Source organism: Sphaerisporangium album (genome assembly GCF_003323745.1).
Taxonomy (GTDB): Bacteria; Actinomycetota; Actinomycetes; order Streptosporangiales; family Streptosporangiaceae; genus Sphaerisporangium; species Sphaerisporangium album.
Window position 1 is genome coordinate 1 of sequence record NZ_QOIL01000005.1, and the last position, 56,819, is coordinate 56,819.

A 56,819-nucleotide genomic window follows, 5' to 3' on the forward strand; every position below is an offset into this window, starting at 1 on the left:
GCAAGCGATGGACCATGCGCTGGAAGGCGCCGTTGAACGCCTTCCAGATCGCCTTCGAAGGCCGCCTTACCCCCGCCAACCTCTAACCACTTCAACAACCAAGATCAGCCGTTAAATTGACACTCCCCCGGGACCGGGACGATCATCTCGACCGGACGGGTGGTTCATCGCGGGTGCGGTGGCAGTGTCGGTGCGGGTCTGTAGCCTCGCGGTATGGGCGACAGTGATCGGGAGCGGTTGCGGGAGACGTTCACCCAGGATGCCGAGTTGTACGAGCGGGCGCGGCCGGGGTATCCGGTGGCGATGTTCGATGACCTGGCCGAGGTGGCCTGCATCGGGTCCGGGTGCGGGGTGCTGGAGATCGGGTGTGGGACGGGGCAGGCGACGGTGCCGCTGGCCGAGTGGGGGTGCCGGATCGTCGCCGTCGAGCTGGGGGCGGCGATGGCCGAGATCGCCCGCCGCAAGCTGAGCCGGTTCCACCAGGCGGAGGTCGTCGTCTCGTCGTTCGAGGACTGGCCCCTGCCGGAGCGTCCCTTCGACGTCGTGTTGTCGGCGACGGCGTTCCACTGGATCGACCCGTATGTGAGGGTCGACAAGTCCGCCAACGCGATGCGCGTGGGCGGCACGCTGGCCACGATCAACACCCACCACATCGCGGGCGGGAGCGACGCGTTCTTCCGCGAGGTCCAGGAGTGTTACGAACGCTTCGACTCGAAGACGCCGAAGGGCATCACCCTGCCGCACTCGTCCCACGTCCTGCGCGACAGCGCCGAGCTGGACGACTCCGAGCGGTTCGGCCCGGTGCGCTTCTTCCGCTACGAGCGCGACATCGAGTACACGACCGAGCAGTACCTCGACCTCCTGCGCACCTACTCCGGCCACCGCGACCTGGCCCCCGACGTCCTGTCCGGCCTCCTCGACTGCATCGGCACCTTGATCGACACCCGCCACGGCAGCCACGTCACCAAGCGCTACCTCACCGAACTAAGAGTCGCCCACCGCGTGAAGTGAGCCCGCCGCCCTCCAGAAAATGGGCCTCGCTCCGCGAGGGCTGTGTTCTTCGGACGGGGAGACCGAGGCCGCGTTCGACCTCTACGTGATCTCCTTGCGCTGAGCCCCCGAAGCGATCAGTCGCGAGTGAGGACAAAGGTCTGGCCTTGCCTTCGTCATCCTGCCTCTACCGGCTTCGATCTCATGGGATTTCACTGATCGTGGCCGGATGATGACAGCGTGCGTCGCGTCGGAGATGGGCGATGTCGAGATCATTCGGACTGAGGGCGTCCAGGTCGGCCCGCGTGGGCCGACCTGGACGTCGGGGTCAGACGAGGTCGAAGCGGTCCAGGTTCATTACCTTGGTCCAGGCCGCGACGAAGTCGGTCACGAACTTCTGCTTGGCGTCGTCGCTCGCGTAGACCTCGGCGAGGGCGCGGAGCTCGGAGTTCGAGCCGAAGACGAGGTCGGCGCGGGTGCCGGTCCACTTGACCTCGCCCGTGGCGGTGTCACGCGCCTCGAACGTGTTGGCGTCCTCGGACGTCGCCTTCCACGTCGTGCCCAGGTCGAGCAGGTTGACGAAGAAGTCGTTGGTCAGAGCCCCGGGGGTCCTGGTGAGGACGCCGAGCGCGGACTGCTGGTAGTTCGCGCCGAGGACGCGGAGGCCACCGACGAGGACCGTCATCTCGGGGGCGCTCAGGGTCAGCAGGTTCGCCCGGTCGAGCAGCAGGTACTCGGCCGGGAGCCGGTTGCCCTTCGCGAGGTAGTTGCGGAACCCGTCGGCGGTCGGCTCCAGCGCGGCGAACGACTCCACGTCGGTCTGCTCCTGCGACGCGTCCGCGCGGCCCGGCGTGAAGGGCACCTCGACGTCGACGCCGGCGTCCTTGGCGGCCCGCTCGACGGCCGCGCCGCCGGCGAGAACGATCAGGTCGGCGAGCGAGATCCGCTTGCCGCCGGTCTGGGCGGCGTTGAAGGACTCCTGGATCCCCTCCAGGGTGCGCAGCACCGTCGCGAGCTGGTCGGGGTCGTTGACCTCCCACCCGTTCTGCGGTTCGAGGCGGACACGCGCGCCGTTGGCGCCGCCGCGCTTGTCGCCGCCACGGAAGGTCGAGGCCGACGCCCACGCGGTGGACACGAGCTGGGACACCGACAGGCCCGAGGCGAGGACCTGGCTCTTGAGGGAGGCGATGTCCCCGGCGTCGACGAGCTCGTGCGTCACCTCGGGGAGGGGGTCCTGCCACAGCAACGTCTCGGTGGGGACCTCCGGGCCGAGGTAGCGCACGACCGGGCCCATGTCGCGGTGGGTCAGCTTGAACCACGCCCGGGCGAAGGCGTCCGCGAACTCGTCGGGGTTCTCGTAGAAGCGCCGTGAGATCTGCTCGTAGACCGGGTCCACGCGGAGCGCGAGGTCGCTGGTCAGCATCGTCGGGGCGTGGCGCTTCGACGGGTCGTGGGCGTCGGGGACGGTACCCGCGCCGGCGCCGTCCTTCGGCTTCCACTGGTTCGCGCCGGCGGGGCTCTTGGTCAGCTCCCACTCGTAGCCGAACAGGGTCTCGAAGAAGCTGTTGTCCCACTTGGTCGGGGTGGGCGTCCAGGTGACCTCGAGGCCGCTGGTGATCGTGTCGCCGCCCTTGCCGGTGCCGAAGGTGTTCTTCCAGCCGAAGCCCTGCTGCTCGATGGGGGCGGCCTCGGGGTCGGGGCCGACATGGTCGGCCGGGCCCGCGCCGTGGGTCTTGCCGAAGGTGTGGCCACCCGCGATCAGGGCGACCGTCTCCTCGTCGTTCATCGCCATGCGGCGGAACGTCTCACGGATGTCGCGGGCCGAGGCGAGCGGGTCGGGGTTGCCGTTCGGGCCCTCCGGGTTGACGTAGATGAGACCCATCTGGACCGCCCCGAGGGGGTTCTCCAGCTCACGGTCGCCGGTGTAGCGCTGGTCGTCGAGCCAGGTGGTCTCGGGACCCCAGTAGACGTCCTCCTCGGGCTCCCACACGTCCTCACGACCGCCGGCGTAGCCGAAGGTCTTGAAGCCCATCGACTCCAGGGCGACGTTGCCGGCGAGGATCATGAGGTCCGCCCACGACAGCGCCTGGCCGTACTTCTTCTTGACCGGCCACAGCAGGCGGCGGGCCTTGTCGAGGTTGCCGTTGTCGGGCCAGCTGTTGAGGGGGGCGAAGCGCTGCTGGCCGGCCCCGGCGCCGCCGCGGCCGTCGCTGATCCGGTAGGTGCCCGCGCTGTGCCACGCCATCCGGATGATGAGCGGGCCGTAGTGGCCGAAGTCGGCCGGCCACCAGTCCTGCGAGGTGGTCAGCACCTCCGCGATGTCCCGCTTCACGGCCGGGAGGTCGAGGGTCTTGAACGCCTCCGCGTAGTCGAACTTCTCACCGAGGGGGTTGGCCACGGCGGGGTTCTTGGCGAGGATCTTCAGGTTGAGCCGCTCCGGCCACCACTGGCGGTTTCCGCCACCCTGCGTCGGGTGCGCAGCGCGCTCGTGCGCGACCGGGCAGCCACCTTCACTCCCCGCCTTCGCGTCAGTGACGATCGCATCATGGTTCTCAGACATGGAAATCCTTCTGATAAAGGGATCTAAGCGGATCTGAGCGGATCAAGGTGCTCAGGAACTGCGGGTGGTCGAACAGTCGGGGCACAGGCCCCAGTAGATGACCTCGGCCTCGTCGATCGAGAAGCCGTGGTCGTCGGAGGCGGCCAGGCAGGGCGCCTCGCCGGTCGCGCAGTCGACGTCGGCGACGACCCCGCACGACCGGCACACGACGTGGTGGTGGTTGTCCCCGACGCGTCCCTCGAACCGGGCCGGGCTGCCGGCCGGTTCGATGCGGCGTACGAGGCCCGCCGCGGTGAGCGCGTGGAGGGCCTCGTACACGGCTTGAAGGGAGATGTGGCCTACGCGATCGCGCACCCCGGAGGCGATCGTCTCGACGTCGAGGTGGTCACCGTGCCGGACGGTCTCGAGCAGTGCGACGCGGGCGGCCGTCACCCGCAGGCCGGCATCGCGCAACTCCTCGGCGGTGGACGGAGTCCTGGGGGCGGTCATGGCGCCAAACCTATCGCCATAAACGCGAAAGGTTCAAGAGAGCGAATTGCCCAAGTCTGCAGTCGCGTCAGGCGACGTCCGCCCCGGTGTGGCGTGACTTGCCGCATCCAGATGGCGGTTCTGGCCTCTGCCTCAAGAGATCGGTCGGCCGGAGGGCTCGCGCGGCCGAAACGGTGACGAGGCGAATCTCCGGGAGGCGGGGTGGGCTGGGAGCCGGAGGAGGTGCTCGGGCGGGCCCGGCGCAGGGTGCCGGGCCCGCCTGTGTGTCCGGGGCTAGTTGTTGTTGACGAACGTCTGGGCGAGCTGCTGGCCGAGGGTCACGGCCTGGGAGTGGTTCTGGACCTGGGCCACCTTGGTGCCGGAGCCGGTGAAGACGATGTAGGTGACGCCGGAGTCGGTGCCGCCGTTGCTCGGGTCGGGGTTGATGCCGAGGTCGGCGGCCGTCTTGTAGGACGCCTCGCCGATGATCCCGCTCGGGCCGGTGTCGCCCACCACGGCGTATTCGATCTGGTTGTTGTAGATCACCGCCACGACCGTCCCGCAGCCGATGCCCTTGGTGGTGTAGTTCCAGATGCCGCTGGTGCTGGGCACGACGACGTACGGGAGCTGCGCCGCGTTGAGCGGGCCGCCGGCGGTGGACTGGCAGGCGGTGTCGGGCTGGAAGCAGCAGTCGGTGTTCTCGTTGCACTGGGTGGTGCGGACGCCGTCGCAGTCGATGTCCATGTCGGCCTTCCAGTACACCGCGCCGGTCTTGTCGCAGACGGGCACCGTGGCCGTGCTGACGTCGCTGTCGGTCTTGTACTTGCCGTTGGAGATCTGGGTGCAGGTGGTCACCTTGGACAGGAGCTGGGCGGCCGTGACCCCGCCTCCGCCGCCGCCGGTCGTCGTCCCGGTGACGGCGGCGCTGCGGGCGGACTCGTTGCCCGCGGCGTCCACCGCGGTGACGGTGTAGGTGTGGCTGCTGGACGCGGCCAGGCCCGAGATGGTGGCGGCGTTCTCGCCCGGGATCGCCACCGCGGTGTTCCCCTCGTACACCTTGTAGCCGGTGACGCCGATGTTGTCGGTGGAGGCGTTCCAGGCGAGCGAGATGCTGCTGCCCGTGGTCGCGGTCACGCGGACGTTGCCGGGGACGCTGGGCGCCTGCGTGTCGGTGCCGCCGCCGACGCCGACGGTCAGCTTGTCGACGTTCGGGCCGCCGTTGGCCGTGGTGGCGGTGGCGCGGACGGTGTTGACGCCCGCGTTCAGCGTGGCGGTGAGGGTGCTGTCGGCCCAGGTGTCCCAGTTCGCGGTCGCGGGGAAGGAACGCCCGGCGGACACGACGGCGCCGTTGACCGCGATGTCCATCGGCCGGTCGACCGTCGTGCCGTTGGCGTAGCGGATCGTCAGCGTGGTGCTTCCGGCGGTGGCGGCGTTGACCGTCCATTCGATGGAGCCGCCGGTGACGTTGGTGTAGTCGACGAAGCCCGTGCCGGTGAAGCCCGTGTGGTTGGTCGCCACGGCCGCCTGCGACAGGGCCGCGTTCTCCGCCTGGTAGACGGTGGACGCGGTGTCGGAGGTGGTGGCCTCGATGTAGTCGAGGTTGGGGTTGCCGTTCGCGGAGGTCGCCGTGATCCGGACGGTGTTGGGGCCGGCGTTCAGGTTGGCGGCCACCGTGGCGGTGGCCCAGGTGTCCCAGCTCCCCGTCCCGTTGAAGGCGCGCGCGGCGGCGACGACCGCGCCGTTGACGGAGACGTCGGCCGGGCGGTTCACCGTGGTCCCGTTGGCGTAGTGGACGGCCAGCGTCGCGCTGCCGGCGGAGGGGACGTCGACCGTCCACTCCACGTAGCTGCCGGCGATGTTGGTGCCGTCGACGAACCCGGAGCCGGAGAAGCCGGTGTGGTCGGAGGCGACGACGCCCTGGGAGATCGTCGCGGTCTCGGCCTCGTACCGGGTGGTGGCGGCGGAGGCGAGACCTCCCGAGAAGAGCTGGGTGGCGAGGAGGGCGAGCAGGACGAGGGCGACGTGTGCGGGGCGCCGGAGCGCCGTCGTGAGGGGGTGCACGTTCAGCCTTTCTGCCGGGCCGCCCGCCCGGCACCCCCGAGGGCCGGGCGAGTGGCGCGGCGATGTCCGCGGAAGACAGTGGACCGTTCACGTGGATTGTTAGGAAAGCTTCCTATCGATTAATGATCGGACCATTCGCCAGGCCGGGTCGTCAAGGGGAGCGGGGGCCCAAAAATGATGCTTTGTCGTCATATGGCGGGCGAGCTACGGCGCGCGTCCGTGGCCGCGGCGCAGCGGGGCAGGTCGCTCGGACGGGCGCGCTTACTACTCGACCTGGGGATGTGCGGCGGGCGGAGGGTTCGCGACGATGCGAGGAGCGCCAGGGGCGTGCAATCGCCCGCCGGGCCCGCCCCGAGGAGATGACGCGACATGGTCGTAGGCGAGGTCACCAAGTTCGAGCGCTTCTTCCGCGCCGCCGCGGGGCTGGACGTCGACAAGCAGGACCTGAAGCGCTACTACGACTTCCTCAACCAGAAGGTGTACGACCTGCTGATCATCGCGCAGGCCGCCGCGAAGGCGAACCGCCGGGACGTGCTGGAGCCCTATGACCTGCCGGTCACCAAGGGCCTTCAGGAGATCATGTACGTCTTCCGCGATCTCGACCAGGAGATCGAGGTCGCGCCCGTCCTCGACCGGCTGACGGCCAGGCCCCCGCTCGACGTGACCCTCAGCGAGGAGACGCAGGAGCGGCTGCCCTTGGTGGTGGGAGGGCTGTCGATGGCGCTGGCCCGCGCCTTCAAGATCATCGACCCGGAGACGAAGAACCCGCAGACCCGGGACTGGGAACGCGTCCAGCAGCTCTTCGAGCTGCTGCTGTAGGCGCTCTAGGGAGAGGACGAGCACTGATGGCCGGCCACGACGAGAACCCCGGCGGCGAGAGGTCCCGGGAAACCAGCGGCGTCGCCGGCGTGGACGCCCGCGACGAGGACGCGATCCGCGAGGAGCTCCGCCTGGTGGACGAGGACCTGGCCCGCCTGCGCGAGACCGCCAGGGAACTGCGCGAGCGCATCGGCGACCGCGCCGACGCCCCCACCGACATGAACGAGATGGGGACGCTGATCAACATGGCCGATCAGCAGGACGCGTTCATCGCCACCCTCGAAGCCCGCCGCGAAGATCTCCTGAGCCGCCTCCGCGAGGCGACGGAGCACCACGCGCGCTGAGACCCGGACCTCCCCGGCAGGAAGCCGCGCGAGCTGTTGGCGCGGTATCGATATCGATCGCAGCGCGAGTGGCAAGAGACGCGAGTGGCGAGAGGGCCGTGGCCGGCCGCGTACGAAGCATCGGCGGCGCGCGACGTGCCCTTCGGTTCAGTGCGTCTCCAGAGGGACCTTGTGGAAGGGCGGGGGGAAGGCCTCGTCCAGTACGTACAGGTCGTTTTCGGTCAGGCGGATGCCTACGGCGGCACGGTTCTGGTACACGTGCCCAGGGGTCCCCATCTTGGGGATCGCGTTGACGTTGTCGTGCCGCAGCACCCAGGCGAGCGCCACCTGGGCCGGGGTGGCCTCGTGGCGTTCCGCGACGCCGCGCAGGGCCGGGCGGCCGAGCAGTTCGCCCTGTTCGATGGGGGAGTACGCCATGATCGGGATCTGGTACTCCCGGCACCACGGCAGCAGGTCCCATTCGATGCCGCGCCTGGTCAGGTTGTAGAGCACCTGGTCGGTCTGGACGCCCGCGCTGCCGCGAAGCCGGGAAAGCTCCCGCATGTCGGGGACGTCGAAGTTGCTGACGCCCCAGTGCCGGATCAGCCCCATGCGCATGAGCTCGGCGAAGCCCGAGAGGGTCTCGGCGAGGGGAACGGGGCCGCGCCAGTGCAGCAGGTAGAGATCGAGGTGGTCGGTGCCGAGGCGGCGCAGGCTGCCCTGGCAGGCGGCGATCGTCCCGTCGTGGGTCGCGTGGGACGGCAGGACCTTGCTGACCAGGAACACCTCGTCCCGGCGCCCGGCGATGGCCTCGCCGACGAGCGCCTCGGTCGCGCCGTCGGCGTACATCTCGGCGGTGTCGATGAGCTTCATCTCCAGGTCCAGGCCGAGGCGCAGCGCCGCGATCTCCTGCTCGCGCGAGGCAAGGTGCTCGGCCATGTGCCAGGTTCCCTGACCGAGTACGGGGATCGCCTCGCCGGACGGGAGCGTCACGGTCGGCATGGTGGTCAGCAGCATGGGGATCTCCTCCCCGCGAGCGTGGATTTGATCTTCGATGTGCGCTGTGCCCTCGACGAGGCGTGTGCCAGGCCGTCATGGGGAGCGTGTGCCGATGTCGGCGGACGCGCACCGGAGGCGCGACGCGCCGTTCCTCTCACCGTACGCCTGGGCGGTCGCGGGCCCTGTGGGCAGGCCGGAGGAGGGCCGCCCCGCACGCCGAAGGGCCGCCTCCCACGCGGGAAGGCGGCCCCCGGAAGGCGACCCTCACGGCGGGCCGGTCACGCCGGGACGGGACGTGTCGCGCGGCGCGGGAAGCGGTGTGCCGCGACCGCGGCCGCGAACGCCGTCACGAATCCCTCGATGTCCGACTCGGACGTCACGATCACCCCGCGCGTGGGGTCGGGCGCGACCCGGGCCAGGTCGAGCAGGTCGGCGCCCTCGCCGATCGCCCCCACAGGCTTGCCGTGCTTGTACGCCTCGGCCACGAAGTGCACCGCGTCGCCGTCCTCGGCCAGCGCGCGCACGCTCTGCGCCCCGCCCGGCACGACGACCGCGTCGAACAGCACCGACGCCGTGGTCGGCATGGGCCTGGTGACCATGAGCTGCTCGCCGGCCGCGGCCCGTACGGATCCGCCGTGGGCGGCGAGGACCTCGCAGATGGCGCCCCTCATGGTCAGCTCGGCCATGAGGCACCGCACGTGCGAGGCGTCGACGCCGTCCGCGACGAGGAACGCGATCTTCCTGGTGGCGATGGTGTCGGCGGGTTCGTGGTCCATGCTGAGCGCCGGCGAGCTGCGGCCGTGGTTGGGACGCAGCGGCGTGCCCGGCGCGTCCACACCGATGCCCTCGGCGACGGCGACGGCGAGTTCGTGGTCGACCTCGTTGAGGTTGCGCACGACGCCCTCCTGCACGTGGCGGGCCGTGACCTTGCCGAGCTCGAACTGGAAGGCGGCGACGATGTGCGCGCGCTCCCAGTCGGACATGCTGTTCCAGAACAGCGTGGCCTGGCTGTAGTGGTCGCTGAAGCTCTCGCTCCGCTTGCGGATCTTGTACCCGTCGACCCGCTCCTGGTAGTGGTGGTACGCGCGCCCGTCGGCGGGCACCGGCCAGCCGCCGTCCAGCGAGTTCGGGTGGTACGCCGCCTTTCCCTTGTCGATCCGCATCTGGTGGTAGCCCTCGCGGTGATGGTTGTGGACGTCGATGATCGGGCAGTTGACCGGGATCTGCGGGAAGTTCGGCCCGCCGAGCCTGATGAGCTGCGTGTCGAGGTAGGAGAACAGGCGGCCCTGCAGCAGCGGGTCGTTGGTGAAGTCGATTCCCGGGACGACGTTGCCGAGGTGGAAGGCGACCTGCTCGGTCTCGGCGAAGAAGTTGTCCGGGTTGCGGTCGAGCACCAGCCGCCCCACGGGACGCAGCGGCACCAGCTCCTCTGGGATGATCTTCGTCGCGTCGAGGAGGTCGAAGTCGAACGCGAACTCGTCCTCCTCGGCGACGAGCTGCACCCCCAGCTCGTACTCGGGGAAGGCGCCCTGCTCGATCGACTCCCACAGGTCGCGGCGGTTGAAGTCGGGATCCTTGCCCGCGATCTTCTGCGTCTCGTCCCACACCAGGGACCGCTTGCCGAGCTTGGGCGTCCAGTGGAACTTCACGAACGTCCCCACGCCGTCCGCGTTGACGAGGCGGAAGGTGTGCACGCCGAACCCCTGCATCATGCGGAAGCTGCGCGGCAGCGCCCGGTCGGACATCAGCCACATCATCATGTGGGTGGTCTCCGGCTGGAGCTGGACGAAGTCCCAGAGCGTGTCGTGCGCGGACGACGCCTGCGGGATCTCGTTGTCCGGCTCGGGCTTCACCGCGTGGACGAAGTCGGGGAACTTGATGGCGTCCTGGATGAAGAACACCGGCATGTTGTTGCCGACCAGGTCGAAGTTGCCCTGCCGCGTGTAGAACTTGGTGGCGAACCCCCGTACGTCCCGTACCGTGTCGGCGGAGCCGCGCGACCCGGCGACGGTCGAGAAGCGGACGAACACCGGCGTCCGCAGGCCGGGGGTGGTGAGGAACTCCGCGCGGGTGAACAGGGACAGGGAGTCGTCGTAGGGCTCGAAGTAGCCGTACGCCCCCGAGCCGCGGGCGTGCACGACGCGCTCGGGGATCCGCTCGTGGTCGAAGTGGGTGATCTTCTCCCGGAAGTGGAAGTCCTCCATCAGCGTGGGACCGCGCTCGCCGGCCTTCAGCGAGTTGTCGGTGTCGTCGATGGGGATGCCCTGGTCGGTCGTGAGGACAGTGTCCCGCTTGTCGACCCGGAAGGGGTCGAGCCGCCTGTCCTTCTCCGTGCGGTGGTCGCCGTGGTGTTCGTCGCTGGTCATCGTCGTAACCCCCGATCAGACGTCGATCGATGGACCTCAGGCCCGCCCGTCGTGGGCCGCCGGCCACGGGCTTCGCGCGGGGGAGGCGCTGAACGCCTCCTCGCGGCGCCTGTCCGGCGGCGTAATCGGGGGAGTACGCCCGTCCGGGCGGTACGTTCGCGTGGCGCGGGATCGCTCGCGGCGGCGCAGGGCGTTGTACGCGAGCACGAGCGTGGCGCCGTAGACGACGTGCGCCGCCATCATGGTCAACTGCCGCCCGGGCCGGTCGCGGTGGGCGGGTGGCAGAATGCCCGCGCTGGGCACCCACCCTTGATAGCTTACGACCCAGATGCCGAGGCCGTACATGACCCCCAGCGGCACCCGGGGCTCGCGGCGGCCGGTCGCGGCGGCGAACACCGCGCCGCAGAAGCCGCCGTAGGCGAAGTGCGAGATGACCGCCAGCGGCCGTTCTCCGGGCTTGGGAAGGTGCTTGTGGCCCGGGAGCGCCGCGCGGACGATGCGCTTCGGCGGGTGCTCCCCCATCAGCCCGGCCCGGTCCGCGGCGAGCATCACCGCGCTCATCGCCGCCGTGGCGAGCAGTCCGCCGACGCCGCCCTTGACAAGGTTGCTCGTCATTGCGGCTACGTGCCCCCGGTCGAGGACGGCAAACCCGGGATCAAGCACATCGCCGCAGGTCATGGGCGTTGTGTGGGTATCGCCTTGGTCAAGGGAACGACGAGTCGGCGTCGTGGCCGGCGACGGCGAGCACCCCGTCGATCTCGCTCAGCGTCGCGATGAGATGGGGGACGGACCCGGGGCCGTGCAGGCTGACCCACACGGTGATCGTCCGGGGGTCCTCGGCCCTGCTCTGCTGGTCGATCGCCACTTCGCTCAGGCTGAACCCCTGGCCCGTGCACTCCTGCATCACCCGCCGGAGCGCGCCCCGGCCCTCGGTGTACCGCAGGTGAAGCCGCGAGGGCGTGTACTTGGACGTCGGCAGCGCCCGGGCCAGCGGCCCGAGGAGGTACATCGTCGCGAAATGTCCCGCGGTGACGACAAGGGCCAGCAGCCACAGACCGGCCCCGGCCGCCATCCCCACGCCGGCCGTCAGCCAGATCGTCGCGGCGGTGGTGAGCCCGCGCACCGCGTCGCGCCGGATGAAGATCAGGCCGGCGCCGAGGAAGCCGATGCCGGAGACGATCTGCGCGGCCACCCGCGACGGGTCCAGGGCGATGTGGGAGCCGAGGACGTCGGAGAAGCCGTACTTCGACACGATCATGATCAGGGCCGCGGCGAACCCGACCGACGTGTGGGTGCGCAGCCCGGCGCTCTTCTGCCGGAGCTCCCGCTCGACGCCGATCGCCGCGGAGAGCACGAACGCGAGGGCGAGCTCTCCGATCTGCCGCCAGCCCTGCCCGGAGAGCTCCACCAGGTATGGCAGCCCCATCGACCCAGATTAGTGCAGGTCAGGGCGCTGGGGCCGCAAGGCGTAGCGCCTCGGCGAGTACGCCCGGCGCCTCGGCCAGCGACGGCCCGTACCAGGTGAGGTGACGGCCGCTCACGAGCGCCGCGGGGACGCCGGGGAAGAAGCCGGGGCCGTCGTCGGCGGTGAACCGGTACGGCTCGTCCGGCAGCACGACCAGGTCGGGGGCGGCGGCGAGCAGCTCGGGCAGCGGGATCTTCGGGTACCGCTCCGGGTGGCCGGCGTAGATGTTCTCGACGCCGAGGCGCAGGAGCACGTCGCCCAGGAAGGTGTCCCGCCCGGCGACCATCCACGGCTTGCGCCACACCGGGATCACGGCCCGCCGGGTGCCCGGCACGTCCCCGGCCGCTCGCCACGCCCGCTCGGCGGCGGTCAGCCACGGCGGCTCCGGCAGGCCCATCGCGCCGGTCAGCATGCGCCGCAGGGAGGACAGCGCGTCGTCGAGCGTCCGCACGACGGTGACCCAGACCGGGACGCCCGCCCCGCGCAGCGCGTCGAGGTCGGGGACGCGGTTCTCCTCCTCGTTGGCCACCACCAGGTCGGGGGCGAGCGCGATCACGGCCGCCACGTCGGGGTTCTTGGTGCCGCGCACGCGGGTGACGTCGAGATCCCCGGGGTGGGAGCACCAGTCGGTGGCGCCGACGAGCAGCCCGGGAGCCGTGGCCGCGATCGACTCGGTGAGCGACGGCACCAGCGAGACGACCCGGCGGACGCGCGCGGGCAGGGGCACGGGCAGTCCGAGGTCGTCCTCGGCGAGCCCCGCGCGTGCGTTCACCGTGGGCCTCCCGCCCCTGGACGGCGGTTCACCGGGAGCCTGACGCGATTCATGGGGAGCCTGACGCGGTTCACGGGAGCCTGACGCCGTTCGCCGGGAGCCTGACGCGGTTCACCGGGAGCCTCCGGTCAGGCGTTCCCATCGGGCCGCGCGGTCGGGGTCGGGGATCAGGGCGCAGTCGTCGCAGTACCCGCCGGCCTCGACGCGGTAGTAGAGGCAGCAACTCGTCCGGACGAACAGGTGTGTGCCGGGCGCGGGTTCCACGAGCCGGCCGGTCCCCGCGAGGACGCCGAGCCTCAGGACGTCGCCCACCAGGCGTGCCGCGCCCGGCGCGAGGTCGGGACGGGCGAGCGGCAGCGTGCGGAGGACGCCGGCCAGGGCGGAGGCGGCGTTGCCCCACAGCAGCCCGGCCGCGATCCTGCTGACACCGCGGAAGGCCTCGACCAGGGGTTCCAATATTTCGGTCACCACCGTCCGGTACACCAGCTCGGTCACCTGACCGTTTCCCGCGCCGGGTCCTCCGACGAATCCGGCCTCACCGGCGGGCGAGGTGCCGGTTTCGGGGCCGGGTGCCGTCCAGGTTCCGGGGGCGCCGCCGGTCACGGAGGACGGGAGGACGAGCCAGCGCATGGTGACGGGCGGCGCCCACAGGGGCAGCGGCCCGGTCGGGACCGGACGCCACAGCAGGTGCCCGGGCGCGGCGGCCGGGAGCAGCCTGTAGGCGGTGACGGTGCCGACGACGGGGGACCACACGCGGGCCGCGAGCCCCTGGAACAGGATGGACGCCCCGACCCGGTCCTCCTCGGCGCCGAGCCGCCGCCCGTAGTCGGTGATCCGGGCGCGCAGGGCCTCGGTGTCGCGGGACAGCTCGCGCAGGGGCCGCCAGAGCGGCTCGTCCTCGCGCCCGGCGTCCGACGAGACCTCGAAGTACGGCCCGATGGCGGACACCTCGGCCAGCGCCTTCGTGACCAGAGCGGGCTCGGCGGTCACCGTGCCGGCGGGGAAGCCTTCCGGGAGGCCGCCCGGAGACGGAGATGGAGGCGGAGATGTCGTCACACCCGTATTCTTCGTCACCCGCCGTCCCGGGCCGTGGCCGGCCTCGGGTGTGGTCCGTCGTGCGTCATCGGCCGGCTGCTCGTCCCCGTCACCGGCCCCGCCTCGTGCTGTCACCCGCCGCGGTCCCGCTTCGCCGCGTCGGCGGTCCCGTCCACGGCCCGGCTCCGGGCCCCGCGGTCAGACGGCCTCCATGATCTCGTGCATGAGGTCGCCGTCCGCCAGTTCCGTCGCGACCCGGGCGGGGACGGCGGCCATGCCGTCGATCTGGACGGTCAGCTCGGGCGTGCTGAGGCCGGCGAGCACCGCGATGGAGTTGGTGGGGTAGCCGCCGTTGGGGTACCAGCGGGCGAACGTCTGGTGCCGCGCGAGCCTGCTGCCCTCCAGGTGCTCGGCGCCGGCCAGCATCGTGAACAGCCGCACCAGGTGCTCGGGCCCCGCGCCGGCCGACCTGAGCAGGGTCTCGATGTTGGCGTAGATCTGCAGGCTCTGGGTCTGGGCGTCCGGCCCGGCGAGCGTGCCGTCCGGCAGCAGCCCGAACTGGCCGGCGATCATGATGAGGTCGTGGCCGGCCGGTACGGAGACCAGGTGGCTGTACTGGGCGACCGGCGGTGCCACGCCGGGCGGATTCCAGCGCCGGATCATCGTCCCCTCCTCGGCCGGTGTCGGATGGACGGTCACCCGGAGGATGCCGTCGATCACCGATGGTATTCGCGCCGATCACCGAACGCGGGGTAACCGCGCTGAAGTTCCAGGTGATCCTCTTCGCGGGGCGCCCGGCCGTTTTGGGTCTTGCCCGTGGGTGGGCCCGGAGTTATGTTGCACGCAACTCTTAGGAAACTTTCCTAAAGGAAAGAGCTCCCACATGCGCCGATTCTCCGTTGTACTGCTGCTCGCGCTCGTGGCGACTGCCCTGGCGATCCCCGTGAACGCGGCGGCGGCCCGCCTCACCGCGGCGTTCACCCTGACCGGCACCCAGGGCAAGTTCGTCGTGAGCAACCCGGGCACCACCGCCGTGACCGGCTGGTCGATCCAGTTCGACCTCCCCGCCGGAGTGACCGTCTCCAACCCCCAGAACGCCACCGCCACCCAGAGCGGGACGCGCGTCACGCTCAACCCGGCGTACTACATCGCCACCGTCCAGCCGGGCAAGAACACCGAGCCGTACAGCCCGGCCTTCACGTTGAGCGCGGCCGCGCAGCCGGCGAACTGCACGATCGGCGGCGCCAACTGTGACGGCAGCGGAGACGACCCGCCGCCCCCGGCGCCGGTGACCGCGACCTACTCCGCCTCGGGGACCCGCGGCACGTACGTCGTCAACAACAACACCGCCACCGCGCTGAACGGCTGGTCGATCACGTTCGACCTGCCCTCGGGCGTCACCGCGAGCGGCGCGCAGAACGCGACGATCAGCCAGAGCGGCACCCACGTCACGCTCACGCCCGTGTACTACAACACGACGATCGGCGCGAACCGGAGCACCGAGCCGTACAGCCCGTCGTTCACGCTCAGCAGCGCGTCGGCCTCGCCGTCGAACTGCCGGGTCAACGACGTGCGCTGCGACGGCGCGGCCGACACCCCGCCCGGCGCGCCCGGGAACCTGCGCTCGCCGGTCAAGACCACCAGGACCGTCTCGCTGGCGTGGGACGCCTCCACCGGCGGCAGCCTGCCGATCACCGGCTACCAGGTCTACAAGGGCGCCGAGCTCGCGGCCACGGTGACCGGCACCGCCGCGACGGTGACCGGCCTCACCCCGAACACCGCGTACTCGTTCACGGTCAAGGCCAAGGACCTCAAGGGCAACCTCGGCCCGGCGAGCGCCGCCCTCGCGGTGACCACGAGCAACCCGGCGGACGACACCCAGGCGCCGACCGTGCCCACCGGCCTGCGCAGCACGTCCACCGGCCCCGCCGAGATCGCGCTCGCGTGGACCGCCTCCACCGACAACAAGGGCGTCGCCGGGTACGACGTCTACAACGGGCCGACGCTCGCCACCAGCGTCATCGGCACCTCGGCCACGGTCACCGGCCTCTCGCCGTCCACCGAGTACACCTTCACCGTGCGGGCGCGCGACCTGTACGACAACCTCTCCGCGCCGAGCGCCGCGCTCAAGGTCAGCACGACCGACGTCATCGGCAGCGGCTACGCGCGGGTCGGCTACTTCGTGCAGTGGGGCATCTACGGCCGCCAGTACTTCGTGAAGAACCTGGACACGACGGGCGCCGCCGCCAAGCTGACCCACCTGAACTACGCGTTCGCCAACATCGACCCGCAGAACCTGACCTGCCTCCAGGGCGTGACCCGGGGCACGACCGCCAACCCGCAGGACCCGAACCAGGGCGACGGCGCGGGCGACGCGGACGCCGACTACGGGCGGCCGATGAGCGCCGCGCAGTCGGTGGACGGCCAGGGCGACACCGGCTGGGAGAGCCTGCGCGGCAACTACAACCAGCTCAAGAAGCTCAAGGCCAAGTACCCCAACCTCAAGATCCTCATCTCGATCGGCGGCTGGACGTACTCCAAGTACTTCTCCGACGTGGCGGCCACAGACGCGGCGCGCAAGAAGTTCGTGGCCTCCTGCATCGACACCTACATCAAGGGCAACCTGCCCGTCTACAACGGCGCGGGCGGCCCCGGCAGCGCCGCCGGCATCTTCGACGGGATCGACCTGGACTGGGAGTGGCCGGGCGCCGAGGGGCACGCGGGCAACCACATCGGGGCCAATGACAAGGCCAACAACACCCTGCTGATCGCCGAGTTCCGCAGGCAGCTCGACGCGCTGACGCTGGAGACCGGCAAGCGCTACCAGCTCACCGCGTTCACCCCGGCCGACCCGGCGAAGATCGCCGCAGGCTGGGACCTGGCGGAGGTCGCCAAGTCCCTGGACATCTTCAACGTGCAGGGCTACGACTTCCACGGCGCCGGCAGCGACAACTCGTGGGAGCCCAACCGGACCGGCCACCAGGGCAACCTGTACGCCGACGCCGACGACCCGTACAACTTCCACTTCAGCGTGGAGAACGCGATCAACGTGTACCTCCAGGCCGGGGTGAACCCCCGCAAGCTGACCATCGGCCTCGCCTACTACGGGCGCGGCTGGCAGGGCGTGGCGGACGGCGGCAGGTTCGGCGAGTGGCAGTCGGCGACCGGCGCGGCGCCCGGCCAGTTCCAGGAGGAGGCGGGCACGCGCGGCTACGCCAACCTCGTGGCGAGCGTGCCGGGATGCACCGTGCGGCACGACGAGGTCGCGGTGGCCACGTACTGCTACACCGGCAACGGCGGGCAGTGGTGGAGCTTCGACGACACGTGGGCGATCCAGAAGAAGGCCGCGTGGCTGCGATCGAAGAACCTGCTCGGGGCGATGATCTGGGAGATGTCCGGTGACCCGGGCACCCTCACCACCGCCCTGGACGCGGCGCTGAGGTAGCGCTCCAAGGCCCTGCGGACTTGTCAGACGGATCGCGGCCGGTCGTCTTCCGGGGCGGCCGGCCGCACCGTTCGCGGTGGTCAGGTCCCGGCACGGGCGCCCGTGCCGGGACCTCACCGATGTTACCTACGGGTCAGTAATTTGTAATGGGAACTTGTAAATCAGGTCAAGCGGGCTGACATTCTGATCAACCGTTGCCACGGGGGATCAGCCCCAGGAGGCCCGCTTGCCAGTCCCGCGCCCCACCCCCAGCCTTCGCGTCATCGCCGTCCTCTCCGCTCTCGTCAGCCTGCTGGCCGTCGTCGCCGTGGTCGCCGCTCCCGCGACCTCGGCCGCCGCGCCGCCCGTCCCCACGTCCATGGCGTCCATGGGCGACTCGATCACCCGCGGCTTCAACGCGTGCGGGTTCTACGTCGACTGCACGTCCCGGTCGTGGTCCACCGGGTCCACCTCTTCCGTCAACAGCCACTACCTGCGCATCCGCGGCGTCTCCCCGTCCCTCGTCGCCTACAACGACGGCAAGACGGGCGCCCAGGTCGCCGACATGACCGGCCAGGCCCAGCAGGCCGTCTCCCAGCGCGTCGGTTATGTCACGATCCTCATCGGCGCCAACGACGCGTGCACCTCCTCGGAGTCCACGATGACCTCGGTCGGCGACTTCGAGGCCCGGTTCCGCTCGGCGATGAGCACGCTCACGACCGGCCTTCCCGGGGCGGCGATCTTCGTCGCCAGCGTTCCCGACGTGAAGCGGCTGTGGGAGGTCGGCAAGGACAGCACCGCCGCCCGCACGGCCTGGTCGGCGTTCGGCATCTGCCAGTCGCTGCTCGCCAACCCCACGTCCACCAGCGCCGCCGACGTCGCGCGGCGCGACCGCGTGCGCCAGCGCGTCGCCGACTTCAACGCCGTGCTCGCCCGCGTGTGCGGCGAGGTGGCCACCTGCAAGTACGACGGCGGCGCGGTGTTCAACTACCGGTTCGCCCTCTCCCAGATCAGCACCTGGGACTACTTCCACCCCAACACCACCGGCCAGCAGGTGCTCGCCTCGGTGACCTACGCCGCCGGTTTCGGCTGGTAGGGATCACCAGGCGTCAGGGCACCACGTAGGCGTCGTCCCGGGCATCGGTGATCGCCATGTGCCCGGGCGCGTGCCCGATCGCGAAGGGCGGCCGTGACGCGGTCACGGCCGCCTGCGGCGTCACCCCGCAGGCCCAGAAGACCGGAAGCTCGCCCGCGCGCACCTCCACCGGGTCGCCGTAGTCCGGCCGACCGAGGTCGGTGATGCCCAGCGCCGCCGGGTCGCCGACGTGCACGGGGGCGCCGTGGACGGCGGGGTAGCGCGAGGTGATCCGCACCGCCGTCGCGACCAGCCCGGACGGCACCGGCCGCATCGACACCACCAGCGGCCCCGACAGGTCCCCGGCCGGGCGGCACTCGCGGTTGGTCCGGTACATCGGGACGTTGGTCCGGGCCTCGAGGTGGCGTACCGGCACCCCGGCCGCCAGCAGCGCCGCCTCGAACGTGAAACTACAGCCGATCAGGAAGCACACCAGGTCGTCGCGCCAGTACGCGCGCACGTCGGGCACCTCGGCGACCTGCTCGCCGTGCTCGTACACCCGGTAGAGGGGGAGGTCGGTGCGCAGGTCGCCGTCGAAGATGGAGGCGGCGTGCTCCCCGGGCTCGGTCACGTCCAGCACCGGGCACGCCCGCGGGTTGCGCTGCGCGAACAGCAGGAAGTCGTAGGCGCGGTCCCTGGGGACGGCGAGCAGGTTGGCCTGCGTCCAGCCCGCCGACCAGCCGGAGGTGGGGGTCACCACGCCCTCGCGGAAGGCGGCGCGCGCGTCGCGCGGGGTGACGAGCGCCGGATCGAGCAATGTCATCATCTCTCCGTTCTGCCTGTTCGCCGTCCGGCCGCGCCGTCCGCGACCGTCCCGACCGAGAACCCCCGCCCGCGTCGTACGGGCGAGGCGGGAACCGGAAGCCCGTACGGGCGGGCGCCTCTAGTGCGGGCTCAGCCGGAACCGGACCCGCTGGCCGGGGCGGACCTGGGCCGCGCGGTCCACGTCCCGCGTGCGCACCACCGCGATCACCGGATAACCCCCGGTCACCGGATGGTCGGCCAGGAACAGCGTCGGCTGCCCCGACGGCGGCACCTGGAGCGCCCCCGGCACCATGCCCTCCGGCGGCAGCTCCCCGTCCCGCACGCGTTCCAGTACCGGCCCGCGCAGCCGGATGCCGACCCGGTTGCTGTCCGCCGTCACCTCGTACGGCTCCGCGCACAGCGCCCGCAGCGCGCCCGAGGTGAACCAGTCGTCGCGCGGCCCCGGCAGGACGGCGAGCAGGGGCACGTCGTCGCGCGGCTCGGCGACCGGCGCCAGGTCGACGCCGGGGAACCGCCCGGGCGGCGGGCCGACCGGCAACAGCGTGCCGGGCCTGGGCAGCTCCGGGCCGAGCCCCGCCATGAAGTCCGTGGCCCGCGACCCGAGGACCACGGGCACGTCCAGCCCGCCCCGGACCGCCACGTACGTACGCAGACCGCACCTCGGCACCCCCAGCCGCAGCGTCGCCCCGTCCGGCAGGCGCTCGACGGCGTGGTGGCCGATGTCGCGCGCCCGCCCCGACGCGTCGACCACCGTGGCCCTGCACGGCGCGCCGCTCAGCGCGATGAGCAGGTCGCCGTGGGCGCGGACGGCCAGGCCGCCCAGCGTCACCTCCAGGGCCGCCGCGCCCTCGGGGTTGGCCAGCAGCCGGTTGGCGAGCCGCAGGGAGCCCCGGTCGGCCGCGCCGGAGCGTCCCACGCCGAGATCGCCCCGCCCGGGACGCCCGAGGTCCTGCACGCTCGCCATCGGCCCGGTGGCGACCACCTCCAGCAGGCGGGCCGCCTCACCCACGACGGACCTCCACGAACCGGACGCGCGCGCCGGGCCGCAGCAGCGCGGGCGGGTCGGCGGCGACGTCCCACACCGGCAGGTCCGTGCGGCCGATGAGCCGCCATCCGCCGGGGGACTCGCGCGGGTACACCGCGCTGAACCCGGCCGCCAGCGCCACCGCCCCGGCCGGCACCCGCACACGCGACTCGGTCCTGCGGGGGACGCGCAGCCTGGGGTTGCCGCCGACGAGGTAGGCGAACCCGGGGGCGAAGCCGGAGAACGCCACCGTCCACGGCATGCCGGTGTGCGCCTCGACCACCTCGCGCTCGGACAGCCCCGTCAGTACGGCGACGTCGGCGAGGTCGTCCCCGTCGTAGACCACGGGGACCGTCACCTCGCCCGCCGCCACGCGCGGCCCCGCGGCCGGGCGCGCGTTCAGGACCGCCGACTCGACCGCCCCCCAATGGGCAGGGGGCTCGAAGCGCACCAGCAGGGTGCGCGCGGCGGGGAGGAGGTCGGTGACCCCGCGCGGAGGGTCGGCCGCGAGCGTGTCGTACAGGGCGAGCACCTCCGCCGCGCCGCCCAGTTCGACCAGGACGGCCTGGTCGCCGCAGCGCCGGAACCGCGGGTTCATCCGTTCCTCACATGGCTTACGAAAGGAGCGACCCGGCACCCGGCCTCGGCGAGCGTCTCGCGGACCCTGCGTGCCATGGGCACCGGGTTCGGGCTGTCCCCGTGGACGCAGATCGACGCCGCCCGCACCCTCAACGGCGTGCCGTCCACGGCCTCCACCGGCTCGCCCTGGACCAGGCGCAGGCAGCGCCGCGCCACCGCCTCCGGGTCGTGCAGCACCGCGCCGGGAAGGCCGCGCGGCACCAGCGTGCCTTCCGGGGTGTAGGCGCGGTCGGCGAAGAACTCGGCGATAGGGGTGAGCCCGGCGGCCTCGGCGATGCGCAGCCATGCCGAGCCGGGCAGGCCGAGGACCGGCAGACCCGGGTCGTAGGCCCGGACCGCCGCCACGACGGCGGCGGCCTGCACCTCGTGGTGGACGATCGCGTTGTAGAGCGCGCCGTGCGGCTTGACGTACCCCACCCGGCCGCCGGCCAGGCGCGCGAACGCGTCCAGGGCGCCGATCTGGTAGATGATCTCGTCGGCCAGGTCTTCTGGCGGCACCTCGATGAAGCGGCGCCCGAAGCCCGCCAGGTCGCGGTAGCCGACCTGCGCGCCGATCTCGACCCCGCGCGCGACGGCCGTCTCGCACGTGCGCCGCATGATCGTCGGGTCTCCCGCGTGGAATCCGCAGGCGACGTTGGCGCTGGTGACGATGGCCAGCAGCGCCTCGTCGTCGCCGAGCTCCCAGCGGCCGAACCCCTCACCGAGGTCGGAGTTGAGGTCGATCGTTTCGATCAGGCGAGACATGTCGTGCTCCGGGGTTCGCTGTTCTCATTCCAGTGTGGTCGTTCCGCGCGTGTGTGACACATTCAACATAAGGATCGTTCTACGATCTGACAATAGCCTGGTGCTAAAATTCTTCCGTCCACGACAGGGAGAGGGCGGAACGGTCGTGATCGATAGCGCGGAGGCGGCGGCCGAACGGCTGGCCATGGATCGCGACCTGCTCGGGCGCACCAGCACGGCCGAACGCGTGGCGGCCATCCTGCGCGAGCGCATCACCGAGGGCGTCTTCGAGCCCGGCGCGCGGCTGTCGGAGGAGACGATCGGCACGGCCCTCGGCGTCTCCCGCAACACGCTGAGAGAGGCCTTCCGCCTGCTGTCCCACGAGCGGCTGCTCGTCCACCAGCTCAACCGCGGCGTGTTCGTCCGCCGCCTCACCGCCGAGGACGTCGTCGACCTGTACCGCGTCCGCAGGCTCGTCGAGTGCGCCGCGATCCGGGGCGCCGTCCCGCCCTCGCCGCAGGCGCTGGCCGCCCTGCGCGAGGCGCTCGCAGAGGCCGGGCGCGCGGCGGCGCAGGAGCGCTGGCACGACGTCGGCACCGGGAACATGCGCTTCCACCAGGCCGTCGTCGCGCTGGCGGGCAGCGAGCGGCTCGACGAGATGATGCGCCAGGTGCTCGCCGAGCTCCGGCTGACCTTCCTCGCGATGAAGAACCCGCGAGCCTTCCACGAGCCCTACATCGGGCGCAACCGCGAGATCCTCAAGCTGATCGAGGCCGGTGACGCCGGGGGAGCCGAGCGCCTGCTGGACGACTACCTCGCCGACGCCGAGGCGCAGCTCGTCCGCGCGCATTCCTGAGCCGCCGGCGCGCCCGCGCGGGTAGGGGACCCTCATGAGAGTGGTGGCGTTGTCGGACACCCACGCCCCGAGGCGGTGGAAGGCGTGCCCGCCCAGGGTGGCCGAGTACCTGCGCGGGGCCGACGTGATCCTGCACGCCGGGGACGTGTGCACGGCGTCGGTGCTGGACGAGCTGGCCGCCTACGCGCCCGTCCACGTCGTCAAGGGCAACAACGACGGCCCTGACATCCTCGCCCCCGAGACCCTGGAGCTGGACCTCGACGGGCTGCCGGTCGCGATGATCCACGACAGCGGCGCGGCGGCGGGCCGCTGGGCGCGCATGCGGCGGCGTTTCCCCGGCGCGCGGCTCGTCGTCTTCGGCCACTCGCACATTCCGCTCGACCACGAGGAGCAGGGCCTGCGCATCTTCAACCCCGGCTCGCCGACCGACCGCCGCCGCCAGCCGCACGGCACGATCGGCCTGCTCAGCGTCGAGCGCGGGCGCCTGCTGTCGGCCGAGATCGTGCCCGTGACCTGAGGGCGCGGCGTCGGCGGGGGTCCGTGGTCCGCGCGGTCCTTCCGGGCGGATGAAATCGGGGGTGTCAATTCGCGCATTCAGTCGCGTGGCGGCGCGGTCATTACCGCGGCGGGGTTGATTCCGAGTTACGCGCGGGTGTGCGCGGCGCGTTATTTCGGCGACGGGCGGCCGTCCGAGCCGGACGCCCAATAGGGGGCCCAAAAGAAAGAACGGCCGGAGCCTCCGCTCCAGCCGTCTCGTCCTGTCCGCCCGATCAGGCGATCATCCCCAGGGGGTGTTGCCGTTCTGCGTCGGCGTGGGGGTGGGGGTCGCGGTGGTGCCGTCGGCGAGGTTCACGACCGCGGTGGGCTGGGCACTTGCGACGATGGCCGTCGTCGTGAGGGCGGCGCCGCCGGTGGCGATGGCCGCGAGAACGATGATCCGGGTGGCGGTGGTCTTGATGTGGTTCCTCATCGGGCTGACCCCTCGTCTGTGGCCGGTGGCTCACGTCAGTGCCGTTTTCCTGCTCGCAATGACGAAGTTATTAGGGGTCGCTATCCAGGCTCTATCGGCATGCTTCTGCGGCGCCGGGGCCCATGGGGGTTCTTCGATAGCGGCATTCCGCGCAGTACGGATGGGATTATTGGGAAAAGGTGGGCTCCTGTGACTGCGGAGGCGGTCATTCGGGCGACCGGTGCGGCGTCCCGGGGACGGGTCGCGGCCGCGCGCGTCAGGCGAGGGGCGGCGCGACGATAGTGATCTTCGGGGGGCGGGGCCGCGGGGGCCGCCGGGATCAGAACCCGACGCCTCGGTCGGACTTGAAGGGGCCCAGCCACGCCAGGACGACGCTTCCGAAATTCACCAGAATGGTGTGCGGCGGCCGGTTCGCCGTCTCGCTGACCAGAAGCCTGACCACCGCCCCGTCCTGCATCCACGAGGCGAGGTCGTCCTCGCTGGGCTGGTCACCGTGCAGGCGGAGCATCTGGTCGTGGGCCTGCCCGGTCATGCGGATGTGCAGTTCGCACGTGGGGTCGGTGTCCGCCATGGATGACCGTCCGGGTGATATCGACCGCGCTGGAAATGACCGGCGTGGAACCCAGCGTACTCTCCGCCGAATCGGTACCCAAGCGACACCCCTATCGATGAACGGCGAAAGAGCTTAAAAGCTCCTGATCTATCCCTGTGACCCCTATAGGGGGATATTTCCTTGACGATGCCCATCCTCGATCGCAAAGTCACAGGGGAACTGATCGCCCATCGGTATCCAGCCTCCCCGACTCCCCTGACCTTCGATCTTGTGAGGGTGCGTCATGACGTTGACCGAAGCCGCCGACAGCCACCGTTCCCCCGATTCCCCCGCCGTCGCCGCCCGAAGCCGGGCCCGTCTCGTCCTCCTCAGCGTCCTCGCCGGCGCGGTCGCCGCCTCCCTGTGGTCCTTCCACTTCGTCGACAGCGTCATCGGCGACAACGTCGCCAACACCCTGCTCGGCTACGACGCCAAGGGCACCGCCATCACCGGCGTCGTCGCCGGGGCGATCTTCGCGTTCGTGTCCGGGCTGGCCGGCACGTTCACCGCCTGCAACGTGGCCGCGTTCGGCGCGGTGATCCCGCTGGTCCGCGAGGGCGCGTCCTGGCGTGCCCGCCTGCGTGAGACGCTGCGCCCGCTCAGCCGCCTCGCCCTCGGCATGATCGTCGTCAGCGGGGTGTACGGCGCCGTCGGGGCGCTCCTCGGCGAACGCCTGCCGCAGCTCTCCCAGGCGACGGTCGGCGACGGCCTGCCCGTGCGGCTGCTCCAGGCGTCCGTGGTCTTCGGGCTGGTCGGGCTGGCCTTCATCTGGCTCGGCCTGGCCTCGCTGAAGATCGTGCCCGATCCACTGGCGGGGCTGGAGCGCCGCTACCCGAACGTGCGCCTGGTCGTGCTGGGCGCGCTGGTCGGCGGCTTCCTCATCGGCCGTCCGTTCCCGCTGTTCCACAAGTTGTTCGAGTACGCCGCCGAGATCCACAATCCCCTGTACGGGGCCGCGGTGTTCATCCTGCAGTCCCTCGGCAACATCGTCGTGATGGCGGTGCTCTTCGCCGTCCTCATGCTCGCCGCCCGCGGCCGCTTCCCCCGGTGGCTGGCGGCCAGTCCCGGACGCCTGGCGACGGTCGGGGCGGTCGCCTTCCTCGTCGCGGGCTCGTTCACCCTGATCTACTGGGACATCCGCCTGCCGTCGATGTTCGGCTACGGCTGGTATCCGGTCGTCCCCTGGTAGGTCCTCGCGAGATCGAAGTGCAGGCGCACGCTGGTGCCCGAAGGGCGATGGTGGATTCGCACCAGATCGGCCAGCTCGTTGACGATGACCAGGCCGCGGCCCCGCGTGGTGTGGTCCGGCGGGGGGATCCGCCCGGCGAGTGGGTCGGTGAGGAGCCCCGAGTCGTCCAGCTGGCACACCAGCGTGCCGTCTTCGAGCCAGACCGTCACCGTTCCGGGTCCGCAGGTGTACTCGGCGGTGTTGGTCGCCAGCTCGTTCATCGCGATGAGAAGATCGCCGACGCGGCGCTCGTCCAGCCCCGCGGCCGCGCCGCAGTCGGCGAGGAAGGCGCGCACGCCCGGGAGCCCGCCCGTGCCGTTGAAGGTGTGGGACGCGGCGTGCGGCGGGGGCGCGGGCAGCGGCTCGTCGAACAGGGCGGCGGTCTCCACGGGGTCGGTGTAGCCGGGGCTCGGCCACGTGCTCGCCGCGTCCTGGAGTATGGGGTGCGTGCGCTCGGCGTCGGCGAGCGCGTGCTCCTCCAGCGCCGTGACGTCGTAGGGGCAGAGGATGGTCGCCTCACGGCCGGCGAAGGCGGCGTTGATCAGGGCCTCGTGCGCGGCGCAGGCCGGGTACTCCAGCTCGGTGCGGCCCTTCCAGATCGGCTCCCCGATGATCCAGACGCGGCGCCCGGGGTGCGCGTGCGCGAAGGCCAGCAGCACCGACGGGATGATGCGGCCGGGGTTGCGGCCCGCGACCGCCATGTCCGCGAACACGACGCCGCCGGCGTCGTCGCCGAGCCGTGCGCGGATCGCCTCGCCGCCGCCGGGCACGGCCACCATGGCCGGGTCGCCGAGCGCCAGCGCCTCCCGCAGGAACGCCGCGCAGAGCGACGTGTGCTCGATCTCGTCGCGGTAGAACAGCCCTACGTGCCGGAACGGTTCCACGGACGCCCGTTCCGGTGATGACCGCGTCACAGCGGTTCGCCCGCCATGGCGGTGACGCGGGCCTCCCGCGCCTCGGTCTGCCGCAGACGCTCCTCGCCGGGAAACGCCCTCGTCGTCCAGCTCATTCGCCTACCACCCTGTAGTCCCGCATATGCACTTCCCCGTGCCGCGGTGATTTCACGCCGGCGGCCTCTCGATCACGCGAACGGGTGGCGACGGGTGATGGACCTCCCTTTCCTCCCAAGTGAACCCCACTTGTCCCGCTTTAGGCAAAGCACACAGGGGGAGGCCCTTGTCATGACCTGCTCGCGTCCGTATATTCGGAGACGAGTACTCGGCTACGGGGGTCAGGATGGCGAAGAAACGCAAGGTCGGCAACATGCTGGCGCTCGCCATCCTCTCCGTGATCGTCCAGAGGCCGATGCATCCCTACGAGATGGCCTCGCTGCTGCGCGAACGCGGCAAAGACCAGGACATGGACATCAAATGGGGGTCGCTCTACACCGTCGTCGGCAACATGGAGAAGCACGGCCTCATCGCGGCGGTGGAGACCCGGAAGCAGGGCGGCCGGCCCGAGAGGACGACGTACCGCATCACCGACGCCGGTCGCGAGGAGTACGCGGACTGGACCCGCGAGCTGCTCGCCACCCCCGAGGTGGAGCACCCGAAGTTCGCCGCCGCCCTGTCCGTCTGCGGCGTCCTCGGGCCGGACGAGGTGATCAGGCTGCTCCGGCACCGGCTCCGGCTGCTGGAGGAGCGGCTCGCGGGCGACCGCGAGGCGATGGCCGGTCACCTCCGCACGGTTTCGCGGATGTTCCTGGTCGAGGCGGAGTACGGCCTGGCCATGCTTGAGGCGGAGGTGTCCTGGATCCGCTCGCTGCTCGACGAGCTCGTCTCCGGATCGTTCCCGGGCGTCGACCAGTGGCGGTCGTGGTTCGAGACGGGGGAGCCGCCGCCCGACCTGGCGGAGATGACCGAAAGGACCGGCGAGCGATGACGCGCCGGTGAACGGCCCCCGGCGGGGTGCTGCAACACCACCGCCGGAGGCCTCGACCTCGAACCGACGCCCACGGAAGGCAAGCCCGGCCACGAGGTGGCACCCGCAAGGATAGCCGGGCGGATTTCGCGGGCCGGTTCGGACGACACCAGATCCGAAACCGGAGAGATCATGAAAGACACGCACACCAGAGAAGCGCGCACCAACACCCAGGCCCGCCAGATGGAAGGGCGGATGGCGCGGTGGTACGCCCGCCAGCGCGCCTCCGCGGCACAGCTCGCCGAGACCCGGGAGTTCGCCGCCCGGCTGACCGGCGTACTGCCGCGCGGGGCCGACATCCTGGAGGTCGCCCCCGGCCCGGGGTACCTCGCGGTCGAGATGGCCAGGCTCGGGTACCGGGTGAGCGGGCTGGACAGCAGCCACTCGTTCGTCGAGATCGCGAGCGAGAACGCCAGGAAGGCGGGGGCCGACGTCACCTTCCACCACGGTGACGCGGCCGAGCTGCCGTTCGGCGACGAGACCTTCGACCTGGTCGTCTGCGCGGCGGCGTTCAAGAACTTCGGGCGGCCGCTCGACGCCCTCAACGAGATGCACCGCGTCCTGCGCCCGGGGGCGACGGCCTTCATCAACGACATGAACCGGGCCTCCTCGCCGGAGGACATCGACGAGGAGGTGCGGCGGATGGGCCTCAACGCGGTGAACTCGTTCATGACGAAGGTCCCGCTCGTGTGGCTGCGCCGCCGCGCCTACTCGCCCGCGCTCTTCCGCCGCCTCGCCGCCCAGAGCGCGTTCCGCACCTGCGAGATCCAGACCGAGGGCATCAGCCTGAACATCGTGCTGACCAAGCACGAGGAGTGACCCGATGAATGACGGCGGCTGTCCGGCTCGTCTCCCACGTTTCGGACAGCCGTCGCCTCCGGGGTGCTCACGTGATCGCGGTGTAACCGGCGCGTGGACCGACGCGCGTACCCCTGTAAATCGACCCACCACCCCTATGAACCCGTTCTACACCCCGTGAACCGGCAGGCGCGCACGGTAATTGCCGATGCCGGGATCTCCCCCCTATGCTCCACCTCATGGGAATCCCTACCGAACCGATCGGCAGTATCCCCCGACCCCCCGCCCTGCTCGCGGCCCTGTCCGACCACGCCGAGGGCAAGATCGGCGACGCCGAGCTCGTCGCCCGCCAGGACGAGGCGATCGCCGACACCATGGCCCGCCTGGAGCAGGCGGGCTCGCCGGTGCTCGTCGACGGAGAGCAGTCCAAACCGAGCTTCGTCACCTACCCCCTCGCGGGGCTCACCACCCTGAGCCCCGACGGCGCCGTGATCCCGTTCGCCGACGGGCACACCCGCCAACTGCCGTGCCTGACGGCGGGCCCGTTCCGCTACCAGCGGCACGCCGTCACCTACCTGCGCGCCGCGCGGGGCCACACGACGCTGCCGGTCAAGCAGGCGATCATCGCCCCCTCGGCGCTGAGCCTGCTCTACCCGGCCGCCGGCGTGGACGGCTACTCGCGCAAGGCGTTCCTGGACGACCTGACCGCCGAGGCCGAGACCGAGATCCGCGAGTGCCTGGACGCGGGCGCGCACGCCGTCCAGCTCGACTTCACCGAGGGACGGCTGTCGCTCAAGCTCGACCCCAGCGGGTCGGTGCTGGACGACTTCGTCGCCCTCAACAACCAGGTGCTGGAGCGCTTCACCGACGCCGAGCGGGCGCGCATCGGCGTGCACACCTGCCCCGGCGGCGACCAGGACTCCACGCACAGCGCCGACGTCGACTACGCGGGCCTGCTGCCGAAGCTCTTCCAGCTCAAGGCGGGGAACTTCTACATCCAGCTCGCCGGGGAGCCCGACCCCGAGCGGGTGCTCGGCATCATCGCCGAGAACCTGCGCCCGGGCGTCAAGGTCTTCGTCGGTGTGGTCGACCCGATCGACCCCGCCGTCGAGACCCCCGAGCAGGTACGCGACCGCGTGCTCGCCGCCGCGCGCCACATCCCGCCCGACCAGCTCGGCACCTGCGACGACTGCGGTTTCTCCCCCTTCGCCGACGACACCTCCACCTCCCGCGACACCGCCTTCGCCAAGATCGCGGCCCGCGTCCAGGGCACCCGCCTCGCCTCCGAGTCCCTGGGTCTCTGACCACGCCTCGACGGCCTTCCCCGCACGCGGGGGAGGCCGTCATGCTTCGGCGGGCGGCCGCGTACGGGGATCGGCGCGGCGCGGGTGGCGGGCCGGGGTGATCGGCTCCGGTGATGGGCCATGCTCGGCTTGCTGGTTTCCGTCATGGCGTCACCGAGGTTCGATGAATCGGGCACGCCGGCTGACGCGGGCGAAGGTGGGGTGTGTCGTGCCAGCCGGTGAGGTCGAGCAGGCGCCGCAGGTACGGGGACGCCGAGCACAACGTCAGAACGTGGTCGCCCTCCAGCCGGCCCGCGGCCGTCATCAGGGCGCGCAGGCATCCGACGTCGATGAACACCTGAGGGCTCAGATCGACATGGATGCCGTCACTGTTGCCCATCGCGGCCAAGACGCGGGAGAGAGTGGGCAGGGCGGTGCGGTCGAGGTCGCCCTCGATCCGCAGGCGCCGGGGAGGGGTCATCAGGAGAAAGTAGGGGCGCCGGCGGGGCACCTCGGCGAGTTGGAGAGGGGATTCGGCGGACGGTTTGACGACATGGAGTTGTGGTGCGCCTATCGTGCAGGTGGAGTTCATGCCGACTCCTACGGGGCAGAGTGGTAGTCGCGCATTTCCATTGAATGTCATCCGAAGTCGGACGGATACGAGAGTTCTTCGCAAAGCTCATCGTCACCGCTGATTACAGGGCCGAATCATGGCTGTCTCCTGGGAAGACCGTCCGCCCCGGCGCGGGTCGTCACGCCGGGCGGCGACCGGCGTTCCGTCCTGGGCAGGCGGCGGGTAACGTGCGACGTCACCCCCCGGTGATCGCGTCCGGTGATGAGGCTTGCTGCGATCGGACGTTTCCATGGCCCACTCGATCGCGTTTACTGAAGGTGATCGGCCGGCGCAACCCGCGTCGCCGTCATTGGGGGGGTCGTCATGACCCTGGACACAGAAGACATGAATGTGAGCGCGCGTGCCGGCCTCAATGGTCAAGCGCCGCGCTGCAACCACATAGACGTCGTTCCGGCCGCCAAAAGCGGGATTGCGGAATGTCGGAGGTGTTTGCAATTACGCGTCATCTGGCCGCGCTTGGTGGTGTGCCTGACATGTGGATGGGTGGCCTGTTCCGATGGTTCCGCGGGGGGTCACGCGTGGGAGCACTACCAGGAGACCGACCACCCGGTGGTCGCCGCCCTGGAGCCGGTCACGGCCTGGCGATGGTGCTACGTACATGGGCGGGCCGTGTGAACGAGAGGGGAGGGGCTGATGACCGTTTCTGACCACGCCTTCACCGGCCTTCCCGGCGATCCGCATTCTTCCCGCCGGTACAGGACCCGCGTGCGCGGGCAGCTTCGGGGGCTTGCCCACGCGCACCAAGTCCGCGCGCCGTCGAGGCTCTGCGCGATTCCATTGCACGTGCCCCGTACGCCTGCCGGCCACCGCGGGGACCTACTGTAGGGAAAGTCGGTCCGCGACGGCGCCTCTGAGCGGGAGGGGGTGGCGTACATGGAATTACGCCAACTCCGCTACTTCGTGACGCTGGCCGAGGAACTTCACTTCGGTCGTGCGGCGACCCGTGAGCACATCGTGCAGTCCGCGCTGAGTCAGCAGGTGCAACGGCTCGAACGGGAACTCGGGGTGCGGCTGCTGAACCGCAGTACCCACCACGTCGAGCTCACCCCCGCCGGTGCCGTCTTCCTGGTCGAGGTACGTCAGATCCTCGACCATGTGGGCCGGGCCGCGTCCGCCGCGCGCAACGCCGTCGCCTCCCCGCCCACCCTCCGGGTCGGCATCATCGACGCCGGTTACGATTCCATGCCGCAGATCCTGCGCGCGCTCCAGCGGCGCCATCCGGACCTCACGATTCACCAGGTCGAGGCCAGCACACCCCAGCAGTACCGTCAGCTCGCCGACGGTCGCCTGGACATCGGAATCGGGCAGGCCTCCCAGACACCTCCCGAGGTGGCCTCCGAACTGGTCCGGCTCGATCCGCTGGGCGTCCTGGTCCCCGACGCTCACCGCTTCGCCGCCCTGGCCGGCGTGCCGGTCGCCTCGCTCGCCGACGAACCGCTCCTGCTCGGTGAGGAAGCCCAGACGCCGGAGTTCAACCAGTTCGTCATTGAGCTGTGCCGGTCGGCCGGATTCACGCCGACCATCTACGAGGGCACCGTCCAGAGCACCCGCGCCGCCGCCGACCTTGTGCTCCAGCAGCGCTGCGTGCTCTGTGTCCCCTCCTCTTCCCGCACCTCCAACCGGCCCGGCACCGTATGGCGACCCCTGATCGAACCGATCACCCACTACCCGTGGTCGCTGCTGTGGCGCTCGGGAGACCCGTCCGTCCACGTCGCCACCGTCATCGACAGCGCCAGGCAACTGGCCCGCCGGCTCGGCTGGCTGGACACCACCGTTCCGCCCGCGGGCGCGCCTTCCGGCCTGCCGGCGCCGACGGCCGTCGGCCGAGCTGAGAAGTCTCCCGGAGCTTGATCTTCTTCTCGGCCCGTATGACCGGCGCGCGGGTCGAGGCGGGTCGGTGCGGTCAGCGCAGTGCCGAGCGCATCTCCCACAGTTCGGGGTAGAAGCGCTCGCCGAGGCGGGCGGTGAGGTGGGCGGCGCCGGTGCTGCCTGCGGTGCCGGGCCTGCGGCCGATCTGGCGTTCGACCGTCAGCGCGTGCCGGAAGCGGAAGGCCGACCATGCCTGGTCGTGTTCGACGAGGGCCTCGGCGAGGTCCCAGAGCGCCGCGTGATCGGCCCGGTTCCCGGCGATCTCCAGGTATGTGGCTAACCTGTCCTCTTTCGTGCCCACGGGGAAGCCCGCCTTGACCAGGACGGCGAGGAAACCGTCCCAGAGCGTCGGCTCGGACGCGCCGGGACGGGACGCGCCGGACAGCAGCTCGATCTCGCGGAACTGCGCCGACTGCGCCCCGCTGGCCGAGCCGAGCGCGTCACGGAACCGCAGGAAGTCCGGCGGGGACATGGTGTCGAGGACGTCGAACTGGTCGACCAGCATGCGCGCGATCACGTGGCACCGCCGCAGCCGCAGGCGGGGCAGGTAGCCGTCGCCGGCCATCATGTGGTCGCGGGCGTCGGCCAGTTCGGTCAGCATCTGCCGGAACCACAGCTCGCACGCCTGGTGCACCGTGATGAACAGCAGCTCGTCGTGCTCGACCGGGACGGACCTCGGGCGCCGCTGGCCGAGAAGGGCGGGCAGGCGCAGGTACTCGTCGTAGGTGAGTGACATGGTGCCGACCCTTCATGGGCGCTGTGACGATGGGCGCTGTGCCGGGTGCTGTGTCGTCGGCGGCTCTGACGGAAGGAGCCGGTACGCGGCGAACGCCTCGGCGGCTCCCGGAACGTCGAGCACCCCCGCGGACTGGAAGGTCCGCACGGTGGCCTGGCAGGTGTCGGCGAGCTGCCCGGCCGCGGCCTCGCCCAGGTAACAGTCCGCGACGACCTGGTTCGCGGTGGCCGCGTCCAGGCCCGCCAGCAGGAGCGAGGCGCGCACCGGCTCGACGTCCCAGGTCAGGCACGCGTGGACGAGCGCGGGCAGCGTACGGGCCACCGGCGCGCGCAGGCCGGGGTCCAGCCCGGTCCACAGTTCGCCGAAGAAGCCCGAGAAGAAGCGGTGGTGGCGGCCCTCGTCCTTGGCGTGGTCGCGGGTCAGGTCGCGGACGACGCCGACCACCGACGGGTCGTTCGGGATCTCGTTAAGCACGGCGGTGATGAGGGTCTCGAACACGACGGTCTGCAGCAACGGCACCAGCGCCGGCGCGTCCGGCAGCAACGCGCGTCCGGTCAGCTCCAGCCGGTACACGAAGCCGCCGTAGTCCCACGGCGGGATCGCGATGCCGGTGGCCTCCGCGATCTGGCCGGCCAGGTCGAGGCTGTAAAGGGCGTGGTAGCCCTCATCGCAGTACACCTTGAAGGCGTCCAGCCGCGCGGACACCGGCAGGTCCAGCCCGGCGCGGTTGTTGGCGATCAGCTCGGCGGCGGTGTTGACCACCCGCGTCTCCAGGTGCGTGGTGGACAGCAGGAACTGGTAGAGGTGCCGGACGGTGAGCTCGCGCCGCCGCTCGGGCGGCAGGCCGGCCAGCGCCTCGTGGTCCAGATACGGCACCAGGCGCTCGGGATAGAAGACCTTGCCGGCCGCCGTCTCCTGCGCGAACATGCGACGGGCCCCGGTCCGGACGCCCGCCGTCTCGTACCACTGGCCGAAGGGGCTTCTCACGTCGTCTCTCCCATCACGCGTGCGAGCCGGACGACGCCCGCGGCGACCGTGCCGGCGTCCGTGGCGTGGCAGAGCCGGAACCAGCCCGGCCGAGGGCAGCCGAACACCGCGCCGGGCAGGACGTTCACCCGCGCGGAGTGGAAGATCCGCCGCCAGAGCTCGTGCTCGCCCTCGGGGGTCGGGTCGGGCAGGCGCCCGCTCAGGTCGATCCAGATCGAGAAGCCGCCGTCCGCCTCGACGTGCGGGATGCCGCCGTCCGCCAGCAGCGCCGCGGCGGACGCGTACGAGCGGCCGAGCCGGCGCCGCGACTCGTAGAGGAAGTCCCGCACCCAGAGCGCGTCGTCGAGCAGCCGCGTCAGCGTGGCCTGGGTCTGGGTCGAGACGGGCGCGAAGTACGCCAGCGCACGGGCGGCGGCGCGCACGTCCGGGTCGCGCGTGTGCAGCACGCCCACCTTGAGGCCCGGCAGGCCGAAGTCCTTGGCGAAGCCCCAGATGCCGTGCACACGGTGGGCATGGTCGCCGGAGACGGCGGGGTCGAGCATGCTGACGAACGGGTCCGCGCCGAACACCGAGTGGGCGTAGATCTCGTCGGCGATCACGTCCACGTCGTGCTCCCGCGCCACCCGCAGCACCTCCCGCAGCACAGGCCCGGGGTGGACGTGCCCGACCGGGTTGGACGGCGAGGTGATCGCCAGGGCGCGCACCGCCACGCCGTCGCCGCGTGCCCTTTTCAGCACGCGGCCGACGACCTCCGGGTCCAGGGCGTACCCGGTGGTCTCGTCCATCGGGGCGGGGATCAGCCGGGCGCCGGAGCGGCCGGCGAGGTCGGTGTCGAACGCCGCGTAGTACGGCGCGGGCACCACGATGGCCTCGCCCGGGTCGCACAGCGCGGTGGCGAGGACGTCCAGCGCGGCGGTCGCGCCGCTCACCACCACGAGGTCGTCCGGGTCGATCGCGGTGTTCCAGCGGGGCCCGAGCAGCGCGGCGACCGCGGCCCGCAGTTCGGGGGTGCCGTGCAGCGGCCCGTACTGGCAGTCGGACGCGCGCGGCGGGCCGGCGTGCGCGAGGCGGGGGGCCAGCAGGTCCCATACGAGCCGGTTGTCCGCGGTGCCGAGGTTGACGTGGCCGCCGGGGTTGTCCGTGGCGTGGTACGGATCGGCCTCAGCCTCGAAGTGCGCCGCCGCGATGGCCGGGACGTCGGCGACGAGCCGCCGGGCGGTCCGCGACAGCATCAGCGCACGCCTTCCGGCCGCGATCCCACGGGCGCGGCGGCCGGCCCGGAGTCGCCGCGCCTCGCCGAGTCCGTGGCCGGCCAGTCCTCGCCCACGATCTCGGTAAAGGTCGGCGGCATGCCGGTCAGCAGGCCCGGGTGCACCCCGAGGCCCATGGACGCGTCGATCACCGCTCCATGCAGCGGCACCGCGTGGTCGCCGGTCAGCCACCACACGACCTCGGCGATCTCCTCGGGCTGCAGCAGCCGCCCCCGGGGCAGGCGCGACTCCAGCGCCGCCCGCTCGCCGGCCGACAGCCCGGACAGCGTGCTCGCCTCCAGCATGGCCGTCTCCACCGCGCCCGGGCTGACCGCGAAGACCTCGACCGGCCGGTGCGCCAGCTCGGCGGCCAGTTGCCGGGTGAGGTAGGCCAGCGCGGCCTTGCTCATGCCGTCGGCGATGTGGAAGCCGGGGAACACGGCGATGCCGCCGCCGACGCTGGCGACGTTCACCACCTTGCCGTAGCCGCGTTCGAGCATGCCCGGCAGCAGCCGCTGGATCAGCCACAGCGGGCCGACGCTGTTGATGCGCAGGAACGCGGCCACCCGCTCGTGGTCGGCGCCCGGGACGTAGTCCTCCACCGTCTTGGACCCGACGGCCGCGTTGTTGACCAGGACGTCCACGGGGCCGGGCAGCGCGTCCAGAAGTTGTTCGTGGCTGGCCCAGTCGCCCTGGTCGAACTCGAACGCCCCGGACTGCGCGCCCGTGTCGGCCAGTTCGGCCACCAGGGCCTCTGCCCTGGACCTGCCGGAGCGATAGGTGAACCACACCCGGTCGCCCCCGGCGGCGAACCGCCGTACGCACGCCCGTCCGATCCCGGCCGAACCGCCGGTCACCAGCACCGTCCGCGATCTCGCCGGCACCGCACGCCTCCTGTCCGCCGGTCGGCCCCGGCCGCCTGTCCGTGCCTGTCGTACGCCGGGCCGCGCGCCGGGGTCGTACTCGGCGTGAAATGTCGTGTGATGCGCCAGGTCGTACGCCGGGTCATACGCCGAGCAGGGCCAGCACCTCCCGGCCCAGCGGGTCCGCCGGGTCGCCGATTCCCATCGGCAGATCGAAGTGGTGACGGCCGGGCAGCACCATCTCGGTGACGTCCAGCCCGTTCGCGCGCGCCACCGCCACCAGGCGGTCCTGCTGGTCGGCGAACCCGATCGGCTCGCCGGCGCCCCGCACGGCCAGCACCGGCGGCATGCCGGGACGCAGCGTCCGTACCGGGCTGTTGCGCTCCGCCTCCTCGGCGGTGAGCCGGATCGCGGGGCCGATCGAGGTGTGCAGCAGGGGCTCCAGCTCGTAGAGGCCGCTGAGCAGCACGGCGGCGCTCACCGGCTCGGAGTCCAGGCACATCGCGACGAGCTGCGCGCCGGCCGAGTGCCCGGCGAGGACGATGCGCCGCTCGTCCACGCCGAGGTCCGCGGCGTTGCGGCGCAGCCACCGGACTCCGCGCCGGGCCATGTCCACGATCTCGTCCAGCCGGTACCGGGGGGCCAGGCCGTACCCGAGGGCGGCGTACGCGGCCCCGCGCGCGACCAGGCCCGGCGCGGGGAACGCGGAATCGGCCTCGCTCAGCTCCTGCCAATATCCGCCGTGCACGAAGACCAGCAGGGGGGCTCCGGGCGACTTCGCGGGGAAGAATTGGATCCGTTCCGCCTCGGCGGGCCCGTACGCCAGATCGCGCCACGGCGACATACGGCGCGCCTCCTCGGAAAGGTAGGCGTATTCCTTGAGGAATGGGTCCGGGGAAACGCTCAGGCCCGGCAGATATGCCTCGTCCCAGCGGTGCCGGTCGGCGCCCCAGCCGCGGTCCGGCAGGGGCCGGGTGTCCGCTCTCGCGATCACTGAGGTACTCCGGTAAACGTTGTCACGGCAAATATGCCTTTAGGCCTGGATGAACGCACTTGTCCAAGATCCCATCGGTGCCAGGAGGGCAGGCACCTTTCCCGGGAAGACCACCGGCACACCGTTAAGTGATCCGGCTGAGCCGTCGCCGCTCGGCGTCGGCCTCGACGCTGAGCCCGTCCAGATGACTCTGCGGGAGGAGACCCGCATAAGCCGCCCGCCACCCGGCGATCCGCACGGCGGACACCGAGGGAATGTCCTCGGCGGTTTACCGCGCCAAGCCGTCCCACCGCGTCGAGCGGCCGAGATCTTCGAGCAGCTTCCTCCACCGCGCGCCGATCAGGGCCCCGTCGTAGCGCCTGGCCGTCTGGAGCGCCTTGGCTCCCATCGCGCGCCGCCGGTTCTCGTCGCGGATGAGGCCGCCGAGCGCCTCGGCCATCGCGGCCGTGTCTCCGGCCGGGACGAGAAGGCCGTCGCACCCCGGGGTGAGGATCTCCCGCGGGCCATGGGGGCAGTCGAAGCTCACCACGGGGACGCCCTTGCTCAGGGCCTCCACGATGGTCATCGAGAAGCCCTCGTGCCGCGAGCTGAGCGCGAAGATCGACGCGTGGTCGAGCTCGGCGCCGATGTCGGCGCGGCGGCCGGGCAGCTCTACGGATCCGGACAATCCGCGCTTCTCGATGGCGGCGGCGAGCATGGCCTGCTGGCGCCCCGCGCCGACGATGCGCAGCTTCCACCCGGGATGGTCGGCCACCACGCGTTCCCAGGCGGCGATGAGCAGGTCGAACCCCTTGACCCTGGTCAGCCTGCCGACGGCCAGGACGGCGGGTGTGTCCAGCGGGGACGGCCCGCCGGTCAGCGGCGTGATGGCGTTCGGGATGCGCAGCAGGCGCGCCGGAGCGCGCTCGCCCAGGGCGTCGCGGTACGCGTCCAGGTCGGCCTCCGTGAGCGTCACCAGTGCGCCGAGCCTGCCGTACCTGCGCTTGATCAGCTTGCGGATCGGGGGCTTGTGCGCGGCGAGACCGACGTGCTCCTGGGCGATGGTGATCACACCCGGGGGCGCCAGGAGGGCCGTGGCCAGGTTCAGGCCCGGACGCGTCGTGATCAGCACCCCGCCGCGCAGGCCGCGCAGGAACCGCGCCAGCTTGAGATCGGTCCGCAGCGTGAACGTCGCGTAGGCGGCCTCCTCGCGCGGCATCAGCCTGCTGCGCCACAGCGGGGCCAGGGCGGGGAACCGTGCCGGACGCCGCCCCACGCGATCGTCGAGGTAGGTGATCCGGACGCCCTCGGGCACCTCGAAGAACGGCTCCGGCCTGGTCCTGACGATGCTGACGATCTCGACGTCGTGGTCGGCGGCCAGGTCGCCCGCGAGGTTGTAGACGGCGCGGATGGTGCCGCCCATGCCGTTGGCGTGCAGCAGGAGGATCTTGACGTCCGTGGTGGCCGGGGGCGCGGCCGTCCGGGCGCGGCGCCGGTTCGCGGCCCGCAGCGCCGGCACGCCGAGCCCGCGCAGCCGTCCCAGGCTCACCCCGAGGTACGCGGCGGCGGGGGTCGCGATGATCGACCCAACCGTGTCCGTCGGGTAGTGGGCTCCCAGGTAGACCCGGGCGAGCATCTGCGCCACCACGACGACGCCGCCGGCCACGACGACGGCCCGGAAGTGGCGCGTCCGCCGCGCCAGCAGGGCGACGGCGATCGCGACCGACAGCGTCAGGCACACATGGCCGCTCGGGAAGCTGTTGTCGCCCAGCTCGCCGAGCAGCGCGTGCGCGACGGGGGGCCGGGGTCGGCCGATGGCGGTCTTCAGCACCAGGCTGATGCCCCAGCCCGCGAGCACGACGGCCGCAGTCCGCCAGGCGGCGGCCCGCCGTCCGGTGAAGCGGAGCACCGCCACGAGACCGACCACGAGGACGGTGCCCACGACCGTGCTGAAGCCGATGTCCAGCACCCGGGCGACCACGGTCAGCCATGGCGTCCGGACGGACTCGATGACCTGGCCCAGGGCCGCGTCCCGCGCCGTCCAGCCGGGCGTGCGCGCCGCGACCCCGAGGAGCGAGGCGAGTGACAGAAGCAGGACGCTCACGACGAGCCGCAAGGGGTTCGCTGGTCCTTTCACAGATCCCTCAAAACGGTCAGCGGAGGACGGCGGGCGGCTCGGAGGGCAAGGGCACCGGCGGCGGGCAGGACGATCAGGCCTACGGCCGCCATGGCGGCCAGGTGCCCCCAGGGGAGGGCCAGGTGGTCGGGCGCGGGATCGAACACCCCGGTGAGGACGACCACCAGCATCTGCGCCAGCGCCCATCCCGCCGCCGCCCCGAGCACGGCCGCCCCGAGCGCGACCAGGCCCACCTCCGTCCAGATGAAGGCGCCGAGCTGGCGCGGCCGGGCGCCCAGCACCCGGGCCAGGGCGAACGTGCGGCGCCGCTCGGTGAAGCCGAGGATCAGCAGCAGCCCGGTCGCGGCGGCGGCGAGCGCCAGGCCGTACCCGAGCTCGATGGCGCTGAGCCCGGTCAGGTCGACGGCCGTGAGGCTGGAGCCGACCACCTTGCGCGTGGTGTCCAGATCGGTGATCCCCGCGTCGGGGCCGAGCCGGTCCCGCACCCGTCCGGCGACCACGTGCGGCGCGGTGCCGTCGGTCGAGACCAGGAAGGTCGTCGTGCCGCACCCGCCGGGGCACGCCGAGGCCAGGTAGGAGGCGTTGGCGACCAGGAAGCTGTCGCGCGGGGCGGTGGGGAACTCGGTGACGATGCCGGCGTAGTGGAACGGGACGATCCGTCCGTCCTGCGTCCGCAGCCGCAGGAGGTCTCCCGGCCGCAACTGGAAGTCGGTGACCGTCTCCTGGCTGACCAGCAGGGCGTCGGGACGCGCGGCCAGCTTCCCGACGGCCCCGGCGGCGGTGTCGCCGGGGAAGTACGCGTCCTGGAGGTGGGTGGCGGCCAGGACCGTTCCGGCCCGGACGCCGTAGAGGTCCTGCAGGTCCGACCCCACGTAGGCGAAGCCGTGCTGGAGCGGCTCGACGCCCGACACGCCGGGGACGGCGGCGAGCTGTCGCTCGGTGGCCCCGCTCCGGGTGACGGTGACGTCCGCGCCGTTGGTCAGCACGGCGTCCACCTGCGCCTGCTGGCGGTAGGTGGCGTTGAACGTGGCCGTGGACAGGACGAAGGCGACGGCCAGCGCGGCCATGGTCACGCCGCGGCTCAGCGGCCCGGCCTGCCTGGCCAGGGACACCGCGACCGTCCCGGCGAGCCGGCCGGCCAGCGGAGAGGACAGCCGGGCGACGATCGGCCGCCCGGGACCGAGGAGCAGGCGCGTCAGCCGCCAGATGAGCAGGCCCGCGCCCGCCCACAGCAACGCCGGCCCCGCGAACGCCCAGTAGTCGACGGAGATCTGCGTCAGCCCCTCGGGCACCAGGACGAGCTGGTGCCCGGTGCCGCTGGTGAGCCTGAAGACGACCAACGAGGAGGCGATGAGGACGAGGTCCAGCCCGTACCGCAGGGGGACCGGCATGCGCCCGCCGATGGTGATCGGCGCACGCCCCGCGATCACGCCGGCGGGACGCAGCGCGGCGGGGAGCACGGTGCCGCAGGCGACCAGCAGCCCGGCGGCGGCGCTGGCGACCATCCACCCGGTCGCGCCGCCGAAGCCCGCCGTGCCGTGCGACAGCCACCCGGTGAGGGCGGCCAGGCCCAGGCCGGCCACGGCCCCCGCGACGCCGACGATCAGTGTCTCCGCGAGCGCGAGCCGCAGGAACGTCGCGGGCGAGGCGCCCCGGGTGCGCAGAAGCGCCTGGTCGGCGGCCCGCCGTACGGCGCCGGAGCGGGTGATCGACGCCGTGAGCAGGATCGCGAGCACCACGCCGGGGACGCCGAGGAAGACGAACAGGAGCTGGGAGTAGAGCGCGTCCTCGCGGGCCGCGCCGAGGGCGGCGCCCAGGTTGTCGCCGACCAGGCCGCTGCCCGCCATGCGCACTTCCAGGTTGCGGGCGGCCCCGGTGACCTTGATGTAGGCGTCGGCGGGGTCCGGCGGCAGACGGTGGTCCAGCCGCACGTGGAACTGCGTGCGCACCCGGTCGCGCGGAACCGCGTCGAAGAGCGTGTGCCATTCGCTCGACGGCAGCAGCAGCACGTTGTCCGGCGGAGCCTGCGGCTGGGCACCGGGCGGCGCGCCGACCCGCTGGAAGAGGGAGTCGGCCTCAGGAAGCTCCACCACGCCGGCCACCCTCACCTGTGCGTCAGGAAGCCCGGGCCGGTGGACGGTGATCGTCGAGCCGGGGACGGCGCGCAGGTTGGCGGCGGTCTGCTGGGCCAGGAGGGCGCCGGAGGCACTGCCCGTGAGCAGCCTCATCTGGCCGGGGAAGACGGTCGCGTAGTCGGCGGGCAGGCCGAGGGCCCGTCCCGGCCCCGTGGGGACGGTCCGCCCCGCCCGCCGGCTCTCCAGGCCGTCGAATTCGGCGAAGTCCACCTGCCGCGAGGTGCCGGGCATGGCTACGGTGATCTTGGCGCCCGGCTGGGCCTCGACCTGCCAGTCGACCGCCACACGCGCGACCGAACGGGTGGTCATGGTGGCCTTGGCGGAGGCGAGGAACACGCCCAGCGCGGCGGGCAGGGCCACGGCGAGCGCGATTCCGGCGGCGGCGCCGGCCAGACGTCCGCCGCGGCGGGTCAGCAGGCCGCGCAGCCAGAGGATGGTCAGCATTCCAGTGCCCCGTCTCGCATTCGCCAGTGGATGGGCAGGAGGTCGGCGATCAGCGGGTCGTGCGTGGCGATGACCAGCGCGGCCGTCAGCCGCCGGGCGACGGTGATGAGCAGTTCGACGACGCGGGCCGCCAGCGCGGAGTCCAGCTGCGCGGTCGGCTCGTCGGCGATGATGAGCCGCGGGGACCCGGCCAGGACGCGCGCGACGGCGACCCGTTGCGCCTGCCCGCCGGACAGCTCCTGCGGCAGCTTGTCCGCGAGGTCACCGATCCCCACCGAGTCGAGCGCGCGCAGCGCCATGGCCCGGGCGTCGACGACGGAGAGCCCGGCGATGAGCAGGGGGAGGGCGACGTTCTCGGCGGCGTCCAGCGGAGGCAGCAGGCTGGGCCCCTGGAAGACGACGCCGATCCGTCCCCGGGGCCGGTCGTCCAGCTCGGGCCACGCGACCGTCCCGGTCGTGGGCCGGTCCAGGCCCGCGAGCAGGTGCAGCAGCGTGGTCTTGCCCGACCCGGACGGACCCAGCAGCGCGACCTGGTCGCCGGGAGCCAGAGAGCAGCGGACGCCGTGGACGGCGACCACGGCCTTGCCGCCCCTGCCGTAGGTGCGGGCGACGTCCTGGCAGGTCACCACGGCCGTGCCCATCACGCCACCCGCCCGTCGGCGAGGTGGACGACGCGGTCGGCGACGCGGCGGACGGCCGCGCTGTGCGAGGCGATCACGACGGCGACGCCGTAGCACGCCTGGTCCTTGATCAGGCCGAGGACGGACGCCTCGTTGCCCGCGTCCAGTTCCCCGGTCGGCTCGTCGGCCACCAGCAGGACGGGCTTGCAGGCCAGCGCCACGGCCAGCGCGGCGCGGGCCATCTCGCCCCCCGAGAGCCGGCTGGGCCAGGCGTGCGCCAGCTTGGCGATGCCCAGCCGGTCGAGCGTCTCGCTCAGGTGGGCGAGGTCGGGCCGTGCGGCCAGGCCCTGCGCGAGCCGCGCGTTCTGCGCGACCGTGAGGTGCTCGATGAGGTTGCCGCTCTGGAACACGACGCCGACCAGCCGCGCCCGCAGACGCGCCTTGTCGGCCTCGCTACGGTGGCTGACGCGCGTGCCGGAGATCCGCACCGTGCCGCCGTCCGGGTCGTCCAGGCCCGCGACGCAGTTCAGCAGCGTCGACTTGCCGGACCCGGACGGGCCGCTGATCGCGACGACCTCCCCCTCCTCGACGTTCAGCGAGACCCCGCGCAGCGCGCGCGTCTCCTCCTCGCCGGATCGGTAGAAGCGGTAGAGCTCGTCCGCCTGGAGGATCACGACGTCCACCGGAAGGAGTCCGAGACGGTCCGCCAGGGGTCGACGTTGTCGGCGCCGACCGGCCCGGTCAGCGTGAGCACCGCCTGACGTCCCCCCTTGGAGAAGACGTAGCGCTCGACCTCGTCCCTGATGACCTTGTTCGTCACCGGGTCCGGCGCGCTGTCGACGCGGTAGCGCGTCAGCTCGGCCTGGCCGCCCTTGCGGCCCACCTTCTTCTGGTCGACCCGCTCGATCCCGGGCGGGTCGGACGGCGGGCCGATCTCGACCCGGACGCTGTTCAGCTTGTCGGAGAAGCTCGCCCCGGTGGGCAGGTCGGTGCGCTCCCACCCCTCCGGGATCTTCACCTCGTATCCCTGGCCCTGCGGCCGGAACGGGAGGAAGACGGTGTCGTCCGGGATGTCGCCCGGGGGGCTGGACTCGGTCGGGTGTGCGGTCGGCTCACCGGTGGGCTGTGCGGTGGCCTGGGCGGCGGTCTGGCCTGCGGGCGCCGTGGCCGTCGGCGGGGTGGTGTCGGCGGTGTTTCCCCCGCACGCCGTGGCGGCCACGGCCACGACCAGCGCCAGGACGGTGTGTCGCGCGTTCATGACGCCAACGTAGGATCGGGCCGGTCAGCGTCGGCTGAGCGGAAGGTTAACGCGGCGTTCACGTCCCGGAGGCGGGGCGTCCGCGATCCACGGCGCCGGGCCGGGCGTCCCGGCCACACCACCCGCGGCCGGGCAAGGGGCCGGGCGGGGGGAGGTTATCGAAATGCTTACCTGCGAACTGCCACGATGCGTCCATGAGCGCTGAGGGGACGCCGCTGCGGCACCGGGCACTGGCGGCGATCGTCGCCGTCACCGCCCTGGCCGTGCTGCTGTTCGCCGCTCCGCTGGCGGCCTCGGTGGACCAGCTCTACCACGACGAGACCGCCGTCGGGCTCCAGCGCGACGCCGCCTGGATCGCCGCCGCCGTACCCGACGACGTGGGCAGGGACCCCCGCGTGCCGCTGGCCCTGCCCCGGAACATCGCCGCCGACCTCACCGTCGGCGTCTACACCGTCAAAGGGGCGCGCCGCCTGTTCGGCGCGGGACCGGACATCTCCGCCCTCGCCGCGGCCGGCCGCGACGGGCACACGCACCAGCGCATCGAGGACGGCTACCTCGCCGTGACGGCGCCGATCCCCTCGGACGAAGGGATCAGCCTGGTCGTCCGCGTCGCCGTCGCGCACGACCTGATCGAGGACCGCATCCACCGGGCGTGGATGTTGATGGCGGTGCTCGGGCTGATCGCGCTCGGCCTGGCCGCAGGCATGGCGATCTACCTGTCCCGCCGGCTCGCCACCCCGCTGGAACGCCTCACGGGCGCGGCCCTGGCGCTCGGCGACGGCGACTTCACCGTACGGGCGCCGCGGTCGGGGCTCCGCGAGGCCGACCAGGCGGGGGCGGCGCTGGAGGCCACGGCGCGACGGCTGGGCGACGTGCTGGCCCGCGAGCAGGCATTCAGCGCCGATGTCTCCCACCAGTTGCGCACCGGCCTGACCGGTCTGCTGCTGGGCCTGGAGTCGGCGCGCACCCGCCCGGCCGCCGGCCAGGCCGAGGCCATCGAGATCGCCCTGGCGCGGGGGGAACGGCTGCGGACGGTGATCGAGGACCTGGTCACCCTCGCCCGCGACACCCACGCGGGGCGTCCGCTCGACGTGCGGGCCCTGATGGAGGAGGCGCGCCGGCACTGGCACGGCCTCCTGGCGGAGCGCGGACGGCGGCTGACCATTCGGATCGAGCCCGACCTGCCCCCGCTGACCGCCGCCCCGGCGGCCGTCCGGCAGATCCTCCTCGTCCTGCTCGACAACGCCCTGACGCACGGAGCCGGTGAGGTCGTGATCACGGTCTCGGACGTGGGCCCGGGCGTGGCCGTCAACGTCGGCGACCAGGGGAAGGGCGTCCCGGACGGACAGGACGTGTTCGCCCGGTCGGCCTCGCCCGAGGACGGCCACGGAATCGGCCTGCCGCTCGCCAGGTCCCTCGCCGAAGCCGAGGGCGGCCGCCTGGTGCTGCACCGCAACGCCCCACCGGTCTTCAGCCTCCTCCTGCCCGCCTCCCCGTCCTGATCAACGCTCGTGGTGCCACCCGGGGTCCGATGGGCAGGGGTGATCACTGCTCGTAGCGATACCCGCGGCCCCGGACGGTGGTGATCCGCGGCGCGCCCTTATCCGAGCGCGTGCCGGACTCCTCCAGCTTGCGGCGCAGCGCGAACACGTGCACGTCCAGCGTCTTCGTCGAGCCGAACCAGTTCTCGTCCCACACCCGGTCCATCAGCTCCTCCCGGGTGACGACCTCCCCCGCCTTGCTGACCAGGACCGCCAGCAGGTCGAACTCCTTGGGACGCAGGGTCAGCTCGGCCCCGTCCAGGAAGGCCCGCCTGGCCGGCAGATCCAGCCGCAGGGGCCCGGCGGCCAGCACGCGCTCCTGCGGGAGGACCGCCTGCCGCCGCAGGTGCGCGCGCAGCCGGGCCATCAGCTCGGCCAGGCGGAACGGCTTCGTCAGGTAGTCGTCCGCGCCGGCGTCGAGGGCGACCACCACGTCCAGCTCCTCGGTACGGGCGGTGAGCACGACGATGACCGCGTCGGGGACGGCCAGGCGGAGCTTGCGGCAGACGGCCACCCCGTCAATGTCGGGCAGCCCCAGATCCAGCAGGACGAGGACGGGCGGGTCCGCCAGGGCGATCTCCAGCGCCGCCCGCCCGTCGACGGCCAGGGCCGAGTCGTACCCGTTCGCCTCAAGCGCCTCGGTCAGCTCGGCGCCGATCACCACGTCGTCCTCCACCACGAGAACGCTTGCACCCGCCATGACACGATCGTAGAACCCACTCCGGCCGGTGGGGGGTTGTGGTCAGAGGATGCGCCAGTCGTGGTCGGGGGTGCCGTTGTCGGTGAACTGTTCGACGTTGGCGGAGTCGGCGGTGGACATGTCGTGGACGGCCAGGACCTTGCCGCTGTTGGCGTTCTGGACGCGCAGGGCGCCGTCGCCGTTGATCCTCAACCTCCACAGGTGGTCGGCGGTGCCGTTGTCGGCGAACTGGACGACCTGCGCCGAGTCGGCCGTGGACATGCCCGCGACGCCGAGGACCTTGCCGGAGTGGACGTTGCGGATCCGGAAATAGCCGCCCGTGTCCGGCAGGAAGGTCCACAGGTGGTCCTCGGTGCCGGTGTCGGAGAACTGCTGGACGCGCGCGGAGTCGGCCGTGGACATGTTCTCCACCGCGAGCACCTTCCCCGAGTGGACGTTGGAGATCTTGACCGGGCCGTCCGGGATGAGCCGCCAGTCGTGGTCGGCCGTGCCGCTGTCGGCGAACTGGACGACCTGCGCGGAGTCGGCGGTGGACATGCCCGCGACGCCGAGGACCTTGCCGCTGTTGCGGTTCCTGAGCCTGAGGTAGCCGTTGCCACTGTCCACGAGCTGCCACTGGTGGTCGAGGGTGCCGGTGTCGGAGAACTGCTGGACGCGCGCGGAGTCGGCCGTGGACATGTTCTCCACCGCGAGGATCTTGCCGGACAGGACGTTGCGCACCTTCACGTAGCCGTTGCCCGCGTCGACGATGCGCCACAGGTGGTCGGCGGTGCCGTTGTCGGCGTACTGCACGACGTTGGCGGAGTCGGCGGTGGACATGCCGTCCACGCCGAGGACCTTGCCGGAGTTGCGGTTCTGGAGCCGGAAGGCGGCGCCGGGAGGGAGCCAGGGGCGGGTTCCGCCGGTGCGCGGGAAGGAGGTGACGCGCAGCCGCGCCGCGCCCATCGGGATCAGCGTGACCTGCTCCACCGGGGTGGACGCGGCGACCGGGCCGTCCTGGAGCGGGGTCACCACGTGCTGCGCGTCGGCCTGCCAGGCGTCGATGCGCTGGGCGTTGGCGCGCAGCCGGACGGGCGCGTTGGCGGGGGTGAAGGGGTCGTTGACGTTCCCGCCGGTGAGGACGGTGAAAGCGCCGTCGGGGACGAGGCCGTAGTTCCACGGGCCGGTGGCGTGCACGTCGTACTCGGGGAACTGGGCCGATCCGCCGGTCTGCACCCAGTTCTCGCCGATCTGCAGGGAGAACGTCAGCGGGCCGTGGTTCACGGACGCGGCGTTGTGCTGGGCCGGCCAGATCTTGACCGTGGGCTGCATGGGGAGCCGGAGGGTGACGGTGTCGCCGTTGGACCAGGTCCGGTTCACGGCCGTGTACCGGGGGCCGGGGCCCGCCGCCACCGCGGCCCCGTTGACGCGCAGGTCGGGCGCCGCGCACCAGCCGGGGATCCGCAGGACGAGGGGGAACGCCACCGGCGCGCCGAGGGCGAGGGTGAGGGTGACGGTGCCGGAGAAGGGATAGTCGGTGGTCTCCGTGATCGTCACGTTGGCCCCGCCGGCGACCTTGGCGGTGACGGCGCACGGGCCGTACAACGAGGCGCACAGCCCGCCGTCCCCGGTGGCCAGCCACATCTCTTCGAGGTAGTACGGCCAGCCCATGCCGTAGTTGTGCGGGCAGCACCGGTACTGGTCGACGCCGGGCCGGTAGGACTGCATGGCGAACCCGTTCTGGAACTGGCCCATGGTCTTGGGGCTGTTGTCCAGGTCCACGCAGTTGGCGCTGGTGATGTAGTGGACGGCCCTGCCCTGCGGGTCCAGCGCGGCGGGCAGCGAGTTGAAGGCGAGGTCCTCGGTGCGGTCTGCCCAGACCGGGTCGCCGGTGACGCGGGTGAGGATCTCGTGGCTGAGCATGTACTCGACGATCCCGCACGTCTCGAAGCCCTGCCGGGGGTCGCCGAAGCCGGGACGGGCGTTCTCGTCTCCGGCGAAGCCGCCGCCCGGGAACTGGCCGTAGGCGTTCTGGACGGTGGTGTAGTCGTTGTACGTCGCGGTGCGGTGAGCGGGATCGCCGGACAGGACCCAGTACTGGGCGGGCTCGCGGAAGCCCTGGGTGACGTTGACGTTGTGCAGGGACGGCAGGTTGTTCACCCAGTTCGCGGAGTTGGCGTGGATCTTCCTGACCAGGTCGAGCAGGAAGCTCTCGCCGGTCCGGTTGTAGAGCCAGTAGACGACGTCGATGGTGTCGGCCCACCTGTAGGTGCCCCAGCCTTCCCGGAAGACGCTCGTGGGCTGGGCGTTCACGTACGCGAAGAAGCGGCCGAGGAAGGCGTTGATCCGTCCGTCGCCGGTGTATTCGGCGTGGGAGCGCAGGGCGTGCAGCATCGGCATGTGCGGCCACAGGTCGGCGTGGCCGTTCAGCGACGTGCGCAGCGGTTGCGGGCCGAAGAAGCCGTCCGCGCTCTGGGTGCCGAGCACCCCGTTGATCCAGCGGTCGGCGGTGGACAGCGCGCCGGCGTCGCCGGTGACGTACGCCAGGTCGACGTATCCGCGCAGCCAGTAGGGCACTTCCTCCCAGCCGCCGAGGGCGCCGCGCGTCCATCCGGTGTTGTCGTACTGCAGGAAGTGGGAGATGTCGGGATAGCGGCCGCACAGCCCGGTGAGCTGGCGGTTCAGCTGGGTGGCCAGCCACCCCCGGGCGCGGACGGCGCCGGGCGGCAGGCGCAGGAAGGCGGCGGGCTGGAGCGGGGCCCGGTTGCCGGGGTAGGCGGGCGCGGCGGCCGACGCCGGGGTGGCGGGCAGGCCGGCGGCGGCGATGCCCACGGCGGCGACGCCGCCCGCCAGGAAGGTACGACGTGCGAGGGACATGGTTCGGGTCCGTTCGGCCAGGGCGTCCCGCCCGCCCGCGGGTCGTGCCGGGCGGGCGGGACGCGTGCGGGCGTGGCTCAGGGAGCCCAGGGGGCGGCGAGGTGCCAGGTCACGTCGGCGTCGTAGGAGACCGGCGTGTCGTAGGGGGACGGGCCGCCGTTGCCGGCGATCCAGACCTCGGCCGCGTAGTGGCGGATGTTGTGGTCGCCGATGTTGTAGGACGCCAGGGTCACGTCGCCCGAGCCGTAGCGGCCGGGCTGCGCGCAGAAGGTGGCGTCCGCGTCGAACAGGGCCGTGCCATCGCGGGCGTCCTTGCGGACGCGGAAGTTCGCGTGGCGCAGGTAGTGTCCGGCGAAGTTGCGCGACTCGAAGGAGTAACAACTCGGCTCGGCCAGGCCCGGCCTGACGATGAAGGTGGCGTCGGCCTTCAGCGTGGCGTCGCTCGCGGCGGTGACCACCTCGGTGTAGCCGAGGCTGTCGCTGTGGCGCAGGTAGCGGTCGGTGTACCCGGGCGTCACCACCTGGAGGGACCGGGCCTGCCCGGTGGGCAGATCCACGGCGCTGCGCCACCAGGCCCCGGTGACCGCCCACGTCGCGTCCGCCGCGAAGCTGCCCGGGTTGTCCCAGGGGTTGGCACCGCTGTTGTTGGCGATGTACACCTCGGAGTTGATGTGGCGCAGGTACCGCCCGGGGAAGTTGTACGACTCGAACGAGCTGCCGCCGCCGCCCAGCCCGGCGCGCACGCAGTACGTCGCGTCGGCCTTGAACTGCGCCGAGCCGTCGCCCGCGTCGCGGCGCATCCGGTAGCCGGAGTGCCGCAGGTACTGGCCCGGGGCGCTGCGCGACTCGAACGACACGCAGGCGGGGTCGGCCAGGCCGGGCCTCGTCCAGAAGGAGCTGTCGCGCTTGAGCGCCTCGGAGGACGCGGCGTCCACGACAGAGGTCACGCCGAGCCCGCCGGAGAGGCTGAGCGACCTGTTGGTGTGGCCGCTGGTGGTGACCCTGAGCGACACCAGCTGGTTCATCGGGACGTACGTGCCCTGGGCGGCGGCCTTGACCGAGTTGTTCACGGTCCGCACCTGGGCGAAGTCCATCTTCTCGATCCGCCGGTCGTAGGTGTAGAAGCCGTTGACCTCGTTCTCGACGTCGGTCGGCTCGGTGTACACCGACGCGGACAGGCCGCGGGTGAAGATCAGGTCGCGGAGCCTGCCGGTGATGTCGACGTACCGCTGGGTGAGCGCGGCCGAGGTGGGCAGCATCTCGTACCCGAACCCGTTGCCGGGCGACCACTCGTGGCCGGACACCCGCAGGCCGAGCCCGCCGTACTCGCCGAGCACCGCGACGCGGGTCGCGGTGGGCGGCGTCGGGCTGCCCGGACCCACGTAGATGTGGTCGTCGATCGTGTCGCCGTTGCCGCCGTCGAACCCGCAGCAGTTGGATCCGGAGTTGTTGGTGACCAGGCGGGTCGGGTCCCAGCTCTTCACCAGGTCGGCGATCCGGGCCGGGTCGTACTCGCCCCAGCCCTCGTTGAACGGCACCCACAGCACGATCGAGGTGATGCCCTTGAGCTGGTCGACGACGCGGCGCAGCTCGCTCTCGAACACCGCGCGGTCGGCGGTGGACGGGGTGACGCCGGTCCTCATCGACGGCATGTCCTGCCACACCATCAGGCCGAGCCGGTCGGCCCAGTAGAACCAGCGGGCGGGTTCGACCTTGATGTGCTTGCGCACCATGTTGAAGCCCAGGGACTTCTGCTTCTCCAGGTCGAAGCGCAGGGCCTCGTCGGTCGGCGCGGTGTAGATGCCGTCCGGCCAGTAGCCCTGGTCGAGGGTGCCGAGCTGGTACACGAACTTGCCGTTCAGGACCGGCCGCAGCACGCCGCCCACCATGGCCTTGCCGATGGAGCGCATGCCGAAGTAGCCGCCGACCACGTCGCCGCCGCCGGTGCCGGTCAGGCTGACGCGCAGGTCGTACAGGAACGGGTCGTCCGGGGTCCACAGGTGCGGGCTGGGGATCGGGACGCGCAGAAGCTGCCCGGGCGTCCCGGTCGCCGACGCGACCACGGCGCCGTTGCTGAGCACCTCGGCCCTGACGCCCTGCGCGGTGCCGCTGACCTGGGGAACGAGGTCGAGGGTGCCGCCGGCGAGGTTCGGGGTGGTGTCGAGGCGGGTGATACGGGCGGCGTTGGTCGGTTCGAGCCACACGGTCTGCCAGATGCCGCTGGAGGCGGTGTAGAAGATGCCGCTGGGGTTCAGGCGCTGCTTGCCCAGCGGGTATCCGGCGGCGTCGACCGGCGCGTACACGCCGACGACGATCTCGTTGGCGCCGGCCCTGAGTGCGCCGGTGATGTCGAAGGTGAAGGCGTCGTAGCCGCCGCTGTGCGACCCGATCGAGATGCCGTTCACCCACACCGACGCCCGGTAGGTCACCGCGCCGAAGTTGAGCTGGACGCGCCGCCCGTTCCATCCGGACGGGACGGTGAAGGTGCGGCGGTACCACATGTTGTTCTCGTGCCGTTTGATCCCCGACAGCGCCGACTCGATCGGGTAGGGGACCAGGACGGTCTCGGCGAGGTTCTGGCCGATCGGCGGGCTGTTGAGGTTGGCGGCGCCGGCGAACTGCCACTGGCCGTTGAGACTCTGCCAGTCCGGGCGGGTGAGCTGGGGGCGGGGGTATTCGGGCAGCGGGTTGGTCAGCGACACCTGGCTCGTCCACGGCGTGGTCAGCGGGGGCGTCTTCGGGATGTAGTCGGCGTGCGCGGGAGGGGCGGTGACCAGCATTCCGGCGAGCAGCGCCGCGACGGTGGCGAGGGCTTTGATCACTCTCATCGGCCCGGCTCCTGCGGTCGGCGGGATCCGGTGTGCGGCGTGGGGGGTGGCTGCGACATGGCTCGTCCTCGACTAGGGGGTGGATGAAGTACGAGTGAGCGGGTTGGGGCGCGGGTCGCCGGCCTGGGAGCTCGCCGGGACCCGCGCCGGTGTTGCGGGCATCTCCTTTTCGGGATCTCGGGCGGACGCGTGGGGTTTCGGGCGGACGGGTGGAGGGCCACCTGGATCAGCGGCGGCCCCGCGACAGCGTGCGCTGGACGACCACGACGACCAGCAGGAACGCGCCGCTGACCACCGACTGGAAGTTGCCGTCCAGCGTGCCGATCTGGTTGATGATGTTCTGGATGACGTTGCGCAGCAGCACGCCGAAGAGCGTGCCGATCACGGTTCCGGCGCCGCCGGTCAGCAGGGTGCCGCCGATCACCACGGCGGCGATCGCGTCCAGTTCTGTGCCGACGCCGATGACGGTCACCCCGGACTGGAGGTAGGCGGCGGTCATCGCGCCGGAGAACCCGGCCAGCAGGCCGCTGAGCACGTACACCATGATCTTGGTACGGGCGACGGGGAGGCCCATCAGCACGGCGGAGCTCTCCGACCCGCCGGTCGCGAACAGGGCCTGCCCGAACCTGGTCCGTCGCAGCAGAACGCCGCCGGCCACGAAGAGGGCCAGCGTTATGTAGACGGGGTAGCCGACGCCGAACAGGACGCCGCGGCCGATCTCCAGGAACACCTGGTCGTTGTCGATCTTGTATGTGGTGGCGCCCTCGCCGGTGATGGCCAGCAGCAGTCCCCGGGCGAACAGCAGGGTGGCGAGCGTCGCGATGAACGGCGCCATCGCGGTGCGGGCGACGAGCAGCCCGTTGACCAGCCCGATCAGGCCGCACACCGCCAACGGCAGGAGCAGGGCGCCGAAGAAGCCCCAGCGCGAGCCGTAGGCCGCCAGCACCCCGCCGAGCGCGTACACCGAGCCGACGGACAGGTCGATGCCGCCGGAGATGATCACCAGGGTCATGCCGAGGGCGATCACGGCGAGGAACGAGCTCTGCAGCGCGAGCGTCCGCAGGTTGCCCGTCGTGCCGAAGCCGGGGAAGACGATCCACGCCACGGCCATCACCGCGAGGAAGACCAGCGCGGCGCCCTGCCGCTGGAGCAACCCGGCGACGAGCCGCCGGTGGGCCGCCTCCCGCGAGCCGGGGCCGGGCACCGGGGTGCTCTCGTGGAATCCGGTGGGGGTGGTCGAGGTGCTCATCGGCCGCTCCGTTCGCGCGACACGTACACCGCGACGACGATGATCGCCGCCTGGACCATCTGCGCGCTGGAGTCCGGCAGGTTGTGTTTGATGAGGGTCGCGTAGACCAGTTGCATGAGCAGCGCCCCGGCGACGGTGCCGGCGACCCGCACCCGGCCGCCGGACAGGGGAGTGCCGCCGACCACGACCGCGGTGATCGCCGAGAGCTCCATCAGGATGCCGGTGTCGGCGGGGTCGCCCGCGCCGAGACGGGCCGTGGCCAGCACCCCGGCGAGCGCGGCGAACAGCCCGCAGATCGCGTACACCGTGACCAGCACCCGCCGCACCGGCAGCCCGGACAGCGCGCTGGCCGAGCGGTTGCCGCCGATCGCGACGATGCGGCGGCCGAGGGCCGTCCTGCGGATCAGCAGCCCGGTCAGCGCCGCCGGCACCGCCGCGATGACGACGCTGATCGGGACGCCCAGCAGGTCGCCGGAGCCGAGGTTCAGGAGTGCGGGGTTGTGGATGTCGACGAGCTGACCGTGGGCCATGACCAGGGCCAGGCCCCGGCCGCCCACCAGCAGCGCCAGCGTCGCGATGATGGGCTGGATTCCGACGTAGGCGACCAGCAGACCGTTGCACACGCCCGCGACCAGGCCCGCGGTCAGGGCCATGGCCAGGGCGGGCACGAGCCCGTAGCCGAGGTAGAGCGGGATCAGCGCGGCCGCCAGCGCCATGACCGCGCCGACCGACAGGTCGATGCCCTCCGTGCCGATCACGAGGGCCATGCCGAGGGCCACGATGACGATCGGGGCCACCTGCACGAGCTGGGTCCGGAAGTTCCCGAGCGACATGAAGTTGGGGATGAAGACCAGGTTGAACAGCACGAGGGCCGCGACGGCGGCGTACACGCCGTACTCCTGCAACCGGTTCGCGTGACCGCGCCGGACCTGCGGCCGTGAGGCCAGCGCCGCGTCACTCATCGGCATCCCCTTCGTGGTGCGCGAGCGCCGCCAGGACGTTGCCCTCGGTGACCTGGTCGCCCCGGAGGTCGCCGACGATCGCGCCGTCGCGCAGGACCATCAGCCGGTCGGCGCCCTCGATGAGCTCCTCCATGTCCGAGGAGATCAGCAGCACGCCCATGCCTTCGGCGGCGAGCTCGTCGATCAGTTTCCGCACCTCGGCCTTGGCTCCGACGTCGATGCCGCGGGTCGGCTCGTCCAGCAGCATCACCGTGGGCCGCGTGCACAGCCACCGCGCGAGCAGCACCTTCTGCTGGTTGCCGCCGGACAGCTCGGACACCTTCTGCTCGGGGCTGGAGATCTTGATGCGGAGCCGTTCGACGAAGATGTCCACGATCTTGTCCTGCTTGGCCCGGCTGACCAGGCCGTACCGGGACAGACGGGGCAGCGCCGCGAGGACGATGTTCTCCCGGACGGACAGGTTGGGGATGATGCCGTCGGCCTTGCGGTCCTCGGCCAGCATCGCCATGCCGGCGGAGATCGCCGCGGACGTGCTCCCGGTTCTGACGGTCTTCCCCGCGAGCACCACCGCGCCGGAGTCCAGAGGGAGCGCGCCGAAGATCGCGCGGGCCGTCTCGCTGCGTCCCGAGCCGAGCAGCCCCGCCAGACCGACGATCTCGCCCGCACGGACGGTCACCGAGACCCCCGCGAGCCGGTGGCGGCTGACCAGGTCTTCGGCGCGCAGCAGCGTCTCGGCCGCCGCGTGACCGTCCTCGCCGAAGCCCGTGACGCCGTGGTCGCGCACGTCGCCGATCTCGCGGCCGAGCATCATCGAGACCAGGGCGAGACGGTCCAGATCGGCGAGCGGGCCGGTGTGCACGAGCTTGCCGTCCCGCAGCACGGTCACCCGGTCGCAGATCCGGTACAGCTCGTCCAGGCGATGGCTGACGTAGAGGATCGCGATGCCCTGCCGGTGCAACCGGCCGATCACCTCGAACAGCGTCTCCACCTCGCGGGGCTCCAGCGACGAGGTCGGCTCGTCCATGATGACCACCCGCGCGTCCACCGACACGGCCCTGGCCAGCGCGACCATCTGCTGGGCGCCGACGCCGAGGCTGCCGAGCGGCCGCCGCACGTCCTCGGTGACGCCGTACCCGGCGAGCAGGTCGGCGGCCATCGCGTGCATCCTGGACCGGGAGATCAGCCCCAGGGGGCCCCGGGGCTCCCGGCCGAGGAAGACGTTCTGCGCGATGCTCATCAGCGGGACCAGGTTGACCTCCTGGTAGATCGTCGAGATGCCCGCCCGCTGCGCCTGGATCGGCGTGCCGAACACCACCGGCCGTCCGTCGCGCAGCAGCCGCCCGCCGTCGGGCCGGTGGACGCCGGTGAGCACCTTGATGAGGGTGGACTTGCCGGCTCCGTTCTCCCCGACCAGGGCGTGGACCTCCCCCGGGCGCAGCCGGAACGACACCCGGTCGAGCGCCCGGACTCCGGGGAACTCCTTGCTCACCTCGACGACCTCGAGCACTGGTTCGTCCATGCGGCACTCCGTTTCTGGACGATCCGGACGCACCCCGCACCGGGATCCGGCCGGCGGACAAGGTCAGTAGGAGTTGGCGAGCTTGGACGCCGCGTTGGTCTCGTCGTACTCGTCGTCGGAGATGATGACGTTCGGCGGGATCGGCTGTCCGTCCAGGAACCGCTGGAGGGTCTGGAAGGCGAGCTGACCGAACCGCGGGTTCGACTCGACGACGGCGTTGTAGGAGCCCTCGGTGATCAGCTTGACCGCGTTGCGCGTGCCGTCGATCGAGACGATCTTGATGTCCTCGCCCGGCTTCTTCCCCGCCGCCTTGATGGCGTTGACCGCGCCGATGCCCATCTCGTCGTTCTCGGCGTACACGGCGGTGAGGTCGGGGTGGCTCTGGAGCAGCTGCTCCATCACCGTCTGCCCCTTCGAGCGGTCGAACTCGCCCGTCTGCTCGGCGACGATCGAGATGCCGGAACTGCCGGCCACCTTGTCCTTGAAGCCCTTCGTCCGGTCGGTGGTGACGTTGTTCCCGGACGAGCCGAGCAGGATGGCGACCTTGGCCGTGCCGCCGGTGACCCGGATCATCTGGTCGGCCGCCCGCTCGCCCTGCCGCACGAAGTCGGAGCCGATGAAGGTCAGGTAGTCGGTGCAGGGCTTCGAGGTGACCTTGCGGTCGATCGTGATGACCGGCACCTTCTTGGCCTTCGCCGCGTCCAGCGCGGGCTGGAGGCCGTCGGAGTTGAGCGGGGCGACGATCAGCGCCCTGGCGCCCTGGTCGAGCATCGACTTGATGTCGCTGACCTGCTTGTTCAGGTCGCTCTGCGCGTTGGTGACCAGCAGGTTGGCCGCGGGGACGCCCAGCTTGGCGGCCTCCTCCTTGATCGACTGCGTTTCGGCGATCCGGAACGGGTTGGCCTCCTTCTCGGACTGTGAGAACCCGATCTTCGCGCTCCTGAGATCCATCTTGGTGTAGCCCGTCTGGGCGAGCGTGCAGCCGGCCCCGCCGGGCTGTACCGAGGCGGCCGTGGCTGCGGGACCGGTGCCCACGGCGGCGGACGAGCCGTCCTCGCCCTTCGCGCAGGCGGTGAGCGTGAGGGCCAACACCGCGGTGACGGCGACGCCGACCGGGACCCGTCGTTCGGTGGCTGTCATGAGCGCTCCTTCGGTAGTTCCCTGGGGTTGTTCGAGGCGTCGGCGGAGTTCTCCGTCCCGGCGGTCCACGGCGCTGACACCAACTTTTTACGACGTTGTAGCAACGTTGTAAATAGCAGAAAGCCGTCTGTAGGCTTGAGCTGACAGATCAGGTCCGCGAAGGGAAGCGCGTGAGGGCCGCCACACTTAAAGACGTCGCGGTGCTGGCCGGCGTCTCGGTGAAGACCGTGTCGAACGTGGTCAACGGCTATGCGTTCGTCAAGCCGGAGAACCGCCGCAAAGTGGAAGAGGCCCTGATCGCCACGGGCTATCGGCCCAACATCGGCGCGCGGAATCTGCGCCGGGGCAAGACCGGGTTCATCGCCCTCGTCCTCCCCGAGCTGAGCATCCCCTATTTCGGGGAACTCGCCGGGCTCGTCATCACCGCCGCCCAGGCCCACGGGTGGAACGTGCTCATCGAACAGACGCAGGGCACCCGGGACCGCGAGCGCACGGCCCTCACCTCGATGGGCCCCCACATGATCGACGGTGCGATCCTCAGCCCCCAGGCCCTCTCGGCGGAGGACTTCGCCGACCTCGCGCCCGGAGTGCCGCTGGTCATGGTCGGCGAACACGCCGTCGACGTGCCGATCGACCACGTCGCCATCGACAACGTCCTCGCCGCGCGGACGGCGGTCGGCCACCTGGCCGCGATCGGCAGACGCCGGATCGCCTCGATCGGCCGCAACCCGCACCGCGGCACCGCGGCCCTGCGCCTGGAGGGCTACCGGGCGGCCCTGGCCGAGGCCGGGCTTGCTGAGGACGAGGAACTCAGCGTGCCGGCGCTCGAATACCACCGGCGGGACGGCGCCCAGGCCATGAGCCGTCTGCTCGACCTGCCGGAACGACCCGACGCGGTCTTCT

General features: G+C 71.6%; 50 protein-coding genes (1 of these 50 running past the window's edge). 15 read left to right on the forward strand and 35 right to left on the reverse strand.

Annotated elements, in window-relative coordinates; genetic code table 11:
* Positions 1 to 213 precede the first annotated feature (213 nt).
* A complete protein-coding gene (locus DQ384_RS10085; protein WP_114028483.1) occupies positions 214 to 1,011 on the forward strand; it encodes a class I SAM-dependent methyltransferase in 798 nt (265 codons plus the stop codon).
* Positions 1,012 to 1,318: 307 nt separating this feature from the next.
* Here the strand turns inward: DQ384_RS10085 and katG are convergent, their stop codons facing one another.
* The 3 genes from katG to DQ384_RS10100 all read right to left on the reverse strand — a co-directional run bounded on the left by katG (position 1,319) and on the right by DQ384_RS10100 (position 6,079).
* Positions 1,319 to 3,550: a catalase/peroxidase HPI gene (gene katG, locus DQ384_RS10090; protein WP_114028484.1), complete on the reverse strand. Its 2,232-nt coding sequence runs from the start codon at positions 3,548 to 3,550 to the stop codon at positions 1,319 to 1,321.
* Between the two features lie 51 nt (positions 3,551 to 3,601).
* Positions 3,602 to 4,039 (reverse strand): Fur family transcriptional regulator, encoded by a 438-nt coding sequence (locus DQ384_RS10095; RefSeq protein ID WP_114028485.1) that lies wholly within the window; start codon positions 4,037 to 4,039, stop codon positions 3,602 to 3,604.
* Positions 4,040 to 4,312: 273 nt separating this feature from the next.
* Positions 4,313 to 6,079, reverse strand: coding sequence for a glycoside hydrolase family 75 protein (locus DQ384_RS10100; protein ID WP_114028486.1), 1,767 nt, complete (start codon positions 6,077 to 6,079; stop codon positions 4,313 to 4,315).
* 369 nt (positions 6,080 to 6,448) lie between these two features.
* On the opposite strand from DQ384_RS10100, the gene DQ384_RS10105 reads away from it, so the two are divergent.
* Positions 6,449 to 6,898 (forward strand): DUF1931 family protein, encoded by a 450-nt coding sequence (locus DQ384_RS10105; protein WP_114028487.1) that lies wholly within the window; start codon positions 6,449 to 6,451, stop codon positions 6,896 to 6,898.
* 26 nt (positions 6,899 to 6,924) lie between these two features.
* Positions 6,925 to 7,242, forward strand: a complete 318-nt coding sequence (locus tag DQ384_RS10110; RefSeq protein WP_114028488.1) for a hypothetical protein — start codon at positions 6,925 to 6,927, stop codon at positions 7,240 to 7,242.
* A gap of 147 nt (positions 7,243 to 7,389) precedes the next feature.
* Here DQ384_RS10110 and DQ384_RS10115 read toward each other — a convergent pair whose 3' ends face one another.
* The 7 genes from DQ384_RS10115 to DQ384_RS10145 form a co-directional block, all read right to left on the reverse strand.
* Positions 7,390 to 8,238, reverse strand: coding sequence for an aldo/keto reductase (locus DQ384_RS10115; RefSeq protein ID WP_114028489.1), 849 nt, complete (start codon positions 8,236 to 8,238; stop codon positions 7,390 to 7,392).
* 260 nt (positions 8,239 to 8,498) lie between these two features.
* Positions 8,499 to 10,586 carry a catalase gene (locus tag DQ384_RS10120; protein WP_114028490.1) on the reverse strand — a complete coding sequence of 696 codons (2,088 nt, stop codon included), beginning with the start codon at positions 10,584 to 10,586 and terminating at the stop codon, positions 8,499 to 8,501.
* Positions 10,587 to 10,622: 36 nt separating this feature from the next.
* Positions 10,623 to 11,201 (reverse strand): DUF6789 family protein, encoded by a 579-nt coding sequence (locus DQ384_RS10125; RefSeq protein ID WP_181871127.1) that lies wholly within the window; start codon positions 11,199 to 11,201, stop codon positions 10,623 to 10,625.
* Between the two features lie 88 nt (positions 11,202 to 11,289).
* Positions 11,290 to 12,012 carry an MgtC/SapB family protein gene (locus DQ384_RS10130; RefSeq protein WP_114028491.1) on the reverse strand — a complete coding sequence of 241 codons (723 nt, stop codon included), beginning with the start codon at positions 12,010 to 12,012 and terminating at the stop codon, positions 11,290 to 11,292.
* Positions 12,013 to 12,031: 19 nt separating this feature from the next.
* On the reverse strand, positions 12,032 to 12,823 hold the full coding sequence (locus DQ384_RS10135; RefSeq protein WP_220182875.1) for a helical backbone metal receptor: 792 nt from the start codon (positions 12,821 to 12,823) through the stop codon (positions 12,032 to 12,034).
* A 111-nt stretch (positions 12,824 to 12,934) separates the two neighbouring features.
* Positions 12,935 to 13,879, reverse strand: a complete 945-nt coding sequence (locus DQ384_RS10140) for a (2Fe-2S)-binding protein (protein ID WP_147268724.1) — start codon at positions 13,877 to 13,879, stop codon at positions 12,935 to 12,937.
* A gap of 177 nt (positions 13,880 to 14,056) precedes the next feature.
* Complete coding sequence (locus DQ384_RS10145) at positions 14,057 to 14,578, reverse strand: RidA family protein (RefSeq protein WP_220182876.1); 522 nt, start codon at positions 14,576 to 14,578, stop codon at positions 14,057 to 14,059.
* Positions 14,579 to 14,741: 163 nt separating this feature from the next.
* On the opposite strand from DQ384_RS10145, the gene DQ384_RS10150 reads away from it, so the two are divergent.
* The gene (locus DQ384_RS10150) at positions 14,742 to 17,303 is read left to right on the forward strand and encodes a glycosyl hydrolase family 18 protein (RefSeq protein WP_114028493.1); all 2,562 of its coding nucleotides are present in this window, start codon (positions 14,742 to 14,744) and stop codon (positions 17,301 to 17,303) included.
* A 226-nt stretch (positions 17,304 to 17,529) separates the two neighbouring features.
* Complete coding sequence (locus tag DQ384_RS10155; RefSeq protein WP_245966357.1) at positions 17,530 to 18,378, forward strand: SGNH/GDSL hydrolase family protein; 849 nt, start codon at positions 17,530 to 17,532, stop codon at positions 18,376 to 18,378.
* A 13-nt stretch (positions 18,379 to 18,391) separates the two neighbouring features.
* Here the strand turns inward: DQ384_RS10155 and DQ384_RS10160 are convergent, their stop codons facing one another.
* The 4 genes from DQ384_RS10160 to DQ384_RS10175 all read right to left on the reverse strand — a co-directional run bounded on the left by DQ384_RS10160 (position 18,392) and on the right by DQ384_RS10175 (position 21,589).
* The gene (locus DQ384_RS10160; RefSeq protein WP_114028494.1) at positions 18,392 to 19,180 is read right to left on the reverse strand and encodes a putative hydro-lyase; all 789 of its coding nucleotides are present in this window, start codon (positions 19,178 to 19,180) and stop codon (positions 18,392 to 18,394) included.
* A 120-nt stretch (positions 19,181 to 19,300) separates the two neighbouring features.
* Positions 19,301 to 20,191, reverse strand: coding sequence for a 5-oxoprolinase subunit C family protein (locus DQ384_RS10165; protein WP_425451437.1), 891 nt, complete (start codon positions 20,189 to 20,191; stop codon positions 19,301 to 19,303).
* Entirely contained in the window at positions 20,184 to 20,804 is a 621-nt protein-coding gene (locus tag DQ384_RS10170) for a 5-oxoprolinase subunit B family protein (RefSeq protein WP_114028495.1), read from the reverse strand. Before DQ384_RS10170 ends, DQ384_RS10165 begins: the two co-directional genes overlap by 8 nt.
* A complete protein-coding gene (locus DQ384_RS10175) occupies positions 20,801 to 21,589 on the reverse strand; it encodes a LamB/YcsF family protein (RefSeq protein WP_114028496.1) in 789 nt (262 codons plus the stop codon). Before DQ384_RS10175 ends, DQ384_RS10170 begins: the two co-directional genes overlap by 4 nt.
* A gap of 148 nt (positions 21,590 to 21,737) precedes the next feature.
* Between DQ384_RS10175 and DQ384_RS10180 the strand changes: the two genes are divergently transcribed.
* Positions 21,738 to 22,424 carry a GntR family transcriptional regulator gene (locus DQ384_RS10180; protein ID WP_425451442.1) on the forward strand — a complete coding sequence of 229 codons (687 nt, stop codon included), beginning with the start codon at positions 21,738 to 21,740 and terminating at the stop codon, positions 22,422 to 22,424.
* 34 nt (positions 22,425 to 22,458) lie between these two features.
* Positions 22,459 to 22,941, forward strand: coding sequence for a metallophosphoesterase family protein (locus DQ384_RS10185; RefSeq protein ID WP_114028497.1), 483 nt, complete (start codon positions 22,459 to 22,461; stop codon positions 22,939 to 22,941).
* A 261-nt stretch (positions 22,942 to 23,202) separates the two neighbouring features.
* On the opposite strand, the gene DQ384_RS10190 is transcribed toward DQ384_RS10185, so the two are convergent.
* Both DQ384_RS10190 and DQ384_RS10195 read right to left on the reverse strand, forming a co-directional pair.
* Positions 23,203 to 23,394 (reverse strand): hypothetical protein, encoded by a 192-nt coding sequence (locus tag DQ384_RS10190; protein ID WP_114028498.1) that lies wholly within the window; start codon positions 23,392 to 23,394, stop codon positions 23,203 to 23,205.
* Between the two features lie 319 nt (positions 23,395 to 23,713).
* Positions 23,714 to 23,965: a hypothetical protein gene (locus DQ384_RS10195; protein ID WP_114028499.1), complete on the reverse strand. Its 252-nt coding sequence runs from the start codon at positions 23,963 to 23,965 to the stop codon at positions 23,714 to 23,716.
* A 265-nt stretch (positions 23,966 to 24,230) separates the two neighbouring features.
* Between DQ384_RS10195 and DQ384_RS10200 the strand changes: the two genes are divergently transcribed.
* Positions 24,231 to 25,175, forward strand: coding sequence for a hypothetical protein (locus DQ384_RS10200; RefSeq protein ID WP_114028500.1), 945 nt, complete (start codon positions 24,231 to 24,233; stop codon positions 25,173 to 25,175).
* Here the strand turns inward: DQ384_RS10200 and DQ384_RS10205 are convergent.
* Positions 25,145 to 26,098 (reverse strand): sensor histidine kinase, encoded by a 954-nt coding sequence (locus DQ384_RS10205; RefSeq protein WP_220182878.1) that lies wholly within the window; start codon positions 26,096 to 26,098, stop codon positions 25,145 to 25,147. The two genes, DQ384_RS10200 and DQ384_RS10205, sit on opposite strands and share 31 nt — an antisense overlap.
* 352 nt (positions 26,099 to 26,450) lie before the next feature.
* Between DQ384_RS10205 and DQ384_RS10210 the strand changes: the two genes are divergently transcribed.
* From DQ384_RS10210 to DQ384_RS10220, 3 genes are all read left to right on the forward strand, one after another.
* Positions 26,451 to 27,095 carry a PadR family transcriptional regulator gene (locus DQ384_RS10210; RefSeq protein WP_114028502.1) on the forward strand — a complete coding sequence of 215 codons (645 nt, stop codon included), beginning with the start codon at positions 26,451 to 26,453 and terminating at the stop codon, positions 27,093 to 27,095.
* 171 nt (positions 27,096 to 27,266) lie between these two features.
* Positions 27,267 to 27,953, forward strand: coding sequence for a class I SAM-dependent methyltransferase (locus tag DQ384_RS10215; protein ID WP_114028503.1), 687 nt, complete (start codon positions 27,267 to 27,269; stop codon positions 27,951 to 27,953).
* Positions 27,954 to 28,171: 218 nt separating this feature from the next.
* Positions 28,172 to 29,236 (forward strand): cobalamin-independent methionine synthase II family protein, encoded by a 1,065-nt coding sequence (locus tag DQ384_RS10220; protein WP_114028814.1) that lies wholly within the window; start codon positions 28,172 to 28,174, stop codon positions 29,234 to 29,236.
* Between the two features lie 142 nt (positions 29,237 to 29,378).
* Here the strand turns inward: DQ384_RS10220 and DQ384_RS10225 are convergent, their stop codons facing one another.
* On the reverse strand, positions 29,379 to 29,696 hold the full coding sequence (locus DQ384_RS10225) for an STAS domain-containing protein (RefSeq protein ID WP_181871128.1): 318 nt from the start codon (positions 29,694 to 29,696) through the stop codon (positions 29,379 to 29,381).
* A 477-nt stretch (positions 29,697 to 30,173) separates the two neighbouring features.
* Here DQ384_RS10225 and DQ384_RS10230 point away from each other — a divergent pair, with 477 nt between their 5' ends.
* Positions 30,174 to 30,464, forward strand: coding sequence for a UBP-type zinc finger domain-containing protein (locus DQ384_RS10230; RefSeq protein WP_114028505.1), 291 nt, complete (start codon positions 30,174 to 30,176; stop codon positions 30,462 to 30,464).
* A 258-nt stretch (positions 30,465 to 30,722) separates the two neighbouring features.
* Positions 30,723 to 31,700: a LysR family transcriptional regulator gene (locus DQ384_RS10240; protein WP_147268725.1), complete on the forward strand. Its 978-nt coding sequence runs from the start codon at positions 30,723 to 30,725 to the stop codon at positions 31,698 to 31,700.
* Between the two features lie 52 nt (positions 31,701 to 31,752).
* Here DQ384_RS10240 and DQ384_RS10245 read toward each other — a convergent pair whose 3' ends face one another.
* The 10 genes from DQ384_RS10245 to DQ384_RS10295 all read right to left on the reverse strand — a co-directional run bounded on the left by DQ384_RS10245 (position 31,753) and on the right by DQ384_RS10295 (position 43,121).
* Positions 31,753 to 32,454, reverse strand: coding sequence for a tryptophan 2,3-dioxygenase family protein (locus DQ384_RS10245; protein ID WP_114028507.1), 702 nt, complete (start codon positions 32,452 to 32,454; stop codon positions 31,753 to 31,755).
* A gap of 12 nt (positions 32,455 to 32,466) precedes the next feature.
* Positions 32,467 to 33,441 (reverse strand): diiron oxygenase, encoded by a 975-nt coding sequence (locus DQ384_RS10250; protein ID WP_220182880.1) that lies wholly within the window; start codon positions 33,439 to 33,441, stop codon positions 32,467 to 32,469.
* Positions 33,438 to 34,673, reverse strand: coding sequence for an aminotransferase class I/II-fold pyridoxal phosphate-dependent enzyme (locus tag DQ384_RS10255; RefSeq protein ID WP_114028508.1), 1,236 nt, complete (start codon positions 34,671 to 34,673; stop codon positions 33,438 to 33,440). Before DQ384_RS10255 ends, DQ384_RS10250 begins: the two co-directional genes overlap by 4 nt.
* Positions 34,673 to 35,575, reverse strand: coding sequence for an SDR family NAD(P)-dependent oxidoreductase (locus DQ384_RS10260; RefSeq protein ID WP_220182881.1), 903 nt, complete (start codon positions 35,573 to 35,575; stop codon positions 34,673 to 34,675). Before DQ384_RS10260 ends, DQ384_RS10255 begins: the two co-directional genes overlap by 1 nt.
* A 121-nt stretch (positions 35,576 to 35,696) precedes the next feature.
* Positions 35,697 to 36,548, reverse strand: coding sequence for an alpha/beta hydrolase (locus tag DQ384_RS10265; protein ID WP_220182882.1), 852 nt, complete (start codon positions 36,546 to 36,548; stop codon positions 35,697 to 35,699).
* A gap of 268 nt (positions 36,549 to 36,816) precedes the next feature.
* The gene (locus DQ384_RS10275) at positions 36,817 to 38,643 is read right to left on the reverse strand and encodes a glycosyltransferase (RefSeq protein WP_181871129.1); all 1,827 of its coding nucleotides are present in this window, start codon (positions 38,641 to 38,643) and stop codon (positions 36,817 to 36,819) included.
* A 17-nt stretch (positions 38,644 to 38,660) separates the two neighbouring features.
* A complete protein-coding gene (locus tag DQ384_RS10280) occupies positions 38,661 to 41,243 on the reverse strand; it encodes an FtsX-like permease family protein (RefSeq protein WP_220182883.1) in 2,583 nt (860 codons plus the stop codon).
* Positions 41,237 to 41,884 (reverse strand): ABC transporter ATP-binding protein, encoded by a 648-nt coding sequence (locus DQ384_RS10285; RefSeq protein ID WP_114028510.1) that lies wholly within the window; start codon positions 41,882 to 41,884, stop codon positions 41,237 to 41,239. Before DQ384_RS10285 ends, DQ384_RS10280 begins: the two co-directional genes overlap by 7 nt.
* Positions 41,884 to 42,546, reverse strand: coding sequence for an ABC transporter ATP-binding protein (locus DQ384_RS10290; RefSeq protein ID WP_114028511.1), 663 nt, complete (start codon positions 42,544 to 42,546; stop codon positions 41,884 to 41,886). The genes DQ384_RS10285 and DQ384_RS10290 overlap by 1 nt, the downstream gene beginning before the upstream one ends.
* Complete coding sequence (locus DQ384_RS10295; protein ID WP_114028512.1) at positions 42,534 to 43,121, reverse strand: hypothetical protein; 588 nt, start codon at positions 43,119 to 43,121, stop codon at positions 42,534 to 42,536. The genes DQ384_RS10290 and DQ384_RS10295 overlap by 13 nt, the downstream gene beginning before the upstream one ends.
* A 194-nt stretch (positions 43,122 to 43,315) precedes the next feature.
* On the opposite strand from DQ384_RS10295, the gene DQ384_RS10300 reads away from it, so the two are divergent.
* Positions 43,316 to 44,623 (forward strand): sensor histidine kinase, encoded by a 1,308-nt coding sequence (locus DQ384_RS10300; protein WP_114028513.1) that lies wholly within the window; start codon positions 43,316 to 43,318, stop codon positions 44,621 to 44,623.
* 43 nt (positions 44,624 to 44,666) lie between these two features.
* Here the strand turns inward: DQ384_RS10300 and DQ384_RS10305 are convergent, their stop codons facing one another.
* The 7 genes from DQ384_RS10305 to DQ384_RS10335 form a co-directional block, all read right to left on the reverse strand.
* On the reverse strand, positions 44,667 to 45,362 hold the full coding sequence (locus DQ384_RS10305; protein ID WP_114028514.1) for a response regulator transcription factor: 696 nt from the start codon (positions 45,360 to 45,362) through the stop codon (positions 44,667 to 44,669).
* A 42-nt stretch (positions 45,363 to 45,404) separates the two neighbouring features.
* The gene (locus DQ384_RS10310; protein WP_114028515.1) at positions 45,405 to 48,218 is read right to left on the reverse strand and encodes an RICIN domain-containing protein; all 2,814 of its coding nucleotides are present in this window, start codon (positions 48,216 to 48,218) and stop codon (positions 45,405 to 45,407) included.
* Between the two features lie 77 nt (positions 48,219 to 48,295).
* A complete protein-coding gene (locus tag DQ384_RS10315) occupies positions 48,296 to 51,046 on the reverse strand; it encodes an AbfB domain-containing protein (RefSeq protein ID WP_181871130.1) in 2,751 nt (916 codons plus the stop codon).
* Between the two features lie 226 nt (positions 51,047 to 51,272).
* Positions 51,273 to 52,295, reverse strand: a complete 1,023-nt coding sequence (locus tag DQ384_RS10320; protein ID WP_114028516.1) for an ABC transporter permease — start codon at positions 52,293 to 52,295, stop codon at positions 51,273 to 51,275.
* A complete protein-coding gene (locus tag DQ384_RS10325) occupies positions 52,292 to 53,257 on the reverse strand; it encodes an ABC transporter permease (RefSeq protein ID WP_114028820.1) in 966 nt (321 codons plus the stop codon). The genes DQ384_RS10320 and DQ384_RS10325 overlap by 4 nt, the downstream gene beginning before the upstream one ends.
* On the reverse strand, positions 53,250 to 54,776 hold the full coding sequence (locus tag DQ384_RS10330) for a sugar ABC transporter ATP-binding protein (RefSeq protein WP_114028517.1): 1,527 nt from the start codon (positions 54,774 to 54,776) through the stop codon (positions 53,250 to 53,252). The genes DQ384_RS10325 and DQ384_RS10330 overlap by 8 nt, the downstream gene beginning before the upstream one ends.
* A gap of 63 nt (positions 54,777 to 54,839) precedes the next feature.
* Entirely contained in the window at positions 54,840 to 55,916 is a 1,077-nt protein-coding gene (locus DQ384_RS10335) for an ABC transporter substrate-binding protein (protein WP_114028518.1), read from the reverse strand.
* 170 nt (positions 55,917 to 56,086) lie between these two features.
* Between DQ384_RS10335 and DQ384_RS10340 the strand changes: the two genes are divergently transcribed.
* Positions 56,087 to 56,819, forward strand: partial view of a LacI family DNA-binding transcriptional regulator gene (locus tag DQ384_RS10340; RefSeq protein ID WP_114028519.1) — the 5' portion only. The gene runs 302 nt beyond the window's last position; 733 of the gene's 1,035 nt are visible here — the first part of the coding sequence; its start codon is at positions 56,087 to 56,089; its stop codon lies off the right edge, out of view.

Coding starts and splice junctions, on each gene's coding strand:
- DQ384_RS10085 (WP_114028483.1), top strand. CDS start 214: ATGGGCGACAGTGATCGGGAGCGGTTGCGGGAGACGTTCACCCAGGAT.
- katG (WP_114028484.1), bottom strand. CDS start 3,550: ATGTCTGAGAACCATGATGCGATCGTCACTGACGCGAAGGCGGGGAGT.
- DQ384_RS10095 (WP_114028485.1), bottom strand. CDS start 4,039: ATGACCGCCCCCAGGACTCCGTCCACCGCCGAGGAGTTGCGCGATGCC.
- DQ384_RS10105 (WP_114028487.1), top strand. CDS start 6,449: ATGGTCGTAGGCGAGGTCACCAAGTTCGAGCGCTTCTTCCGCGCCGCC.
- DQ384_RS10110 (WP_114028488.1), top strand. CDS start 6,925: ATGGCCGGCCACGACGAGAACCCCGGCGGCGAGAGGTCCCGGGAAACC.
- DQ384_RS10115 (WP_114028489.1), bottom strand. CDS start 8,238: ATGCTGCTGACCACCATGCCGACCGTGACGCTCCCGTCCGGCGAGGCG.
- DQ384_RS10120 (WP_114028490.1), bottom strand. CDS start 10,586: ATGACCAGCGACGAACACCACGGCGACCACCGCACGGAGAAGGACAGG.
- DQ384_RS10125 (WP_181871127.1), bottom strand. CDS start 11,201: ATGACGAGCAACCTTGTCAAGGGCGGCGTCGGCGGACTGCTCGCCACG.
- DQ384_RS10130 (WP_114028491.1), bottom strand. CDS start 12,012: ATGGGGCTGCCATACCTGGTGGAGCTCTCCGGGCAGGGCTGGCGGCAG.
- DQ384_RS10150 (WP_114028493.1), top strand. CDS start 14,742: ATGCGCCGATTCTCCGTTGTACTGCTGCTCGCGCTCGTGGCGACTGCC.
- DQ384_RS10160 (WP_114028494.1), bottom strand. CDS start 19,180: ATGACATTGCTCGATCCGGCGCTCGTCACCCCGCGCGACGCGCGCGCC.
- DQ384_RS10170 (WP_114028495.1), bottom strand. CDS start 20,804: ATGAACCCGCGGTTCCGGCGCTGCGGCGACCAGGCCGTCCTGGTCGAA.
- DQ384_RS10175 (WP_114028496.1), bottom strand. CDS start 21,589: ATGTCTCGCCTGATCGAAACGATCGACCTCAACTCCGACCTCGGTGAG.
- DQ384_RS10185 (WP_114028497.1), top strand. CDS start 22,459: ATGAGAGTGGTGGCGTTGTCGGACACCCACGCCCCGAGGCGGTGGAAG.
- DQ384_RS10190 (WP_114028498.1), bottom strand. CDS start 23,394: ATGAGGAACCACATCAAGACCACCGCCACCCGGATCATCGTTCTCGCG.
- DQ384_RS10195 (WP_114028499.1), bottom strand. CDS start 23,965: ATGGCGGACACCGACCCCACGTGCGAACTGCACATCCGCATGACCGGG.
- DQ384_RS10200 (WP_114028500.1), top strand. CDS start 24,231: ATGACGTTGACCGAAGCCGCCGACAGCCACCGTTCCCCCGATTCCCCC.
- DQ384_RS10210 (WP_114028502.1), top strand. CDS start 26,451: ATGGCGAAGAAACGCAAGGTCGGCAACATGCTGGCGCTCGCCATCCTC.
- DQ384_RS10215 (WP_114028503.1), top strand. CDS start 27,267: ATGAAAGACACGCACACCAGAGAAGCGCGCACCAACACCCAGGCCCGC.
- DQ384_RS10220 (WP_114028814.1), top strand. CDS start 28,172: ATGGGAATCCCTACCGAACCGATCGGCAGTATCCCCCGACCCCCCGCC.
- DQ384_RS10225 (WP_181871128.1), bottom strand. CDS start 29,696: ATGACCCCTCCCCGGCGCCTGCGGATCGAGGGCGACCTCGACCGCACC.
- DQ384_RS10230 (WP_114028505.1), top strand. CDS start 30,174: ATGAATGTGAGCGCGCGTGCCGGCCTCAATGGTCAAGCGCCGCGCTGC.
- DQ384_RS10240 (WP_147268725.1), top strand. CDS start 30,723: ATGGAATTACGCCAACTCCGCTACTTCGTGACGCTGGCCGAGGAACTT.
- DQ384_RS10245 (WP_114028507.1), bottom strand. CDS start 32,454: ATGTCACTCACCTACGACGAGTACCTGCGCCTGCCCGCCCTTCTCGGC.
- DQ384_RS10255 (WP_114028508.1), bottom strand. CDS start 34,673: ATGCTGTCGCGGACCGCCCGGCGGCTCGTCGCCGACGTCCCGGCCATC.
- DQ384_RS10280 (WP_220182883.1), bottom strand. CDS start 41,243: ATGCTGACCATCCTCTGGCTGCGCGGCCTGCTGACCCGCCGCGGCGGA.
- DQ384_RS10285 (WP_114028510.1), bottom strand. CDS start 41,884: ATGGGCACGGCCGTGGTGACCTGCCAGGACGTCGCCCGCACCTACGGC.
- DQ384_RS10295 (WP_114028512.1), bottom strand. CDS start 43,121: ATGAACGCGCGACACACCGTCCTGGCGCTGGTCGTGGCCGTGGCCGCC.
- DQ384_RS10300 (WP_114028513.1), top strand. CDS start 43,316: ATGAGCGCTGAGGGGACGCCGCTGCGGCACCGGGCACTGGCGGCGATC.
- DQ384_RS10305 (WP_114028514.1), bottom strand. CDS start 45,362: ATGGCGGGTGCAAGCGTTCTCGTGGTGGAGGACGACGTGGTGATCGGC.
- DQ384_RS10310 (WP_114028515.1), bottom strand. CDS start 48,218: ATGTCCCTCGCACGTCGTACCTTCCTGGCGGGCGGCGTCGCCGCCGTG.
- DQ384_RS10315 (WP_181871130.1), bottom strand. CDS start 51,046: ATGAGAGTGATCAAAGCCCTCGCCACCGTCGCGGCGCTGCTCGCCGGA.
- DQ384_RS10320 (WP_114028516.1), bottom strand. CDS start 52,295: ATGAGCACCTCGACCACCCCCACCGGATTCCACGAGAGCACCCCGGTG.
- DQ384_RS10325 (WP_114028820.1), bottom strand. CDS start 53,257: ATGAGTGACGCGGCGCTGGCCTCACGGCCGCAGGTCCGGCGCGGTCAC.
- DQ384_RS10330 (WP_114028517.1), bottom strand. CDS start 54,776: ATGGACGAACCAGTGCTCGAGGTCGTCGAGGTGAGCAAGGAGTTCCCC.
- DQ384_RS10335 (WP_114028518.1), bottom strand. CDS start 55,916: ATGACAGCCACCGAACGACGGGTCCCGGTCGGCGTCGCCGTCACCGCG.